Annotated in this window: 53 protein-coding genes, 9 tRNA genes and 1 other RNA gene (2 of these 63 running past the window's edge); 31 read left to right on the top strand and 32 right to left on the bottom strand. The window is 70.6% G+C overall.

The features are described from left to right. A protein-coding gene (locus tag AB0M76_RS00545; RefSeq protein ID WP_365950816.1) for a hypothetical protein crosses the window boundary here: on the bottom strand, positions 1-269 show its 5' portion. 82 nt of this gene lie to the left of the window's left edge; the window shows 269 of its 351 coding nt (coding positions 1-269); its start codon is at positions 267-269; its stop codon lies beyond the left edge, outside the window. A gap of 197 nt (positions 270-466) precedes the next feature. Between AB0M76_RS00545 and AB0M76_RS00540 the strand changes: the two genes are divergently transcribed. Both AB0M76_RS00540 and AB0M76_RS00535 read left to right on the top strand, forming a co-directional pair. Beyond that, positions 467-658 carry a DUF1059 domain-containing protein gene (locus AB0M76_RS00540; protein WP_365950815.1) on the top strand — a complete coding sequence of 64 codons (192 nt, stop codon included), beginning with the start codon at positions 467-469 and terminating at the stop codon, positions 656-658. Between the two features lie 159 nt (positions 659-817). After that, positions 818-1237 carry a TOBE domain-containing protein gene (locus AB0M76_RS00535; RefSeq protein WP_365950814.1) on the top strand — a complete coding sequence of 140 codons (420 nt, stop codon included), beginning with the start codon at positions 818-820 and terminating at the stop codon, positions 1235-1237. Between the two features lie 32 nt (positions 1238-1269). Here AB0M76_RS00535 and AB0M76_RS00530 read toward each other — a convergent pair whose 3' ends face one another. The 3 genes from AB0M76_RS00530 to AB0M76_RS00520 all read right to left on the bottom strand — a co-directional run bounded on the left by AB0M76_RS00530 (position 1270) and on the right by AB0M76_RS00520 (position 5413). Next, positions 1270-1716 (bottom strand): molybdopterin-dependent oxidoreductase, encoded by a 447-nt coding sequence (locus tag AB0M76_RS00530; protein WP_365950813.1) that lies wholly within the window; start codon positions 1714-1716, stop codon positions 1270-1272. A gap of 80 nt (positions 1717-1796) precedes the next feature. Beyond that, positions 1797-4589 carry a molybdopterin-dependent oxidoreductase gene (locus AB0M76_RS00525; RefSeq protein ID WP_365950812.1) on the bottom strand — a complete coding sequence of 931 codons (2793 nt, stop codon included), beginning with the start codon at positions 4587-4589 and terminating at the stop codon, positions 1797-1799. Next, the gene (locus AB0M76_RS00520) at positions 4586-5413 is read right to left on the bottom strand and encodes an FAD binding domain-containing protein (RefSeq protein ID WP_365950811.1); all 828 of its coding nucleotides are present in this window, start codon (positions 5411-5413) and stop codon (positions 4586-4588) included. The genes AB0M76_RS00525 and AB0M76_RS00520 overlap by 4 nt, the downstream gene beginning before the upstream one ends. Positions 5414-5678: 265 nt before the next feature. On the opposite strand from AB0M76_RS00520, the gene AB0M76_RS00515 reads away from it, so the two are divergent. After that, entirely contained in the window at positions 5679-7145 is a 1467-nt protein-coding gene (locus tag AB0M76_RS00515) for a helix-turn-helix domain-containing protein (protein WP_365950810.1), read from the top strand. A gap of 18 nt (positions 7146-7163) precedes the next feature. Here the strand turns inward: AB0M76_RS00515 and AB0M76_RS00510 are convergent, their stop codons facing one another. Further along, positions 7164-7568 (bottom strand): helix-turn-helix transcriptional regulator, encoded by a 405-nt coding sequence (locus AB0M76_RS00510; RefSeq protein WP_365950809.1) that lies wholly within the window; start codon positions 7566-7568, stop codon positions 7164-7166. Between the two features lie 123 nt (positions 7569-7691). Next, a complete protein-coding gene (locus tag AB0M76_RS00505; protein WP_365950808.1) occupies positions 7692-8246 on the bottom strand; it encodes a hypothetical protein in 555 nt (184 codons plus the stop codon). Between the two features lie 91 nt (positions 8247-8337). On the opposite strand from AB0M76_RS00505, the gene AB0M76_RS00500 reads away from it, so the two are divergent. Next, positions 8338-8850 carry a PadR family transcriptional regulator gene (locus tag AB0M76_RS00500; RefSeq protein ID WP_365950807.1) on the top strand — a complete coding sequence of 171 codons (513 nt, stop codon included), beginning with the start codon at positions 8338-8340 and terminating at the stop codon, positions 8848-8850. Positions 8851-9119: 269 nt separating this feature from the next. Here the strand turns inward: AB0M76_RS00500 and AB0M76_RS00495 are convergent, their stop codons facing one another. Further along, entirely contained in the window at positions 9120-9542 is a 423-nt protein-coding gene (locus AB0M76_RS00495; RefSeq protein ID WP_365950806.1) for a PIN domain nuclease, read from the bottom strand. After that, entirely contained in the window at positions 9539-9754 is a 216-nt protein-coding gene (locus AB0M76_RS00490) for a type II toxin-antitoxin system VapB family antitoxin (protein ID WP_183066302.1), read from the bottom strand. Before AB0M76_RS00490 ends, AB0M76_RS00495 begins: the two co-directional genes overlap by 4 nt. A gap of 359 nt (positions 9755-10113) precedes the next feature. Between AB0M76_RS00490 and AB0M76_RS00485 the strand changes: the two genes are divergently transcribed. Both AB0M76_RS00485 and AB0M76_RS00480 read left to right on the top strand, forming a co-directional pair. Then, on the top strand, positions 10114-10401 hold the full coding sequence (locus AB0M76_RS00485) for a hypothetical protein (protein WP_365950805.1): 288 nt from the start codon (positions 10114-10116) through the stop codon (positions 10399-10401). Continuing rightward, a complete protein-coding gene (locus tag AB0M76_RS00480) occupies positions 10398-10826 on the top strand; it encodes a type II toxin-antitoxin system VapC family toxin (protein ID WP_365950804.1) in 429 nt (142 codons plus the stop codon). The genes AB0M76_RS00485 and AB0M76_RS00480 overlap by 4 nt, the downstream gene beginning before the upstream one ends. Before the next feature lie 130 nt (positions 10827-10956). Here AB0M76_RS00480 and AB0M76_RS00475 read toward each other — a convergent pair. Beyond that, positions 10957-11044, bottom strand: a tRNA-Ser gene (locus tag AB0M76_RS00475). 119 nt (positions 11045-11163) lie between these two features. On the opposite strand from AB0M76_RS00475, the gene ffs reads away from it, so the two are divergent. The 6 genes from ffs to AB0M76_RS00445 all read left to right on the top strand — a co-directional run bounded on the left by ffs (position 11164) and on the right by AB0M76_RS00445 (position 19466). Then, positions 11164-11262: signal recognition particle sRNA small type (gene ffs, locus AB0M76_RS00470), an RNA gene on the top strand. Between the two features lie 66 nt (positions 11263-11328). Continuing rightward, positions 11329-13575 (top strand): DNA polymerase III subunit gamma and tau, encoded by a 2247-nt coding sequence (locus AB0M76_RS00465; RefSeq protein ID WP_365950803.1) that lies wholly within the window; start codon positions 11329-11331, stop codon positions 13573-13575. Between the two features lie 60 nt (positions 13576-13635). Further along, the gene (gene purD, locus AB0M76_RS00460; RefSeq protein WP_365950802.1) at positions 13636-14889 is read left to right on the top strand and encodes a phosphoribosylamine--glycine ligase; all 1254 of its coding nucleotides are present in this window, start codon (positions 13636-13638) and stop codon (positions 14887-14889) included. 288 nt (positions 14890-15177) lie between these two features. Beyond that, complete coding sequence (locus AB0M76_RS00455; RefSeq protein WP_365950801.1) at positions 15178-16782, top strand: hypothetical protein; 1605 nt, start codon at positions 15178-15180, stop codon at positions 16780-16782. Positions 16783-17003: 221 nt separating this feature from the next. Next, positions 17004-18482, top strand: a complete 1479-nt coding sequence (locus tag AB0M76_RS00450) for a N,N-dimethylformamidase beta subunit family domain-containing protein (RefSeq protein WP_365950800.1) — start codon at positions 17004-17006, stop codon at positions 18480-18482. Between the two features lie 81 nt (positions 18483-18563). Further along, entirely contained in the window at positions 18564-19466 is a 903-nt protein-coding gene (locus AB0M76_RS00445; protein ID WP_365950799.1) for a phosphoribosylaminoimidazolesuccinocarboxamide synthase, read from the top strand. Positions 19467-19593: 127 nt separating this feature from the next. Here AB0M76_RS00445 and AB0M76_RS00440 read toward each other — a convergent pair. The 6 genes from AB0M76_RS00440 to AB0M76_RS00415 form a co-directional block, all read right to left on the bottom strand. Then, positions 19594-19669, bottom strand: a tRNA-Gly gene (locus tag AB0M76_RS00440). 24 nt (positions 19670-19693) lie between these two features. After that, positions 19694-20305: a response regulator transcription factor gene (locus AB0M76_RS00435; RefSeq protein ID WP_266627837.1), complete on the bottom strand. Its 612-nt coding sequence runs from the start codon at positions 20303-20305 to the stop codon at positions 19694-19696. Further along, positions 20302-21540, bottom strand: coding sequence for a histidine kinase (locus AB0M76_RS00430; RefSeq protein WP_365950798.1), 1239 nt, complete (start codon positions 21538-21540; stop codon positions 20302-20304). The genes AB0M76_RS00435 and AB0M76_RS00430 overlap by 4 nt, the downstream gene beginning before the upstream one ends. A 182-nt stretch (positions 21541-21722) precedes the next feature. After that, positions 21723-21795: transfer RNA gene (locus AB0M76_RS00425), tRNA-Gly, on the bottom strand. 80 nt (positions 21796-21875) lie between these two features. Then, positions 21876-21947: transfer RNA gene (locus tag AB0M76_RS00420), tRNA-Gly, on the bottom strand. 130 nt (positions 21948-22077) lie between these two features. Beyond that, positions 22078-22395, bottom strand: coding sequence for an Lsr2 family protein (locus AB0M76_RS00415; RefSeq protein WP_365950797.1), 318 nt, complete (start codon positions 22393-22395; stop codon positions 22078-22080). A 346-nt stretch (positions 22396-22741) separates the two neighbouring features. Here AB0M76_RS00415 and purS point away from each other — a divergent pair, with 346 nt between their 5' ends. From purS to AB0M76_RS00385, 6 genes are all read left to right on the top strand, one after another. Continuing rightward, positions 22742-22993: a phosphoribosylformylglycinamidine synthase subunit PurS gene (gene purS / locus AB0M76_RS00410; protein ID WP_008740952.1), complete on the top strand. Its 252-nt coding sequence runs from the start codon at positions 22742-22744 to the stop codon at positions 22991-22993. A 2-nt stretch (positions 22994-22995) separates the two neighbouring features. Then, positions 22996-23676: a phosphoribosylformylglycinamidine synthase subunit PurQ gene (purQ, locus tag AB0M76_RS00405; RefSeq protein ID WP_365950796.1), complete on the top strand. Its 681-nt coding sequence runs from the start codon at positions 22996-22998 to the stop codon at positions 23674-23676. Further along, entirely contained in the window at positions 23673-25922 is a 2250-nt protein-coding gene (purL, locus tag AB0M76_RS00400; RefSeq protein ID WP_365950795.1) for a phosphoribosylformylglycinamidine synthase subunit PurL, read from the top strand. Before purQ ends, purL begins: the two co-directional genes overlap by 4 nt. Positions 25923-26008: 86 nt before the next feature. Beyond that, positions 26009-27181, top strand: a complete 1173-nt coding sequence (locus AB0M76_RS00395) for a hypothetical protein (RefSeq protein ID WP_365950794.1) — start codon at positions 26009-26011, stop codon at positions 27179-27181. Further along, positions 27162-27944 carry a sterol carrier family protein gene (locus AB0M76_RS00390; protein WP_365950793.1) on the top strand — a complete coding sequence of 261 codons (783 nt, stop codon included), beginning with the start codon at positions 27162-27164 and terminating at the stop codon, positions 27942-27944. The genes AB0M76_RS00395 and AB0M76_RS00390 overlap by 20 nt, the downstream gene beginning before the upstream one ends. 38 nt (positions 27945-27982) lie before the next feature. Next, complete coding sequence (locus tag AB0M76_RS00385) at positions 27983-28789, top strand: META domain-containing protein (protein ID WP_365950792.1); 807 nt, start codon at positions 27983-27985, stop codon at positions 28787-28789. A gap of 34 nt (positions 28790-28823) precedes the next feature. On the opposite strand, the gene AB0M76_RS00380 is transcribed toward AB0M76_RS00385, so the two are convergent. Further along, entirely contained in the window at positions 28824-30245 is a 1422-nt protein-coding gene (locus AB0M76_RS00380; protein WP_365950791.1) for a sulfatase-like hydrolase/transferase, read from the bottom strand. Positions 30246-30361: 116 nt separating this feature from the next. Continuing rightward, on the bottom strand, positions 30362-30457 hold the full coding sequence (locus AB0M76_RS00375) for a putative leader peptide (protein ID WP_350325720.1): 96 nt from the start codon (positions 30455-30457) through the stop codon (positions 30362-30364). Positions 30458-30605: 148 nt separating this feature from the next. Here AB0M76_RS00375 and purF point away from each other — a divergent pair, with 148 nt between their 5' ends. Next, complete coding sequence (gene purF / locus AB0M76_RS00370; RefSeq protein WP_365950790.1) at positions 30606-32123, top strand: amidophosphoribosyltransferase; 1518 nt, start codon at positions 30606-30608, stop codon at positions 32121-32123. Positions 32124-32227: 104 nt separating this feature from the next. After that, a complete protein-coding gene (gene purM / locus AB0M76_RS00365) occupies positions 32228-33298 on the top strand; it encodes a phosphoribosylformylglycinamidine cyclo-ligase (RefSeq protein WP_365950789.1) in 1071 nt (356 codons plus the stop codon). A 141-nt stretch (positions 33299-33439) separates the two neighbouring features. On the opposite strand, the gene AB0M76_RS00360 is transcribed toward purM, so the two are convergent. Both AB0M76_RS00360 and AB0M76_RS00355 read right to left on the bottom strand, forming a co-directional pair. Then, on the bottom strand, positions 33440-33703 hold the full coding sequence (locus AB0M76_RS00360) for a DUF3073 domain-containing protein (RefSeq protein ID WP_365950788.1): 264 nt from the start codon (positions 33701-33703) through the stop codon (positions 33440-33442). A 280-nt stretch (positions 33704-33983) separates the two neighbouring features. Further along, positions 33984-35111: a Glu/Leu/Phe/Val dehydrogenase dimerization domain-containing protein gene (locus tag AB0M76_RS00355; protein WP_365950787.1), complete on the bottom strand. Its 1128-nt coding sequence runs from the start codon at positions 35109-35111 to the stop codon at positions 33984-33986. A 193-nt stretch (positions 35112-35304) separates the two neighbouring features. On the opposite strand from AB0M76_RS00355, the gene AB0M76_RS00350 reads away from it, so the two are divergent. Beyond that, positions 35305-36159: a hypothetical protein gene (locus tag AB0M76_RS00350; RefSeq protein ID WP_365950786.1), complete on the top strand. Its 855-nt coding sequence runs from the start codon at positions 35305-35307 to the stop codon at positions 36157-36159. A gap of 555 nt (positions 36160-36714) precedes the next feature. Beyond that, complete coding sequence (gene bldC / locus AB0M76_RS00345) at positions 36715-36921, top strand: developmental transcriptional regulator BldC (RefSeq protein WP_003949541.1); 207 nt, start codon at positions 36715-36717, stop codon at positions 36919-36921. 543 nt (positions 36922-37464) lie between these two features. Here the strand turns inward: bldC and AB0M76_RS00340 are convergent. Next, positions 37465-37538: transfer RNA gene (locus AB0M76_RS00340), tRNA-Asp, on the bottom strand. Between the two features lie 69 nt (positions 37539-37607). Beyond that, complete coding sequence (gene hrpA, locus AB0M76_RS00335) at positions 37608-41543, bottom strand: ATP-dependent RNA helicase HrpA (RefSeq protein ID WP_365950784.1); 3936 nt, start codon at positions 41541-41543, stop codon at positions 37608-37610. A 373-nt stretch (positions 41544-41916) separates the two neighbouring features. Between hrpA and AB0M76_RS00330 the strand changes: the two genes are divergently transcribed. From AB0M76_RS00330 to AB0M76_RS00320, 3 genes are read left to right on the top strand one after another with little or no spacing between them, the layout of a single operon-like run. Then, positions 41917-42075, top strand: a complete 159-nt coding sequence (locus AB0M76_RS00330; protein ID WP_365950783.1) for a hypothetical protein — start codon at positions 41917-41919, stop codon at positions 42073-42075. 55 nt (positions 42076-42130) lie between these two features. Further along, positions 42131-42904, top strand: a complete 774-nt coding sequence (locus AB0M76_RS00325; RefSeq protein ID WP_365950781.1) for a thioredoxin domain-containing protein — start codon at positions 42131-42133, stop codon at positions 42902-42904. Continuing rightward, positions 42901-43746: a cytochrome c biogenesis CcdA family protein gene (locus tag AB0M76_RS00320; protein ID WP_365950779.1), complete on the top strand. Its 846-nt coding sequence runs from the start codon at positions 42901-42903 to the stop codon at positions 43744-43746. Before AB0M76_RS00325 ends, AB0M76_RS00320 begins: the two co-directional genes overlap by 4 nt. 36 nt (positions 43747-43782) lie before the next feature. Here AB0M76_RS00320 and AB0M76_RS00315 read toward each other — a convergent pair. The 3 genes from AB0M76_RS00315 to AB0M76_RS00305 form a co-directional block, all read right to left on the bottom strand. Then, positions 43783-43859, bottom strand: a tRNA-Phe gene (locus tag AB0M76_RS00315). A gap of 22 nt (positions 43860-43881) precedes the next feature. After that, a tRNA-Asp gene (locus AB0M76_RS00310) sits at positions 43882-43955 on the bottom strand. Positions 43956-43994: 39 nt separating this feature from the next. After that, positions 43995-44067: transfer RNA gene (locus AB0M76_RS00305), tRNA-Glu, on the bottom strand. A 127-nt stretch (positions 44068-44194) separates the two neighbouring features. On the opposite strand from AB0M76_RS00305, the gene AB0M76_RS00300 reads away from it, so the two are divergent. The 6 genes from AB0M76_RS00300 (at position 44195) to AB0M76_RS00275 (ending at position 48979) form a co-directional block, all read left to right on the top strand. Continuing rightward, positions 44195-44545, top strand: coding sequence for a metallopeptidase family protein (locus AB0M76_RS00300; RefSeq protein WP_030160118.1), 351 nt, complete (start codon positions 44195-44197; stop codon positions 44543-44545). Continuing rightward, positions 44542-45051: a CrcB family protein gene (locus AB0M76_RS00295; protein WP_365950778.1), complete on the top strand. Its 510-nt coding sequence runs from the start codon at positions 44542-44544 to the stop codon at positions 45049-45051. Before AB0M76_RS00300 ends, AB0M76_RS00295 begins: the two co-directional genes overlap by 4 nt. After that, a complete protein-coding gene (locus tag AB0M76_RS00290) occupies positions 45048-45422 on the top strand; it encodes a CrcB family protein (RefSeq protein WP_266665892.1) in 375 nt (124 codons plus the stop codon). Before AB0M76_RS00295 ends, AB0M76_RS00290 begins: the two co-directional genes overlap by 4 nt. A 215-nt stretch (positions 45423-45637) precedes the next feature. Beyond that, a complete protein-coding gene (locus tag AB0M76_RS00285) occupies positions 45638-46150 on the top strand; it encodes a hypothetical protein (protein ID WP_365950777.1) in 513 nt (170 codons plus the stop codon). A gap of 277 nt (positions 46151-46427) precedes the next feature. Further along, positions 46428-48749, top strand: a complete 2322-nt coding sequence (locus AB0M76_RS00280; protein ID WP_365950776.1) for a DEAD/DEAH box helicase — start codon at positions 46428-46430, stop codon at positions 48747-48749. Between the two features lie 157 nt (positions 48750-48906). Further along, positions 48907-48979 (top strand) — tRNA-Lys (locus AB0M76_RS00275). A gap of 170 nt (positions 48980-49149) precedes the next feature. Here the strand turns inward: AB0M76_RS00275 and AB0M76_RS00270 are convergent. From AB0M76_RS00270 to AB0M76_RS00235, 8 genes are all read right to left on the bottom strand, one after another. After that, complete coding sequence (locus tag AB0M76_RS00270; RefSeq protein ID WP_365950775.1) at positions 49150-51183, bottom strand: immunity 49 family protein; 2034 nt, start codon at positions 51181-51183, stop codon at positions 49150-49152. Positions 51184-51250: 67 nt separating this feature from the next. Continuing rightward, on the bottom strand, positions 51251-51544 hold the full coding sequence (locus AB0M76_RS00265) for a transposase (RefSeq protein WP_365950774.1): 294 nt from the start codon (positions 51542-51544) through the stop codon (positions 51251-51253). A gap of 57 nt (positions 51545-51601) precedes the next feature. After that, entirely contained in the window at positions 51602-52096 is a 495-nt protein-coding gene (locus AB0M76_RS00260) for a hypothetical protein (protein WP_365950773.1), read from the bottom strand. Between the two features lie 595 nt (positions 52097-52691). Further along, positions 52692-53336: a hypothetical protein gene (locus AB0M76_RS00255; protein WP_365950772.1), complete on the bottom strand. Its 645-nt coding sequence runs from the start codon at positions 53334-53336 to the stop codon at positions 52692-52694. Positions 53337-53494: 158 nt separating this feature from the next. Next, complete coding sequence (locus AB0M76_RS00250; RefSeq protein WP_365950771.1) at positions 53495-53782, bottom strand: hypothetical protein; 288 nt, start codon at positions 53780-53782, stop codon at positions 53495-53497. Positions 53783-54287: 505 nt separating this feature from the next. After that, complete coding sequence (locus AB0M76_RS00245; protein ID WP_365950770.1) at positions 54288-54674, bottom strand: immunity 49 family protein; 387 nt, start codon at positions 54672-54674, stop codon at positions 54288-54290. 63 nt (positions 54675-54737) lie between these two features. Next, a complete protein-coding gene (locus tag AB0M76_RS00240; protein WP_365950769.1) occupies positions 54738-54902 on the bottom strand; it encodes a hypothetical protein in 165 nt (54 codons plus the stop codon). A 249-nt stretch (positions 54903-55151) separates the two neighbouring features. Beyond that, positions 55152-55734, bottom strand: partial view of an immunity 49 family protein gene (locus AB0M76_RS00235; protein WP_365950768.1) — the 3' portion only. The gene runs 284 nt beyond the window's last position; only the last 583 of its 867 coding nucleotides appear in the window; the start codon falls outside the window, past its right edge; the stop codon is at positions 55152-55154.

Here is a 55734-nt window from a genome sequence, read left to right as displayed (position 1 = left end):
CCCGCGAACGAAGCCTGGTCCCGGTCGAGTTGTAGCCACACGCGAGGGGCTTCCTCGTCGTCGAGGTGGATCCAGGTGCTGTCGGCGCGAGTGGCGGGAGCGGTCCGGAGGTACGTGCAGTTCGGGCTGCACCCGCACCAGCCGTGGAAGCGCAACCATGCCAGGGACCCTGTCAGGGCGGATTCGCCCTCGGCGACCAGTGCCTCATCCAGGAACGACACCAGCGCGGGATAGACGTCCGCTAGCAGCGGCGGTTCGGTCTCGCTCACTCGGTCGGGCTAGCGGCGTGGCACCCTACCGGCTCACCGTCAACAGCGTGCTCCATCCGGGCGGCAGCTGACCGGGACGGCCGGGCCCGCCGGGGAGACCCCACTCCCCGGGCACGGCCCGGCGGCCCGGCTTTCGTTCCTGCCGCATGCGGAGGATCGTGGGGAGTGAAGGGCATCCCCACATTGGGAGGCGCATCATGCGCAAGGTCATGGACTGCAGGGAGTACCCCAGCGAGATCGGGTGCACCCTGACCATCACGGGTGAGGAAGACGAAGTCCTGGGGGCGGCCGTCCAGCACGCCGTCGCCGTGCACGGCGAAGAGGACACCACGGAGTTCCGCGACGCGCTGCGCGGCATGCTGAAGCCTGAGGTGCCCCAGCACGCCTGATACCCGGCACGCCCGACAGCCGCAGAGGCGAGCCGCTCGGGTGGTTCCGGCTGGCGGATGCGATGGGTCGAATGCAGGGCAAGGCAGGGGTGCTTACCGTCGATCTTGTGCGGTTCTTCCGGACCGTGTGAGGTCACTACCGAACAGGTCGAGCACCCCATGAGCCTGAGCATCCGCAACCAGATCGCCGGTACCGTCACCGCTGTCACCGCCGGCGAGGCCATGGCCACGGTCAAGGTCCGCCTGGAGGGCGGTCAGGACATCACCGCCGCCATCACCACCGACGCCGTCAAGGACCTCGGCATCGCCGAGGGCTCCGCGGTCAAGGCGCTCGTCAAGGCCACCGAGGTGGCGCTGGCCACCGCCGCCGTCGACGGCATCAGCATCCGCAACCAGCTGGCCGGCACCGTCTCCGACGTGGCCACCGGGGGCGCCATGGCCTCCGTCAAGGTGGACGTGAACGGTGGCGGGCTGACCGCCGCCATCACCAAGGACGCCGTCGAGGCGCTCGGCCTGGCCGCCGGGTCGTCCGTCGTCGCGCTGATCAAGTCCACCGAGATCTCGCTCGCGACCGCCTGAGTGACCGCCTGAGTGACCGCCTGAGCCTGCCCTCACAGCCCGAGGTTCGGTGGCGACAGCGCGCCGAACCACACGTGCGTGACCGCGCTGACGTAGCGCGCCCCGCACCGGTCCGACGGCACCACCAGCTGCGCGCCCGCCTCGTCGAGGTCCTCGCCGTCGAGGCGGGTCGCCAGCAGCACCGGGATGTCGCCGAAGTCCGCGTCGAGTTCGGCCCAGGACAGGACGCTGTGGTGTCCGTCCCCGCCGCTGACCGCCAGCAGGAAGCGGCTTCGGTCCTTGCGCCGGTGCGCGTCGAAGGACGGCCCGGCGCCCGCGATCACGTCGCGCAGCAGCGCGCCTTCGAACACATGGTGCTGCGGACCGTTCGTCGCGCAGTCGAACGTGACCTGGGCCCGGTGCTGTACCCAGTCCCGCAGGTCCGCGACGCTCAGGGTCGCCGGGTGGTCCAGATCTCCGTGCAGCATGAGTTTGGCCATGTGCAGATTGTGCCCGGGGCCCGTCATTCCGGAACCTCATCTGCAAGGTTGATGGCTTGATACAACCAGCAGATGTGGCTTCATCGTGTGTTCTGTCCTTGCAGGTCCTGCAACCTCTGGTTCACCTTCCGCCAGACGATGTCGCGTGTCACCGGCATCTCCGTGAACCGCACGCCGGTCGCGTCCCGCAGCGCGTTCGCGAACGCCGGGGCCACCGGGTTGAAGGGGCTCTCGCTCATCGACTTGGCGCCCAGCGGGCCGATCGCGTCCGAGGTCTCCATGAAGTGGACCTCCGTACGCGGGACGTCCGCGTACTGCGGGAGCCGGTAGCGGCGGAACGCCGCCGTGGTCACCTCCCCGCGCTCGTCCACCCGTACGGTCTCGAACAGCGTCGCGCCCAGTGCCTGGGCCACGCCGCCCTCCACCTGGCCGCGGCACTGCATCGGGTTCATGACCTTGCCCGCGTCGGCCGCGTGGACGGACCGGAGGATCTTCATCTCTCCCGTGTCCGGGTCCACGGCGAGGCGGAACCACTGCGCGTTGAAGGCCACCGAGCGCGGCGAGCCGCCCCAGTGGCCGTCCGCGGCCATCTCGTCGAGCTTGCCCTTGTCGTACGCGGCCTCGTACAGCTCCTTGAGCGTGACGATGCGGCCCGCGCAGTCGAAGGCCTCCGCCTCGAGCTTGCACAGGTGCCGGGCCACGCCCGTATGCCGGGCCGCGAAGGTCTGGAGGCGCTCCGCGAGGGAGCCCGCCGCCAGCATCACCGCCTTGCCCGCCACCACCGTGCCGGCCGAGCCGAAGGCGCTGGTGTCGTGGCGGACCACGTCCGTGTCCGACTGGCGGACCGTGATCCGGTCGACCGTGGTGTTCAGCGCGCCCGCGGTGATCTGCTTGTGGACGGTGGTCGTGCCGTTGCCGAACTCCGCCGTGCCGACCGCGATGTCGTACGTACCGTCGCGCAGCAGGCTGACCCGGGCGTCGGCGAAGTGGCCGCCCGGCGGGCCGGTCGCGATCATGGCGACGGCCGATCCGGTGCCGGTGAGCCAGCCCTCGGGGACGTCCTCGTGGCTGCGGTCCTCGGCGATGGCCTTGCGTACGACGTCCATGCACTGCTTCATCCCGTACGAGGCGATGAACAGGTCTTCCTCGTGGCCGATCGGGGTCACCATGTGGTCGCCGGCGCCGATGACGTTCTTCTCGCGCAGCACGAGCGGGTCCATGCCGAGCTTGATGGCGAGCTCGTCCATCACCGATTCGAGGGCGAAGAGGACCTGGCCGAGGCCGTAGCCGCGGAAGGCGCCGGCCGGTACGCCGTTGGTGTAGACCGAGTACGCCTCCACCTCCTTGTTCGGCGCCTTGTAGACGGCGAAGGACTCGCCGACGCTGTGGAACATGACCGCCGGGCCGTGGTTGCCGTAGGCGCCGGTGTTGGAGAGCACGCGGATGCGCAGCGCGGTGAGGGTGCCGTCGGCCTTGGCGCCGATCTTGATGGTGATCTTGAAGGGGTGGCGGGTGGTGGCACCGTAGAACTGCTCGGCCCGGGTGAATTCGAGTTTCACCGGGCGCCGCAGCTTCAGGGCGGCGAGGACCACGATGTCCTCGGTGAGCATCTCCTGCTTGCCACCGAACCCGCCGCCCACGCGGCCCGCGACGACGCGGACCTCGTCCTCACCGAGGTCGTAGAGGGCGCACAGCGCCCGCCGGGTCAGGAACGGGGCCTGGGTGGAGGAGCGGACGGTGATGCGCTCGCCGTCGCCCTCCTCCTTGGGTTCGAAGTACGCGACGCTGCCGTGGGTCTCGAGGCTGGCGTGCTGCACGCGCTGGGTCAGATAAGTCTCCTCGTGGACGACGTCCGCCTCCGCGTACCCCTTCTCCATGTCGCCGAGGGTGTTGTGCACCTCGCCGCACACGTTGTTCTCGGCACGGAAGATCCCCGACTCGGGGCCCTTGGGGTGGATGACGGGGGCGCCCGGAAGCATCGCCTCCTCCGGGTCGATCACGTACGGGAGCTCCTCGTACGTGACGACCACGCGACGGCAGCCCTCCTCGGCGGCCTGCTCGCTGTCGGCGACGACGGCCGCCACGCGCTGGCCGACGAAGCGGACCACGTCGTCCAGGACGCGGGTGTCCATCGGGTCCTCGGTGGGGTGCTCGTGGCGGGCGGACGAGTACAGCCGGTCGGGGGCGTCGTGGTGGGTGAGGACGGCGTGCACGCCCGGGACCTGGAGGGCGTCCCGGGTGTCGATGTCGACGATGCGGGCGTGCGGGTGCGGGGAGCGCAGCAGCTTCATGTGGAGCAGGCCGGGCACCTCGACGTCGAAGGTGTAGCGGGCGGTTCCGGTGACGACGAGGGGGCCGGCGGGGGCGCCCAGGGACTTGCCGACGGCCTGCCCGGCCTCGGGGGACTCGGTGTGCTTCACCCCGCGCACCGCGTCCTCGATGGCGCGGTAGCCCGTACAGCGGCAGATGTTGCCCTTGAAGGCGCGCGGGAGGTCGTCGAGCTTGCCGTCGTCGTGGGCGGTGCCCTGCTCCGCCTGGAGGGCGGAGGTGGTCATCAGGAACCCGGCCGTGCAGAAACCGCACTGGAAGCCCTGGGCGTCGAGGAACTGCTGCTGCGCCGGGTGGAGCTCCCCGCCGGGCTTGGCCAGGCCCTCGACGGTGGTGACGGAGCGGCCCTCGGCGCGAACCGCCGGGTAGAGGCAGCTGTGCACCGGCTGCCCGTCGACGTGGACGGTGCAGGCCCCGCAGTCGCCCTGGTCGCAGCCCTTCTTCACGCCGAACCAGCCGCCCTCGCGCAGGTACGTGCGCAGGCACTGGCCGGCGCGCGGCTCGTCCTCGAAACGCTGCTCGTTGATCTCGATCTCGTAGCTCATCGGGAAACCTCCTCCAGCGTGAGTTCGCGGCGGATCTCTTCGGCCAGGCGCAGGCCCATGTGCCGCCGCCAGTCGGGCAGGCCGTGGATGTCGTCGAACCACTCGTCGGGCCGGACGGTGTCGTCGATCGCCTCGCGCAGCTCGGCGGCGGTCGGCGGCAGCGCGAACCAGAAGCGGAAGGGGCGGGTCGTGGCGGCGGTGACGGTGAGGGCGAAGGAGCCGTCCTGGGGGTCGGACGTGCCGATGACCAGGGCCCCGGAGCGCCCGAGCCCGTAGAGCGAGGCCTGCCGGAAGGCCGTACGGCACTCCAGCGAGCGGGCGGGCAGCCGGACCGAGCGCAGCAGCTCGCCGTCGCGCAGGTCCTTGACGCCGGCGCCGCGGATGAAGTCGGCGACGGGCATGCGGCGGGTGCTGCCGTCCTGGCCCTGGAGAGAGACGGTGCCGTCGAGTCCGGCGGTGAGGGAGATCATCGGGCCGGCGGGGAGGCCGTTGCAGAGGTTGCCGCCGACGGTGGCCATGTTCCAGATCTTGAACGAGGCGAGGAAGGCGCGGCAGCACTGCTCGATGAGCGGGGCGGCGGTGGCCGGCAGGGTTCGGCCGAACCGGGACAGCTCGGTGATGGTGCAGGTGGCGGCGATGTCGAGGGAGCCGTCGGGCTGCCAGGACAGGGGCGGCCAGCCCATCCGGGAGAGGTCGACCAGACGGCGGATGTGGGGCTGGGGCTCGGAGAAGAGGTAGGTGCCGCCGCCGAGCCAGGCGTCGCCGGGGCGCCAGGGTTCGCGGCGGCGTGCGTCGCGCACGTCGAGCACCGTGTTGAGGTCCAAGGTGAGCCACCGGCCTCTCTGGCCTGACGCGGGGACATGCGGCTGCCCCGGGGATACCGTGCGTTTCCAGTCAGTGAAGCAACGGGGGCGGGGCCGGGACGACTGTTGCCGGACACGGAAACGGGTGGACTCCGGGCGGTTCGCCCTGGATGATCGACCAAGAGGCTAACCAGGCACTTGTCCTTGCATTTACGATGGTGTTCCTCGTATTCGCCTGGCGAATGTGGCCGATGTGGGCTGCCACCCACCGCAAGGAGTCCCCGCCATGCACGTCCTCGACCTGCTTCAGTCCGACAACCTCGGCCTCACCCTGCTCTGGGGCGAGGACGCCCTTCTCGGCCAGGAGGTCAGAGGGGTCACCGCCACCGACCTGGAGGACCCGCGCCGCTTCCTGGGCCCCGGAGAACTCGTGCTCAGCGGTCTGGTGTGGTGGGCCGACGGCGACCTGGCCAAGGCGGATCGATTCGTCTCCGCGCTCGCCGAGGCCGGGGCCACCGCCCTGCTCGCCGGCGAGGAGACTCACGGCCGAGTCCCCGACGAGCTGGTGGCCGCCTGCCGCGCCTACCGCGTACCGCTCGTGGCCGTGCCCGCGCAGACCAGCTTCCGGGCGGTCACCGAGGCGGTCTACCTGCGCCAGTGGGGCGATCTGAGCCGCCGTCCGACCCGGCTCTTCGCGCTTCCCGAGAACGTGCGCAGCGAGCTCAGCCGCCTCCTCGAAGGCGGGGCCGGACCGGCCGAGCTGCTGGACCGGGCCTGCGCCCACCTGGGCAAGGTCGCCTGCTACCTGATGACCGCCAGCGGCCGCACCGTGGCCCGCACCCCCTCCGCGCCCGCGATCCCGGCCCAGCGGGCCGGCGCGATGCGCGAGGGGCTCTCGCTGCGCATCGAGTCCGAGAGCACCCCGTACGACGCCTGGCAGCTGCACGTGCCGGACGCGGACGCGGCGCCCCCGCGCGTGCTCCACGAGATCGCCGAGATCTTCGCCCAGTACCGCGACGGCGAGGCGCGCCGCACCGGCGCGGTGCGCGCGGCGGGCCGGGAGCTGGCCGCACTCCTCGACGCGGAGGGGCCGGCCGCGGACCCGGGCGCGCTGGAGGAGGCGCTGGCCGCGGCAGGACTCCCGACGGGCCTCCCGGCGGGGGGCGCGTACCGGGTGCTCGCGGCGACGGACGGCGACGCCCTGGCCGAGGCGCTGGCCCACCTGGAGGACGTCCCGTACGCGGTGGGGCGCTCGGTCGCGGTCCTGTACGAGGACCAGGACGCGGCGGTCGACGTCCCGGGCCGGCTCCGCTCGGTCTGGCCGCTGCTCCAGGCGTGCGGCGGCCCGGACGCGGACCTCCGGCTCGGCGCGGGTGCGCGGGCTTCGGGAGCCGAGGGACTACGCGCGTCGATGCACCAGGCCCGCTTCGCCCTGACGGCGACGGACGAGGCCACTGCGGTCCGCGCGGTGGAGCAACTGGACACCCTGGCCACCCTGTTGTCCGGGGTTCCGGAGGAGGTCCGGGCGGTCTACGCGGCACGGACGCTCGGGGCACTCGGGGACGGGATGCTGCGCGAGACCCTGGAAGTCTTCCTGGCCAACAACTGCTCCTGGACGCGCACGGCGGAGGCGCTGCACCTGCACGTGAACACGGTGCACTACCGGATCGAACGGGTGGAATCCCTCACGGGCCGAGACCTGTCCCGCCTGGACCACAAGCTGGACCTCTACGCGGCCCTGCGCTGCGGCTGACGGCGTACGGCTCGCGGTTCACGGCAGATCGACGTACACCTCGGTGGACTTCACCCGCGCGGTGACGCTCACCCCGACCGCGATCCCGAGCTCCTCGACCGACTCCCGCGTCACCACGGACACCACCCGGTGCGGGCCCGACTGGATCTCCACCTGGGCCGCCACGTCGTCGACCCGCACCGCGGTGACGATCCCGACGAAGGAGTTCCGTACGGACGTGGCCTTGCCGTTGCCCGCCGGCGGCTGAGGCTGCGGCACCCCGGCCCGCTCCTTGGCGAAGGCGGCCAGCGTCACGCCGTCGACGGCGCGCGCCCCGTCGGGCGCGCGGCGGGCGGGCAGCCGCCCGCCGTCGGCCCAGCGGCGCACGGTTTCGGCGCTCACGCCCAGCAGGCCCGCAGCCTGCCCGATCGAGTACAACGGCACGCCCGCACCCTACCCGCGGTCCAACGGCCCGCGGTCCAACGGCCCGCGGCCTGGCGGCCCGCGGCCTGGCGGCCCGCGGCCTGGCGGCCCGCGGCCTGGCGGCCCGCGGCCCGGCGGCGGTGTTCAGCGAGCGCCGGTCTTGGCCTGCACGGCGGCGACGTAGCGGACGGTGAAGAGCATCGGGACGACGAACCCGGCGGCCTGGACGAGCGTGGCGGACATCGAGTGGCCGTGGCCGGCGTGGGCGAGGGCCGCGAGGGCGGCAGCCGTGACGGTGAAGGCCGCGGTCCACACGGCGGTGATGACGACGTTGGTCCGGATGAACGGCCGCAGGCCCCAGACCTCGCGGGGCGTGCTGCGCTTGGCGATGCCCAGGGTGAAGGGCTTGCCCACGAGCAGTGAGACCCCGGCGATGAGGGCCAGCGTGGCCGAGGAGAGGGCCGCCGAGTAGTCGTGCACGCCCGAGTGCGGGTCGGCGAACGCGATGACCGTCAGGGCCGCGAAGAAGATCGCGGAGCCGATCTCGATGATCAGCGCGTCGAAGCCGGCCCCGGCCCGGCGCTGCTGGACGGTCACCGCCACCGCTGCGACGAGACCGGCGAGCGCGGCCCACTGCCACTGGCCGGACGGAAGCACCGCGAAGACGATCCACGGGAGGAAGGTGCGTACGTACGACATCGGAAACCCCCGGTTGTTATTCCTGGTCTGCCATGTCGAAAATAGATGTTCCATTACTGACACGTCAAGGGTGGAAGGTAAGGTGAGGGGCATGAGCCTTCGACACGCCCTTCTCGGACTCCTGTCAGAGCGCCCGGCCAGCGGATACGACCTGCTCAAGCGCTTCGAAACCTCGCTGGCCAACGTCTGGCCCGCCACCCAGAGCCAGATGTACACAGAGCTGTCCAAGCTCGCCGACGCCGGGATGATCAGCGTCTCGGCGGAAGGTCCGCGCGGGCGCAAGGAGTACACCCTCACCGACGAGGGACTGGCCGAACTGCGTCACTGGCTGACCGAGACCAAGCCGCAGCGCAACACCCGCAGCGACATCCTGCTGAGGGTCTTCTTCCTCGGGGTGCTCACGCCCGAGCAGGCGCGGGGCTATCTCACCGGGCTGATGGAGCTGTCCGAGCAGGAGTACGAAGGCCTGCGTCGGCTGGACGAGTCCATCGACTGGGGCGACGACCCCCTCTCGGTCCACGGCAAGATCGCCCTGGAGTACGGCCTGCGGTTCAACGCCATGCGCCGTGAGTGGGCCGAGTGGGCGGCCGGCCAGATCCGGTAGCGATGATTCGCGGCCCGATACCGTCGGCCGAAAAAGGTGAGACGCCCCGGCCGGTTTCCCGGTCGGGGCCTTCAAGTGCCCGGTGAGGCACTGGCGGAGGATACGAGATTCGAACTCGCGAGGGGTTGCCCCCCACATGCTTTCCACATGTTCGTACGCCTGTCCGCCGGGGGTCGCACCCGTCCTGACCTGCGGCGGAGTGGCTCAGATGCCGCAGTCCGAACGGGCCCGGACGGAGGCGAATGCAACCAGAACTGCAACCACGGGTCCTACTTGCCGGCCTCCGGGCCGTACCACTGGAGGGGCTGCCCGGTCACGGCGGCGATGCACTCGAAGTCGTGGTCGCGGTGCAGGAGGGTGAGACCCTGCAGCTCGGCTGTTGCGGCGACGATGAGATCCACTGCTCCGGCGCTGCGGTGCTTCCCCTGCTTGGTGAGGGCTTCCTGAACCTGCCAGGCCCGGTCGTAGGAGCGGTCGTCGACGGGAACCCAGCCGAAGATCAGCCGCATGTCCTCGATGGCGCGCGCCCGGTCGGCTGCCGACCGGGCGCTGTAGAAGAACTCCAGCTCGGTGATGGGGCAGGTGGCGATGAGACCGGCGGCTGCCGCTTGGTCCCAGCCGTACTGCTCCGCATCCCCGCGCATGAAGCGCGCGAGCGCGCTGGTGTCGATCAGGAACTGCGCCGCGTTCACCGCCGGTAGTTCCTCTTGTTCTCGAACAGCTCCAGGTCGAAAGCGCCCTCGTCGGCCGCGGCCCGGAGCCGGGTGAGCGCCAGGGCGCGGCGTCGGTTCTCCAGCACCTCGCGCAGGGCGGTGTTGACGGTCTCCTTCTTGGTGCTCGTCCCCAGGGCCTTCGCCACGTCGGCGACCAGCTCGTCGTCCAGATCGATGACGGTCCGACTCATACGCACCTCCTGGATATCAATTGTCGAACCAAGTGTATCTCGCAAGGTTCATCATGGCTGTCGGGCCGCCGGGTGCTACCCGGGCATGACGCTGTGGATCCGGGAGAGCGTGAAGACGCGTTCGGTTCCGCGTAGGTGGTACCAGGCTTCCAGGTACCGACAGCTTCGTTCAGCTGGTTTCAACCCAAGGGGCATCGCTGTCGCCGGCAGAGGGCGGCTGCCAGACACAGTCGGCGGCGACTCGGCGGATGGGTCCCGTCAAAGCTCGGATTCGGGTCGTTTCCGGCCCTCTCCCGGGCCGCCCGGCCTAGGGCGGTCTTCAGGCACGAGCCCGTGACCACAGCGTGGAGGAGCCGATCATGAGCACTGCCCCGAATCTGCCGCTCCCGCCGCGCAGACCCGAGGAGCCCCATCCACAGTCCCATCCGCTACGGACGATCCGGGAGATCCGGGAGTCTCTGCCCGAGCACCAGCTTGGGCACTTCGATGCCGAGCTGGCCGACACCGACATCGATGCCTTGCCCGACATGCTTCCCCGCTGGGCGACCCTGGGCAGCGACGGATTCCTTGAGCGGCTTACAGCGGCCCCGTTCGAGGGTCTGGAGTTCGGGCAGCGGTCCTACGACGATGCGGCGGACGGCGAGTGATCTATCTGCTCGACACCAATGTGGTCGCCGAGATCACCACCCGGCCGAAGCCCGCCCCGGCCGTCGTCGCCTGGGCTCGCTCGGTTCCGTCTCCTGCCCTCTACCTGAGCGTCATCACGGTCGCGGAGATCGAAGCAGGAGTCGAGGGGACATCGGATCCGGTGCGGCGTACCGCTTTCGAGCGGGCGCTCACGGACATCCGCGATCAGTACCGCAACCGGATTGCCGCAGTCGGCGAGGGGGAGGCACTCGCCTACCTCGCTCTTCACCGGAGGCTCAAGAGCGCCGGAACCAGCATTGATCCCCCCGATGCGCCGATCGCCGCCACCGCCCTGGCGAACGGCTGGACGCTGGTGAGCCGCAACATCAAGCATCTGGCGCGATCAGGCGCACTCCTGCTGAACCCTTGGGAGTACGAGGGATAGGCCATAGAGGCCGGAACGCACGGAACCGTCCGGTTACGAGGCAAATAAGCGAGACTCGAACTGAGACCACGGAACGCAGAAGGCCCCGGCCGGTTTCCCGGTCGGGGCCTTCAAGTGCCCGGTGAGGCACTGGCGGAGGATACGAGATTCGAACTCGTGAGGGGTTGCCCCCAACACGCTTTCCAAGCGTGCGCCCTAGGCCACTAGGCGAATCCTCCGCCGCAAACAATACAAGACGTTGAGGGGTGCTCGCGAACGTGATCGTCTGCAGGGGATCCGGGCGGGGTCCGGGGCGGGAGCGGGTCGATTCCGGGGGCTTTCATCGGCTAGGGTGGGGCCCAGCCCCTCACGTGGCGCTATCTCACCCAACTCCCCCAGGGCCGGAAGGCAGCAAGGGTAAGTGGGCTCTGGCGGGTGCGTGGGGGGCGCTTTGCGTTCCGGGACGGTCGGCAGGACCGTCGGCGGGACGTCTTTGTCGGCGGGCCCGGATAACCTCGTAGACGTGTCGTCCCTTGCGCTGTACCGCCGCTACCGCCCCGAGTCGTTCGCCGAGGTCATCGGGCAGGAGCATGTCACTGTCCCCCTGATGCAGGCCCTGCGGAACAACCGGGTCAATCACGCGTACCTGTTCAGCGGGCCCCGAGGCTGTGGAAAGACCACCAGCGCGCGGATTCTGGCGCGGTGCCTGAACTGTGAGCAGGGTCCCACTCCCGAGCCCTGCGGCGAGTGCCAGTCCTGCCAGGACCTGGCGCGCAACGGGCCGGGGTCGATCGACGTCATCGAGATCGACGCCGCCTCGCACGGTGGTGTGGACGACGCCCGTGACCTGCGGGAGAAGGCCTTCTTCGGGCCCGCCGCCAGCCGCTACAAGATCTACATCATCGACGAGGCCCACATGGTCACCTCGGCGGGCTTCAACGCCCTGCTGAAGGTGGTCGAGGAGCCGCCGGAGCACCTCAAGTTCATTTTTGCCACCACCGAGCCGGAGAAGGTGATCGGGACCATCCGGTCCCGGACGCACCACTATCCGTTCCGGCTCGTGCCGCCCGGCACGCTGCGGGACTACCTCGGCGAGGTCTGCGGGCGCGAGGGGGCCAAGGTCGAGGACGGCGTGCTGCCGCTCGTCGTGCGGGCCGGCGCCGGGTCCGTGCGTGACTCCATGTCCGTCATGGACCAGCTGCTCGCCGGCGCCGCCGACGACGGTGTGACGTATGCCATGGCCACCTCCCTGCTCGGGTACACCGACGGGTCGCTGCTCGACTCCGTCGTCGACGCCTTCGCCGCCGGGGACGGGGCGGCCGCCTTCGAGGTCGTCGACCGGGTGGTCGAGGGCGGCAACGACCCGCGCCGCTTCGTCGCCGACCTGCTGGAGCGGCTGCGGGACCTGGTGATCCTGGCCGCCGTGCCCGACGCCGGGGAGAAGGGGCTCATCGACGCTCCCGCCGATGTCGTCGAGCGGATGCAGGCCCAGGCATCCGTGTTCGGGGCCGCCGAGCTGAGCCGCGCCGCCGACCTGGTCAACACCGGGCTCACCGAGATGCGCGGCGCGACCTCGCCGCGGCTCCAGCTCGAGCTGATCTGCGCCCGGGTGCTGCTGCCCGCCGCCTTCGACGACGAACGGTCCTTCCAGGCCAGGCTCGACCGGCTGGAGCGCAGCGGGTTCACCCCCGGCGCCGCCGGGATGCCCGGGATGGCCGCCGCTCCGGCCGGCGGGCCCGCCATGGGCTACGTGCCCGGGCCCGAGGCGCATGCCATGGCCCCGGCCGGGCCCGGCGGGGGTGTCGCCGCCGCGCGGGCCGCCGCTGCCGCCGTACGGGCTCCCGAGCCGGAGGCCCCGGCCGCGCCGGCCCCGGCTCCGGTCCAGGCGCCGGCCCCTGCTGCGGTGCAGCCTCCCGCTCCGGCTCCCGCTCCCGTGCAGGCCCCCGCCGCTTCGGCCCCCGCGCCCGGCGCCTGGCCCGGGGCCGCGCAGCCCGGTGGCGGCGCCCCCGGTGCCTGGCCCGGAGCCGCCGCTTCCGCCCAGGCTCCGGCTGCTTCCGCCCCGGCCCCCGCCCCCGCCGCCGGTGCCTGGCCCAGCGCCGCCGCGCCCGGCTCGGGCCAGCCCGCGGCCGCCGCCCCGGCCCCGGCTCCGGCCGCCCCGGGGCCCACGCCCGTCCCGGCCGCCGCCGCCCCGTCGCCCGGCATGGCCGCCGGCGCCGGGCAGATCCAGGCGATGTGGCCCGGCATCCTCGAGGCCGTCAAGAACCGCCGCCGCTTCACCTGGATCCTGCTCAGCCAGAACGCCCAGGTCACCGGCTTCGACGGGACGACCCTGCAGCTCGGCTTCCCCAACGTCGGAGCCCGCGACAACTTCGCGAGCAGCGGCAGCGAGGACGTGCTCAAGGCCGTCCTGGCCGAGCAGTTCCAGGTCAACTGGAAGATCGACGCCGTGGTGGGAGGGGGAGGTGGCCAGCCGGCCCCGTCCTCGTACTCCGCCCCGGCCGCGCCCGCCTACAGCCCGCCGCCCGCCGCCCCGGCCCCGACGCAGCAGGCTCCCGCCCCACAGCAGCCGTACCAGCCGCCGCAGCAGCAGCCCCAGCAGGGCGGTTCCGCGCCGCAGCCTCCCGTACAGCAGGCGCCTCAGCCGGTCGCGCCCGAGGACGACGTACCGGAGGAGGATGATCCCGACCTCGTCGAGAGCGCCCTGACCGGACACGACCTCATCGTGCGCGAGCTCGGAGCCACCGTCATAGAGGAATACACGAACGAGTAGGGCCGTCTCATTGGGTGGCCGCACGAAAGACATCCCGCCACGCGGGCTAGGCTGCATGGCGTGAAGGTCCTCGTCATCGGCGGCGGCGCCCGCGAACATGCCCTGTGCCGCTCTCTGTCCCTCGACCCCGACGTCAACGCGCTGTACTGCGCTCCCGGCAATGCCGGCATCGCCGAGGTGGCGGAGCTGCGCCCGGTCGACGCCCTCGACGGCGCGGCCGTGGCCCGCCTCGCCACCGAGCTCGGCGTCGGCCTGGTCGTCGTCGGCCCGGAGGCGCCACTGGTCGCCGGCGTCTCCGACGCCGTGCGCGCCGCCGGCATCCCCGTCTTCGGCCCGTCCGCGGAAGCGGCGCAGCTGGAGGGCTCCAAGGCGTTCGCCAAGGACGTGATGGCCGCGGCCGGCGTCCCGACCGCGCGCAGCTACGTGTGCACCACCCCCGAAGAGGTGGACGCGGCCCTCGACGCCTTCGGCGCCCCGTACGTCGTCAAGGACGACGGCCTCGCCGCCGGCAAGGGCGTCGTGGTCACCGACGACCTGGCAGCCGCCCGCGCGCACGCGCTCGCCTGCGACCGCGTCGTCATCGAGGAGTACCTCGACGGCCCCGAAGTCTCCCTCTTCGCCATCACCGACGGCGTCACCGTGCTGCCGCTCCAGCCCGCGCAGGACTTCAAGCGCGCGCTCGACGGCGACGAGGGCCCCAACACCGGCGGCATGGGCGCGTACTCGCCACTGCCCTGGGCCGACCCGAAGCTGGTCGACGAGGTCATGGAGACCGTCCTCCAGCCGACCGTGGACGAGCTGCGCCACCGCGGCACCCCGTTCTCCGGGCTGCTGTACGCAGGCCTCGCGATCACCTCGCGCGGCGTCCGCGTCATCGAGTTCAACGCCCGCTTCGGCGACCCCGAGACCCAGGTGGTCCTGGCCCGGCTGCGCACCCCGCTCGCGAGCGTGCTGCTGAACGCCGCGAACGGCACGCTGGACGCCGAGCCGCCGCTGCGCTGGCGCGAGGACGCGGCCGTCACCGTGGTCATCGCCTCCCACAACTACCCGGAGACCCCGCGCACCGGGGACCCGATCGAGGGCCTGGCCGAGGTGGCCGCCGCGGACGGTCCCGACGCGTACGTCCTGCACGCCGGGACCCGGCGCGAGGGCGAAGCCGTCGTCAGCGCGGGCGGCCGCGTGCTGTCGGTGACGGCGACCGGTTCCGATCTGGCACAGGCCCGCGAGAAGGCGTATAAGGCCGTCGCGCGGATCCGGCTGGACGGATCCCAGCACCGTACGGACATTGCCGCCAAGGCGGCCGAAGGCCGCTGAACAGCGGGGCAGTCGCGAAGCGGGCCCGGTGCGCACCTCGGTGCGCCCGGGCCCGCGCGCGTGTTCGCGTGCGAGTGCATCCGGCCGCGTTCGAACGCACCCACCTTTGCCCAAAGCCATTCCATCGGGTGATGGTCACCCGGTCCGGCTGACTGCCGAACGGTCCCCAACTAGGGTGCGGCGCAAGCATTCCGGCACTTGGCCCACCGGCATTGCGATGTCAGTGGCGGGTGTCACAGTGGGGGAGTGAGCGAAACCGCCGCAGGGCAGAGGGGGTGAGGTCCGGCCGTGTCCGGAACCGGTTCGATCGAGGAAGTGGGCGCGCCGTCCGCGCGCTCCCGGGCCCTGGCCGTGCTGCGCGTCCGCAGCCGGGCCATGGCCCTCGGGGTACTGCCCGCCGCCCTCGCGGTGGTGCTGCTGAGCGCCCGGACGACGGGCCGGCTGGCCGGGGATCCCTGGCCCCTGGTGACCCTCGTCGTGTGCATCGTCGCGGTGCTGGTGCTGCTCGTGGGCGGGGTGTTCGCCGCGGTGGTGCTGCGGGCGAGCCCGGCCGTGACGCCGACGGTGCCGCTGCCGGAGACCGCCGCGCCCGACCTCTACCGGCTGGTGCGGGATCTGGCCGACCGGATGGACGTGCCCGCGCCCTCCGCGATAGCCCTGACGCCGGACTGCGACAGCTGGCTGGAGGACCGCACGCATGCGGCGCTCCGCCGCGGCGGCATATCCGGTGGCCGCGAGTCGGAGCCGGGTGCGGCTCCCGTGCTGGTGATCGGCTCGCCGTTCCTGTGGTGGATGCGGGTCGCCGAGCTGCGCGCGGTCCTGGCGCCGGTCGTCGCCGGTACGGGCCCTTCCGCGCATCCGGACATAGCCGACGCCCGTGGGTTCATCCGCGGACTCGATGCCGCCGTGGACGTGGGCAGCAGGCCCGGCCTCGGCTGGATCGGCAGGCCGGCCCGGCTGCTGCTGAGGCTGTGCCAGACGGATGCCGCCGAGATGGAGCGCGGGGTGGCCGCCGCCGCCTCGGACCGTGCACAGGGTGTGGATTACGGGTTGCGCATCGTCGCCCAGGAGCAGGTCGGCCTCGCCTACGCGGGCTGGGACCGGCTGCTGACCCGGGTCGCGCTGCCGGCGTGGCGGATGGGCCGCTGGCCGGCGCACCTCGATGCAGGGGTCGTCTCCGCGCTGACCGAGCTGTCCCGGCGGGACCGGCTGGCCGAGGGGTTCACCTCGAGGCTGGGCGAGCGGCCCGCGTGCGATCTTCTGGAGCGGCCGGGAGTGGTCGACGAGGCGGCTTCGCTGCTGGCCGCGCGGCTCTTCCACGGCGGTCCGGCCGAGGCCGGTCCGGACTGGTCGCCGGTGGACTGGGCGGCGTATCCGGAGGAGGTCGTGGACCGCAAATGGCGCGCCGAGGCCGCCCGGCTGCATACGGCGCTGGACGCCCTCTCCGTACCGGCCGGGCCGGGGCCGACGCTGGACCGGGTGCTGGGCTATCTCGCGAACGGGGCCGGCGAAGGCGCCGCCGGGGAGGCGCTGGCCGGGCTCCTCAGCGGTGACCTGGCCAGCGAGGAACGTTCCGCAGGCGCCGGTGCGGGAGCCGGGGTGGCGCGCGGGGCGGATGCCGTGCCGCTGTTCCCGCTCCAGCCGCCCCGCAGCGGGCGGGACCTGCTCGCCGACCACGTGACGGCGATGGTGTGCGCCGCGGCCGTGGACTCCGCAGATGCCGCGCCCGGCCTGGACTGGCTGGACGGCCCCGTCCTCCTGGTCGGCGGCGAACGCCGCGCGGACCTGGCCCCCCGGGTGCTGACCCTGGTGGAGGACGGTGACGCGGAACCCCTGCGCGACTGGCTCGCCGCCCTCGGCGTCCGCCCGGAAAAGCCGGTCCGCGTGGTGTGAGCCCGCCCGCGCCACCCCGCCCGCTCGCCCGCGGCCGCGGGGTGGCGTTTGCCGGGCCCGGGACCGGGCTCTCGGTACTCCGTGGCTCCGGATGTGGCGAACGGTGACGGAATGAGTGCGTTATGTGATGTGCTGGGACCGGTCGCGGTTCGATGTTCTGAAACCGCGCCGCATCGGCGTGAAGCAGAGACCGTCCGGGGGAGCGAGGGAGGGGAGCGGGTATGGGTGCGGACCAGATCCGGCGATGGGAATCAGGGGCGCTCGCGCACGCGGTGACCGATCCCTTCGGCCAGGGGCCGCTGCCGTGGTTCCGGGGCAGCGAGCTGTACTTCGACGACACCGGGCAGGTCGTGCCCTGGTACGTGGACCCGGCCCTGGCCCCCGGCCAGAACCCCCGCGCCCGCAGCAACGGCGGCCCGCGGACCGCCGACGACGTGCACCGGCAGATCAAGGGGTTCGCCTCCACCGGGGCCGTCGCGCCCGGCGAGGCCATCGACTTCCACATCACCGTGGACCCGCCCCAGCAGTTCTCCGTCGACGTCTACCGCATCGGCCACTACGGCGGCGACGGCGCCTCCAAGATCACCACCAGCCCCCGGCTCTCGGGCATCGTCCAGCCGGCCCCGCTCACCGCCGACCGGACCGTCTCCTGCCACCACTGGTGGCTCTCCTGGCGGCTCCAGGTCCCCGCCTACTGGAGCGTCGGCGCGTACGTCGCCGTGCTCACCACCGCCGACGGCTACCGGTCCCACATCCCGTTCACCGTCCGCGACGACCACCCCGCCGATCTGCTCCTGCTGCTGCCCGACATCACCTGGCAGGCCTACAACCTCTACCCCGAGGACGGGCGGACCGGCGCGAGCCTCTACCACGCCTGGGACGACGAGGGCCGGCTGCTCGGCGAGCGGGACGCGGCCGTCACCGTCTCCTTCGACCGGCCCTACGCCGGCGCCGGCCTGCCCCTGCACGTGGGTCACGCCTACGACTTCATCCGCTGGGCCGAGCGCTACGGCTACGACATCGCCTACGCCGACACCCGCGATCTGCACGCCGGCCGCGTCGACCCCGCCCGCTACCGCGGCCTGGTCTTCCCCGGCCACGACGAGTACTGGTCGGGCCCCATGCGCCGTACCGTCGAGCGCGCCCGCGACCACGGCACCTCGCTCGTCTTCCTCTCCGCCAACACCATGTACTGGCAGGTCGAGCTGGGCCCCTCCCCCTCCGGGGTCGAGGACCGGCTGCTCACCTGCCGAAAACGCCGCGGCCCCGGCCGCCCCAGCCTCTGGCGCGAGATCGACCGCCCGGAGCAGCAACTGCTCGGCATCCAGTACGCAGGGCGGGTCCCCGAGCCCGCGCCCCTGATCGTGCGCAATGCCACGCACTGGCTCTGGGACGCCACCGGCGCCGCCGAGAACGACGAGCTCCCCGGCCTCGTCGCCGGCGAGGCCGACCGGTACTTCCCGCGCACCCAGCTCCCCGAGCACCAGGACCGGATCCTGCTCGCGCACTCCCCGTACCTCGACAGCGAGGGCGCGAAGCGCCACCAGGAGACCTCCCTGTACCGGGCCCCGAGCGGCGCGCTGGTCTTCGCGTCCGGCACGTTCGCCTGGTCTCCGGCCCTCGACCGCCCCGGCCATGTCGACGAACGGATCCAGCGGGCCACCGCCAACCTCCTCGACCGGATCTGTAAGCGGGACTGACCGACCCGGACCCGTTGTCCCTGTTCGCGGACAGGTACGGGAGAATGGGGCTGCGCTCGTACAGAACCACAGGGAGACCCCGTGTCCGGATTCGTCGAAAAGCCCGAGCCGGTTCAGGTGCCCGGCCTCGTCCACCTCCACACCGGCAAGGTGCGCGACCTCTACCGCGACGGCGACGGCAACCTCGTCATGGTCGCCAGCGACCGGATGTCCGCGTACGACTGGGTGCTTCCCACCGAGATCCCGGACAAGGGCCGTGTCCTGACCCAGCTCTCCCTCTGGTGGTTCGACCAGCTCGCGGACCTCGTCCCGAACCACGTGATCGGCACCGAGCTGCCCGATGGCGCCCCCGCCGACTGGGCCGGCCGCACCCTGATCTGCAAGAGCCTCCGGATGGTCCCGGTCGAGTGCGTGGCCCGCGGCTACCTCACCGGCTCCGGCCTCGCCGAGTACGAGCAGACCCGTACGGTCTGCGGACTCGCCCTCCCCGAGGGGCTCGTGGACGGCTCCGAGCTGCCCGCCCCGATCTTCACCCCGGCCGCCAAGGCCGAGGTCGGCGAGCACGACGAGAACGTCTCGTACGAGGAGGTCGCGCGCACCACCGGCGCCGAGACGGCGGCGCTGCTGCGCCAGACCACCCTCGCCGTCTACGGCCGGGCCCGGGACATCGCCCGCGAGCGCGGGATCATCCTGGCCGACACCAAGTTCGAGTTCGGCTTCGACGCGGACGGCACCCTCGTCGCCGGCGACGAGGTGCTGACCCCGGACTCCTCCCGCTTCTGGCCGGCCGACCAGTGGGAGCCGGGCCGCACGCAGGCTTCCTTCGACAAGCAGTTCGTCCGCAACTGGCTGTCCTCCCCGGCGTCCGGCTGGGACCGGAAGGGCGAACTCCCGCCGCCGGCCCTCCCGCAGGAGGTCGTCGAGCAGACCAGCGCCAAGTACATCGAGGCGTACGAGCGGCTCACCGGCCTCACCTGGGCCTGAGGCCGGCGGTTCCAGGCCCGGGACGCCGGGCCTGGACGCCTGGCCTGGGCCTGGGTCTGGGCTTGGGCTTGGGCTTGGGCCTGGAACACGAAGAAGCCCCCGGTCAGATGACCGGGGGCTTCTTCGATGGAGCGGACAACGCGACTCGAACGCGCGACATCCACCTTGGCAAGGTGGTGCTCTACCAACTGAGCTATGTCCGCAGGTGCGCCGTAACGCGAGAACTACTATACCCAACCTCGCTCGCGTGCGAGACGCACTGCCGTGTGCCGGTTCTCCGCGCCGAGCTTCGACGCCGCCGACGACAGGTAGTTCCGCACGGTCCCCTGCGACAGCGAGGCCCGCTCCGCGATCTCCGCGACCGGCGCCCCGTCCCCCGCGAGTTCCAGCACCTCGGCCTCGCGCGCGGTCAGCGGGGAGTCCCCCGCGCTGATCGCGTCGGCCGCCAACTCCGGGTCCACATAACGCCCTCCGGCGTGCACGGTCCGGATCAGCTCGGCCAGCCGCTGCGCCGACACGGTCTTCGGCGCGAAGGCCCGCACCCCTGCCGCGAGGGCCCGCTTCAGGTGCCCGGGACGCCCGTGGCTCGTCACGATCATGGTCTTGCAGTCGGGGAGTTCGGCCCGCAGGGATGTGGCCACGCTCACACCGTCCGCCCCCGGCATCTGCAGGTCGAGCACCGCCACGTCCGGCCGGTGGGCGCGCGCCATCGCGAGGGCCTCCGGCCCCGAGGCCGCCTCCGCGACGACCAGCAGATCGTCCTCCAGGGCCAGCAGCGCGGCGAGCGCGCCGCGGATCAGGTGCTCGTCGTCGGCCAGCAGCACGCGTACGGGGCTCATGCCCGCACCTCCAGTCCTCGCAGTTGCCCGCCCGGTATCCGCGCCCGCAGCCGGAACCGGCCGCCGTCGACCGGGCCCGCCTCCAGGGTGCCGTCCAGCACCGCGAGCCGCTCCCGCAGCCCGGCGAGCCCGGAGCCCGGCGGTCCGGCCGGCGCCTCGGGGGCGCCGTCGTTCTCCACCACCAGCGTCAGGGCGCCCTCGTCGGGCGCCGTCAGCCGGATCACACAGCTGCGGGCGTCCCCGTGCCGCAGGACGTTCGTGGTCGCCTCCCGGACCACCCAGCCCAGCGCCGACTGCACCTCGGGGCGCAATGCACGGCCGGACTCGATCTCGACGCGGCAGTCCATCCCGGCCGCGCTGAGCACCCCGCGGGCGCCCTCCAGCTCCGCGGTCAGATCCGCTTCGCGGTAGCCGCGTACGACGTCCCGTACCTCGCGCTGCGACTCCCGGGCGATCCGCTGGACCTCGATCATCTGGTCCACGGCCTCCGGGCGTTCGCGGCGGGCCAGCTGGACCGCGAGCTCGCTCTTGAGCGCGATCACCGCCAGATTGCGCCCCATCACGTCGTGCAGGTCCCGCCCGAAGCGCAGCCGCTCCTCGGCGACGGCCAGTTGCGCCTGGAGCTCCCGGGCCCGGTCGAGCTCGTACACGGTGTTCAGCAGCCACCCGGAGAACCCGTACGCCAGGCTCATGAATATGCCGCTCAGCAGGACTCCGACCGCGTAGCCGACGACCTCGCCCAGGGGCAGGCCGAGGGTGACCATCGCGGCGGCCGTGCCGACCGTCGCGCCCGGGGCGACGCACCACATGCGCCGGATCCTCTTCAGGCACAGCACCACCGATCCCGTGGCGAAGCAGCTCATGCCGATCACCAGGGAAGGGGTCACCGACGCGTCGATGTGCCCGGCCTTGCGCAGGACGAGGGCGGCGAGGCACGCCACGGCCGTCAGGACCGCCGTGGCCACCGCGAGCCGCACCGGACGCCCCCGGCGCCCCACCAGCCAGTCCAGCGCCCTGGAGGAGAGGAATGCGACCAGCACGGAGTGCGCGCACAGTGCCAGGAAGAACGCGACGGACACGGGACGCGAGGACGTCCTCATCGCCGCCGAGCCGACCAGGGGCAACCCGAAGGACATGATCTCGATCAGTACGAAGAAGTGGAACGAGCAGCGTGTGTACAGCTCGACCTTCGCCGCACTGCTGCGGTTCTTCCACCACCCGGTCAGCTTCGACACAGTCCCAGTCCCCCGATCACGCTCCGGCGGTCGCCGCCGTGCACGACTCCAGCCTCGCGGCGGCCCGCGGGCGGCATCAGTGCGCGCCGTCATCTCCCCCGATGACATTTGTCAGCACAAGCCGATTGCACGCAAGGCATACGACAAAGGCCCTGATCGATGATCAGGGCCTTTGCACTCTGAGCGGACGACGCGACTCGAACGCGCGACATCCACCTTGGCAAGGTGGTGCTCTACCAACTGAGCTACGTCCGCATGCTTGCGACGACACGAATGTCGCTGCGATGCGTGCATCACTCTACCCGATCCACTTGAGTGGTCGGTAAAGCGTGCAGAGCGGGTGACAGGGATCGCACACTGCGCCTCCCCCCTGGAAGGGGGGTGTTCTGCTACTGAACTACACCCGCACGACCTTCGGGGCTTTGACCTGCGGTCTGGCCCCTTGGCGTGATCCACACACTAGCGGACCGGAGGGGGTGGATGGCAAATCGGCCCCCTCCGGGCCTCGTTAGAGGGCCCCGCCGGGCCCCGTCGGCCTCAGTGGGCCTCGTTGTACGCCGCGTAGACCCGCTTCGGGATGCGGCCGCGCGGCGGCACGTCGAGGCCGTTGGACCGGGCCCAGGCGCGTACGACCGCCGGATCCGGGGCCAGTGAGGTGTGCTTGTACGCCTTCCCGGAGCGGGCCTGGCGGCGGCCGGCGGCCACGAAGGGCTCGAGGCTCTTCCGCAGTTTCTGTGCGTTGGCCAGATTGAGGTCGATCTCGTACGACTTACCGTCCAGGCCGAACGTGACCGTTTCCGCCGCTTCTCCGCCGTCGATGTCGTCGGAGATCGTGACTACTACGCGCTGCGCCACGGATATCGGTCCCTTCGCGCGACACCACCTACGCGTTGGACGTGCGGTGATGTCGCCTGTGTGGATGTTTCGGAGCAATGCAACTTTCCGCCCCGGGTCGAGAGGCGAAAAAAGTCACCGACCCGGTGGAATCCTTTGTACCGCGATTCCCATTGCATTGCGAAGCCCAGTTAATTGTCTCCGCGTGTCCTGCCGCAATCCCGGGCCCGTGGTTTTCCGGTGGATTTTGCGAAGCGTTGGTGAAGCCGAAACGGGCGGACGATCACGGCCGAAGGATATCTACCCGCGTAGAAATTTCGGACGGGTACGCTGAGGGAACCGCCTTCGCACCAACCACCCATCGGGAGTGCCAGTGGCACGCGTCGTAGTCGACGTCATGCTCAAGCCGGAGATCCTCGACCCTCAGGGCCAGGCGGTGCAGCGTGCACTGCCGCGCCTTGGCTTCGAGGGGATCGCCGACGTCCGCCAGGGGAAGCGCTTCGAGCTCGAGGTGGAGGGACCGGTCGACCAGGCCGCCCTCGACCGCATCCACAAGATGGCCGAAACGTTCCTCGCCAACACCGTCATCGAGGACTTCACCGTGAAGGTCGAGGCCTGACGGTGACCACTCGCATCGGAGTCGTCACGTTCCCCGGAACGCTCGACGACCGTGACTCGCTGCGCGCCGTCCGCCTCGCGGGGGCCGAGCCCGTCTCGCTGTGGCACCGCGACAAGGACCTGCACCAGGTCGACGCGGTCGTCCTCGCGGGCGGCTTCTCCTACGGGGACTACCTGCGCGCCGGGGCCATCTCCCGCTTCTCGCCGGTGATGGAGACGATCATCGAGCAGGCCAAGGGCGGCATGCCCGTCCTGGGCATCTGCAACGGCTTCCAGGTCCTCACCGAGGCCCACCTGCTGCCGGGGGCGATGCTTCGCAACAACCACCTGCACTTCATCTGCCGCGAGCAGAAGCTGCGCGTGGAGAACGCGGAGACGGCGTGGACCGGCGACTACACCGCCGGCCAGGAGATCTCCATCCCGCTCAAGAACATGGACGGCCGCTACACCGCCGACGAGCACACGCTCGACGAGCTGGAGGCCGAGGGCCGCGTGGCCTTCCGGTACCTCGACGGCAACCCGAACGGGTCGCTCCGTGACATCGCCGGCATCACCAACGCCGCGGGCAACGTCGTCGGCCTCATGCCGCACCCCGAGCACGCGGTGGAGCCGCTGATCGGGACGGGCCGCACCGACGGCCTCGGATTCTTCACCTCGATCCTGAAGAAGCTGGTCAACGCATGAGCCTCGACACCGTCAAGAACGCCACGGAGACCCCGGACTCGGCGCAGCCCTGGAAGGAGCTCGGCCTCAAGGAGGACGAGTACGCGCGCATCCGGGAGATCCTCGGCCGCCGCCCCACGGGCGCCGAGCTCGCCATGTACTCCGTCATGTGGTCCGAGCACTGCTCGTACAAGAGCAGCAAGGTCCACCTGAAGCAGTTCGGCGAGAAGGTCCCCCAGAACGACGCCATGCTCGTCGGCATCGGCGAGAACGCCGGCGTCGTCGACGTCGGCCAGGGCTACGCGGTCACCTTCAAGGTCGAGTCGCACAACCACCCGTCGTACATCGAGCCCTACCAGGGCGCGGCGACCGGCATCGGCGGCATCGTCCGCGACATCCTCGCCATGGGCGCCCGCCCGGTCGCGGTCGTCGACCCGCTGCGCTTCGGCGCGGCCGACCACCCCGACACCAAGCGCGTCCTGCCGGGCGTGGTCGCGGGCATCGGCGGCTACGGCAACTGCCTCGGCCTGCCCAACATCGGCGGCGAGGTCGTCTTCGACGCCTGCTACCAGGGCAACCCGCTGGTCAACGCCGGCTGCATCGGCGTGATGAAGCACGAGGACATCCACCTCGCCAAGGCCTCCGGCCCCGGCAACAAGGTCATCCTCTACGGCGCCCGCACGGGCGGCGACGGCATCGGCGGCGTCTCGGTCCTCGCGTCCGAGACCTTCGACGACACCAAGCCCACCAAGCGCCCCGCCGTCCAGGTCGGCGACCCCTTCCAGGAGAAGCTCCTCATCGAGTGCACCCTGGAGATCTTCAAGGAGAAGCTGGTCGCGGGCATCCAGGACCTCGGCGGCGCCGGGCTCTCCTGCGCCACGTCCGAGCTGGCCTCCGCCGGTTCCGGCGGCATGCGCGTGGAGCTGGACACCGTCCCGCTGCGCGACGCGACGCTCTCGCCCGAGGAAATCCTCATGAGCGAGTCGCAGGAACGCATGTGCGCGATCGTCGAGCCTCGTCACGTCGACCGCTTCATGGAGATCTGCGAGAAGTGGGACGTCATCGCCACCGTCATCGGTGAGGTGACCGACGGCGAGCGCCTGGAGATCTTCTGGCACGGCGAGCAGATCGTGGACGTGCCCCCGGGCACCGTCGCGCACGAGGGCCCGGTGTACAACCGGCCCTACGCCCGCCCCGAGTGGCAGGACGCCCTCCAGGCCGACGACGCGGGCAAGCTGCCCCGCCCGCAGACCTCGCAAGAGCTCCGCGCGCAGGTCCTGGCGCTGGTCTCGTCCCCGAACCAGGCCTCGAAGTCCTGGGTCACGGACCAGTACGACCGCTTCGTGCAGGGCAACACGGTGCTCTCGCAGCCCGAGGACGCCGGCATGGTCCGCATCGACGAGGAGTCCAACCTCGGCGTGGCCATGGCGACCGACGGCAACGGCCGCTTCGCGAAGCTCGACCCGTACACGGGCGCGCAGCTCGCGCTGGCGGAGGCGTACCGCAACGTCGCCGCGACCGGCGCCAAGCCGCTCGCCATCTCCGACTGCCTGAACTTCGGCTCCCCCGAGGACCCGGGCGTCATGTGGCAGTTCGCCGAGGCCACCCGCGGTCTCGCGGACGGCTGCCTGGAGCTGGGCACCCCGGTGACCGGCGGCAACGTCTCGCTGTACAACCAGACCGGTGACGTCGCGATCCACCCGACCCCGGTCGTGGCGGTCCTCGGCGTGATCGACGACGTCAACCGCCGTACGCCGATGGCGTTCGCGGAGGCCGGCCAGCTGCTGTACCTGCTGGGCGACACGGCCGAGGAGTTCGGCGGCTCGGCCTGGTCCCAGGTCGTCCACGACCACCTCGGCGGCATGCCGCCCAAGGTGGACCTGGGCCGCGAGAAGCTGCTCGGCGAGATCCTGATCTCGGCGTCCCGCGACGGCATGGTCGACGCGGCGCACGACCTGTCCGACGGCGGCGTGATCCAGGCGCTCACCGAGTCCTGCCTGCGCGGCGGCAACGGCGCGCGGGTCGTGGTGCCGGAGGGTCTGGACGCGTTCACCTTCCTGTTCTCCGAGTCGGCGGGCCGGGCCATCGTGGCCGTCCCGCGCAGTGAGGAGCTCCGCTTCACCGACATGTGCGGTGCGCGGGGCCTGCCCGCCACCCGCATCGGAGTGGTGGACGGCGAGGAGATCGAGATCCAGGGCGAGTTCACGATCCCGCTCGCGGAACTGCGTACCGCCCACGAGGCGACGATCCCGGCCCTGCTGGCCTGATCTCGCCTGCACCGCCCGGCGGTTGTAGTGATTTCGTGCCCTCGCAGGCCTTCTGACCTGCGAGGGCACTTCCGCATACTGGCGCCGTGAACGACGTGATCAAGAACCTGCCCGACGCGGCCCTGCCCCAGGGTGGCGCCCGGCCCTGGACGGTCGACGCGGCCCGGCGCTGGCGTGACGCACGCGTCCCCCTGGTCTTCGCACCCACCGTCGTGTGCTGGCTCCTGGTGCCGCTGGTCTTCTACGGGTTCTCCCTGGTCGGCTCCGACGATCCGGAGACCGCTGCGTCGTCCGGCACCGACTGGGTCGGCTACCACTCCGCGATCCTGTTCCTCGCGCTCCCCGCCTGGTACCGCTACCTGCCGGCCGCCACCGCCGTGTCCGCTCCCGTGATCGCCCTGGACATGGCAGTCCGGTGGTACGGGCCGCCCCCCGTCACCGGCACCGGCCGGGCCGGATGCTGGCTGGTCATCGCCGTCTGCGCCTGGACGTTCACCGGGGCCGTGCTGCGCCTGCGCTCCCGGCGCCGGCAGCGCGCCCTGTTCCTCGAAGCGGCCGGGGACGCCCGCAGCCCGATCCCGGAGCACCTCCCGGACGGCCACCGCCGCCGGGGCCGGTGGCCGATCCTCTTCGGCGGGCTGCTCACCTTCACCGGCGTCGCCTCCCTGGCCTGGGCCCTCGTGGCGGACCTCGGGGCGAGCGCAGAGGCCCCGTACGACGCCGTCAACCAGCAGATGCTGTCCCTGCTGCTGCTCATCCCCGGGCCCCCGCTGCTCGGGCGCGGCCTCACCGCACGGCGCGCCGCCCGGCGGCTGCACGACGGACCGCAGCCGGTGCTGCGCGTCGGTGTCCGCCGCCGGGCCCCCGGGTACACCTGGCTGGTCGCGGACGCCCGGACGACCACGGCCCCGCCCCTGATCGGCTTCCGCAACCGGTTCGAGGACACCCACCGCGTCCGGTTCCGGTACGGCCGGATCCTGCTGGGCGGGCCGGAGAGCCGGCTGCGCGCCGAGCACCACGGCATCGACGACACCCGTGAGCCCTACGAGGCGATCCTGTACGGCGTGCCCTGCGAGGGAGCCGAGGTGCTCCTCGAGTACGGCGTCCACGCCGTACTGTCCGGCAGCAGCACGATCGCCTCCGAGCTCACCGCCGCCGCGCTGCTGCCGGTCCGCCTCCACCGTCTGAAGCCGTGGAAGCCGGCTGCGGCGGCGGCGACCGATCGGGCAGACTCCCCCCATGGCACCCAAGATCCGTAAGTACGACGCCGCCAGGGTCCGTACGGCAGTCACCGCGCAGTTCGGGCATGTGGCCGACGCCGTACGGGGGTTGGGCGACGAACAGCTCGCGCGGCCCAGCGGCCTCGGCGACTGGACCGTCGCCGATCTCGCCGCGCACATCGCGTGGATCGCGGACTCGCTCGCGAGCGGACTGGCCCGGCCCCCGGCCGCCGTACCGGAACTGGCGGCCGTCGAATGGCCCTCCGTCACCGCTTCCCTCGCCGGGAAGATCGCGGAGGCGGCCAAGGAGACCCTCGAGGGCGCCTCGCTGCCCGAGCTGTACGAGCGGGCCGGCGCCCGCATGGCCGAGGCGCTGGCCGCGAACCCCGGCAGCCGGGTGCTCGACCTGTGGGTCGGGGACATGACCCTGGCCGACTTCCTCGTCACCCGGACCGTGGAACTGGTCGTCCACACCGACGACCTGGCCCGGGCCGCCGGGGTGGACATCCCGATCGAGCGGCAGGCCCTGGCCGCCTGCACCCGGCTGCTCGCCGACGCCCTCGCGCTCAAGGCCCCGGGCGCCTCGGTGGAGGTACGGATCCCGCCGTTCGCGGTGGTCCAGTGCATTGAGGGGCCCCGTCACACCCGCGGCACCCCGCCGAACGTGGTCGAGACGGACCCGCTGACCTGGATCCGGCTGGCCACCGGGCGTACGGACTGGGCCGCGGCAGTCGAGGGCGCGCAGGTCAGGGCCAGCGGGGAGCGGGCCGACCTGGCGGCGCTGCTGCCGGTGATGCGGTGAGGGTGGAACCGCCCGCCGGACCCGCCCGTCCCAGGACCATGGGTACCCATCGGCACGTCCCCACCAGCCTGGCCGTCGCATCGGCCCTCGCGCTCGTCCTCGCCGCCTGCAGCCAGGGCGGGGAGGGCGAGACCCGCGTGCTTCCGGACCCCAAGGGTTCCTGGGCCGTCGAGTCCCTGACCACCGGCGGCCGCACCCTGCACGCGCCCGACAATGCCCGCCTGGACCTCGCGGAGAAGGAGGCCGCGGGCAACTACGGCTGCAACGGCTTCACGGCGGCGGTCGCCTTCGCCGGCACCTCCGCGGTGACGGTCACCCCCGGCCCCACGACCCTCACGTCCTGCGCGAACAGCGAGTTCGAGAAGGAGTTCGCCAAACTCTTCAAGGGCCGGCTGAGCATCGACCGGGGGCCCGACCGGCTCACGCTGAAGACCGCTGACGGGAGCACGATCGCGATGAGCACGAAGCCCCCGGTCCCGGATGCCCCCCTCACGGCCACCGAGTGGACCGTCGAATCCCTGATCAGCGGCGACAGCGTGTCCCCGCTGCCCGCCGAGGCCGCGGGCAAGGCACGGTTCCTGCTGACCTCCGACCGCGCCGCGAGCGGCAGCCTCGGGTGCAACCGGTTCAGCGCCCAGGCCACCGGCGACGGCGCCCAGCTCACCTTCGGACCGCTGACCACGACTCGGATGGCCTGCGAGGGCGCGGTCGGTGAGGTCGAGCGGACGCTGACCGAGCTCTTCGCCGCCTCCCCGCTCACCTGGAGCATCGAGGGCCGGACCCTCACCCTCACCGCGCCCGACGGCAAGGGCCTGACCGCGACGGCTGCCTCGGCCGCGGAATGAGCGCAACGACCCGCCGCACCCGGCACCCGGGACGTCAGGCCGGGTAGGGCAGCAGACCCGCGTCCGTCTTCTCCCAGGCCGCGCGCAGCTCCGCGAGCCGGGCCGGCTCCAGGGCCGCCTTGTCGGCCTGTTCGCGGGCATCCCCGGCCAGGTTGAACAGCTGGTCCTTGCCCGTCTTGCCGCGGTAGTACTTCCAGTCCCCCCGCCGCAGGGCCCGCTCGCCGCGGACCCGCCAGAACAGGTTCCGCTCGGCGATCCTCTCGCCGCGCAGCAGGTACCCGGCCAGGTTGGCCCCGTCCAGCGGGTAGGCCGGGTCCGGCCGGGTTCCGGCCAGCTCCAGCAGTGTGGCCGTCCAGTCGGGGGTGAAGACCGGGACCCGGCTGACCTGGCCGCCGTCGATCCGGGCCGGCCAGCGCACGATGTTCGGCACCCGGATCCCGCCCTCCTGGAGGGAGGCCTTGTTGCCGGAGAGCGGCCAGTTGTACGAGAACCGCTCGCCGCCGTTGTCGCTGGAGAAGACGATCAGGGTGTCGTTCGCCTGCCCCGAGCGCTCGAGCGCCTTCAGGACCTCGCCGACCGAGCGGTCGAGGTCCTCGACCATCTGCCGGTACTTCTCGACGGAGCCGCCGTCCTGGTGCCACAGCGCCCGGGCGTCGCCCGCCTTGATCCGGCGCTCGACCTCGGCGCTCGCCTCGGTGTCCCCGTCGGCGATCCACGGCCAGTGCGGGGTGGTGAAGTTGAGGTTGAGCAGCCACGGCCTGCCGCCGTGGTCGCGGGAGACGTACTCGGCGGCCCGCTCGGTGATGATCCGCGTGTAGTAGCGCAGGTCCTTGTAGGTGGCGTCGCCTTCGTAGAGGTCGTACTCGCCGCCGAGGCCCAGCTTGGAGTAGTACTCCAGGGCCCCGCCGAAGTTGCCGAAAAACTCGTCCCAGCCCGACTTGGTCGGACTGTGGTCGGGCAGGTAGCCGCAGTGCCATTTGCCGATCAGCGCGGTCGCGTAACCCGCGTCGCGCAGCAGCGAGGCCAGCGTCGGGTGGGTGGGCTCCAGGCCGACGCTCCTGTCGGCGATGGGCTCGGCGAGCCCGCCCTCCACACGGCCCGGGTAGCGGCCCGTGTACAGGCTGAACCGCGTCGGTGAGCAGGTGGCGGAGCCGGAGTAGGCATCGGTGAAGCGGACGCCCTGGCGGGCCAGCCGGTCCAGGTTCGGGGTCTTGATGTGCGGGGAGCCGTACGAGGACAGGTCGGCCCAGCCGAGGTCGTCGCCCAGGATGAACAGGATGTTGGGCCGCCGGGAATGCCGGCCGCGGGCGGCGCGGAACTCCCGCTCCTGCGGCCCGGCGGTCGCCTGAGCCGCCCGGGCCGGGGCGGCGCCCAGCCCCACGGCCGCCGCGGCCGCGGTCACGCCGACGGCGCTGCCGAAGGCACGCCGGGACAGGTTGTTGTCGTACGAAGGCACAAGTACTCCAGGGCACGGCTCGGCCACCCGGCCAGGCGGGCGCGCAGGACGGCGCGCGGCACGGCGGGGCAGGGGCGGCCGGAGCGGAAAAAAGAAAAGGGAAAGGAGAGTTGCGGCTACGCGGAACAGCGACAGATGGCGCTCGCGACACGGACCAGGTCTACGTGGCGGCGCTCGACGAGGGTGACGGAACGGTCACCGAGAGGCTGCATGGGCCGAGAGCCTGTACGAATGCCCTCGTAGATGTCAACAAGGTGATCCGAATGCCGAGACGGAGCCGTCCGGTCACCCTCTGTGCTGTGAGATTTCCCGGGCGTCCCCAATTCGGACCAGTGGTCGATCTCGCCTACACTCGGAAGCGTGCCTCGTGGTGATGGACGACTCAACCACGACCTGCTCCCCGGCGAAAAGGGCCCCCAGGACGCTTGCGGCGTCTTCGGTGTCTGGGCTCCGGGTGAAGAGGTCGCCAAGCTCACCTACTTCGGACTGTATGCGCTGCAGCACCGTGGACAAGAGTCCGCGGGAATCGCTGTGAGCAACGGTTCCCAGATCCTCGTCTTCAAGGACATGGGCCTAGTTTCCCAGGTCTTCGACGAAACCTCTCTCGGCTCGCTCCAGGGTCATATCGCGGTCGGTCACGCCCGCTACTCGACCACCGGAGCCTCCGTCTGGGAGAACGCGCAGCCCACTTTCCGTGCGACCGCCCACGGCTCCATTGCCCTGGGTCACAACGGCAACCTGGTGAACACCGCCGAGCTTGCCGAGATGGTCGCCGACCTCCCCCGTCAGGACGGCCGTGCCACCCAGGTGGCGGCCACCAATGACACCGACCTGGTCACCGCCCTGCTGGCAGGCCAGACGGACGACGACGGCAAGCCCCTGACGATCGAGGAGTCGGCCACCAAGGTCCTCCCGAAGGTCAAGGGTGCGTTCTCGCTCGTGTTCATGGACGAGGGAACCCTCTACACCGCCCGTGACCCGCAGGGCATCCGCCCGCTGGTCCTCGGCCGCCTGGAACGCGGCTGGGTGGTCGCGAGTGAGACCGCCGCCCTCGACATCTGCGGCGCCAGCTTCGTCCGCGAGGTCGAGCCGGGCGAGCTCATCGCGATCGACGAGAACGGCCTGCGCACCTCCCGCTTCGCGGAAGCAAAGCCCAAGGGCTGTGTCTTCGAGTACGTCTACCTGGCGCGCCCGGACACCGACATCGCCGGCCGGAACGTCTACCTCTCGCGTGTCGAGATGGGCCGGCGTCTGGCCAAGGAAGCCCCGGTGGACGCCGACCTGGTGATACCGACGCCGGAATCCGGCACGCCCGCCGCCGTCGGATACGCCGAGGCCAGCGGGATCCCGTACGGCTCCGGCCTGGTCAAGAACGCCTACGTCGGCCGGACCTTCATCCAGCCCTCGCAGACGATCCGCCAGCTGGGCATCCGCCTGAAGCTCAACCCCCTCAAGGAAGTCATCCGGGGCAAGCGCCTGGTGGTCGTGGACGACTCGATCGTCCGCGGCAACACGCAGCGCGCCCTGGTCAAGATGCTCCGCGAGGCCGGCGCGGCCGAGGTCCACATCCGGATCTCCTCGCCGCCGGTGAAGTGGCCGTGCTTCTTCGGCATCGACTTCGCCACCCGGGCCGAGCTGATCGCCAACGGCATGACGGTCGACGAGATCGCCACGTCGCTCGGCGCGGACTCGCTCTCGTACATCTCGCTCGACGCGATGATCGAGGCGACCACCATCCAGAAGCCCAACCTCTGCCGTGCCTGCTTCGACGGCGTGTACCCCATGGAGCTGCCCGACCCGCAGCTCCTGGGCAAGCAGCTCCTGGAGTCCGAGCTCGCGGGCGGCACCGACGCCGCCGACGCGCTCCGGCGCCCGTAGCGCCGCGGCCCGCAACCCTGCTCCACCTGCGCCGGGCCCTGTCTTTCAAGCTTCTCCCAGGGCCCGGCACCACAAGCAGTAACGACACGAAAGCTCTCCCTGTCATGACAGAGAAGACCACCGGTGCCAGCTACGCAGCCGCAGGCGTGGACATCGAAGCGGGAGACCGCGCCGTCGAGCTGATGAAGGAGTGGGTGAAGAAGACGCAGCGCCCCGAGGTCCTCGGCGGCCTCGGCGGTTTCGCCGGCCTCTTCGACGCCTCCGCCCTCAAGCGCTACGAGCGCCCGCTGCTGGCCTCCGCGACCGACGGTGTCGGCACGAAGGTGGACATCGCCCGCCAGCTGGGCGTGTACGACACCATCGGCCACGACCTCGTCGCGATGGTCATGGACGACATCGTCGTCTGCGGCGCCGAGCCGCTCTTCATGACCGACTACATCTGCGTGGGCAAGGTCCACCCGGAGCGTGTCGCGGCGATCGTCAAGGGCATCGCCGAGGGCTGTGTCCTCGCCGGCTGCGCCCTGGTGGGCGGCGAGACCGCCGAGCACCCGGGTCTGCTGGGCCCGGACGACTTCGACGTGGCGGGCGCCGGCACCGGTGTCGTCGAGTACGACCGCCTGCTCGGCGCGGATCGCATCCGTACGGGTGACGCCGTCATCGCCATGGCGTCCTCCGGCCTTCACTCGAACGGGTACTCGCTCGTCCGGCACGTCCTCTTCGACCGCGCCAAGATGTCCCTCGAGCAGCACGTCGAGGAGCTCGGCCGGACCCTCGGCGAGGAGCTCCTGGAGCCGACCAAGATCTACTCGCTGGACTGCATGGCCCTCACCCGTACGGCCGAGGTCCACGCGTACTCGCACATCACCGGCGGCGGTCTCGCGGCGAACCTGGCCCGGGTCATCCCGGATCACCTGCACGCCACGGTCGACCGTTCGACCTGGGCCCCGGACGCGATCTTCGACCTGGTCGGCAAGGCCGGGCAGGTCGAGCAGCTGGAGCTGGAGAAGACCCTGAACATGGGCGTCGGCATGATGGCCGTGGTCCCGCAGGAGTCGGTGGACGTGGCGCTGACCGCGCTGGCCGACCGCGGCGTGGACGCCTGGGTCGCGGGAGAGATCCTCGACCGCGGTGCACACACCGAGGGTGCGACCCTGACCGGCGCGTACGCGAGCTGAACAGCCGGGACGGCGACGGCCAACACTGAAACCCGGTCCGGGGCGAGGCCCTGGACCGGGTTCTTGTGTTGCTCAGCCGGGGTCGGTCACTGACTGGCCGCCACCTGCTTGGTGCAGACGCAAAAGAGACGCAGGAGAGCGTCAAGCGCCGCGGCGCTGTGCCGACGGGCCGGACTCTTCGTCCTCGTCGTCGTCATCATCGCTGTTGTACAGATCCGCGTACTTGGCGTACGGGTCGTCGTCGTCCAGATCGTCATCGACTTCGACCGGCTCGCTGACAGGCAGCGGTTCCGTCGGCGATGCGCCCAGCTCATTGGCCAGACGCGAGAGGTCAGTCCCGCCGCTGTTGTACTTCAGCTGGCGGGCGACCTTTGTCTGCTTGGCCTTGGCCCGGCCGCGCCCCATGGCTCGACCCCCTCGGTGACGGGGCTCGACGGCCCCAGAGTCTGACACGCGTTCATGGTTCGGAGCGGGCTCTCCGTGGAGAGACCGTCCGTAGGGGTTTAACGGTACCTGCTTCCGCGGCCATACGGTACGCCGCCCGCATGACGTGCCCCGGTGCAGGACCAGAGAGGCGCCCCGTCCTCGCTGGTCAGCTGCGATTTTAACCCTTTCCTGGCGGGCGACCCGCCGAAGTGCAGTGAGTTCCGTCTCGCCGCAACCCCGGCGGGCGCACGTCAGGTCCCTACAGGGCCGGGGCCGAGCCCTTCGCAGCCTTCGCGGCGCGGGCGTCCGACATCCGCTGCTCGGCGATCCGGTCGGCCGCCGCGGCCGGCGGAATCCCGTCCGTCTTCGCGCGAGCAAATATGGCCAGGGTGGTGTCGAAGATCTTCGCCGCCTTGACCTTGCAGCGGTCGAAGTCGAAGCCGTGCAGCTCGTCGGCGACCTGGATGACCCCGCCCGCGTTCACCACGTAGTCGGGCGCGTAGAGGATCCCGCGGTCCGCGAGGTCCTTCTCCACACCCGGGTGGGCGAGCTGGTTGTTCGCGGCGCCGCACACGACCTTGGCGGTCAGGGCGGGTACCGACTCGTCGTTCAGCGCCCCGCCGAGTGCGCAGGGGGCGTAGATGTCCAGGCCCTCGGTGCGGATCAGGGCGTTGGTGTCGGTCACAGCGGTGACCTGCGGGTGCTTGTCGAGGATCCGGCGAACCGACTCCTCGCGGACGTCCGTGATCACGACCTCGGCGCCGTCCTCCAGGAGGTGCTCGACCAGGTAGTGGCCGACCTTGCCGACGCCGGCCACGGCGACCTTGCGGCCGCGCAGCGTCGGGTCGCCCCACAGGTGCTGGGCGCTGGCCCGCATGCCCTGGAAGACACCGAACGCGGTGAGGACCGAGGAGTCGCCGGCGCCGCCGTTCTCGGGGGAGCGGCCGGTCGCCCAGCGGGTCTCGCGGGCCACGATGTCCATGTCCGCCACGTACGTGCCGACGTCGCAGGCCGTCACGTAGCGGCCGCCGAGGGACTCCACGAACCGGCCGTAGGCCAGCAGCAGTTCCTCGGACTTCAGGACGTCCGGGTCCCCGATGATCACGGCCTTGCCGCCGCCGAGGTCGAGACCGGCCATGGCGTTCTTGTAGGACATGCCGCGCGAGAGGTTCAGCGCGTCCATGACGGCCTCCTCGTCGGAGGCGTACGCGTGGAAGCGCGTACCGCCGAGGGCCGGGCCCAGGGCGGTGGAGTGGATCGCGATGACGGCTTTCAGGCCGGAGGCTCGGTCCTGGCACAGCACGACTTGCTCGTGGCCACCCTGTTCCGAACGGAACAGGGTGTGCAGGACGCCGTCGGTCATTTCGGTCACGGTGGTGACTCCCATGGAAGAGATGCGGCGGAATGACGCCCGCCCTGCGGGTGGGGGAGGGCGCGCTGGGAGCAGCGTAAGACCTGCAGGGCGTGTGCAGTCGACCTGTCCAGAGATCGAAACACTCCCGGAGTATGGGCGGCCGGTCCTGGAGGTCCGGCGGACGCCCGGCGGAGTATCGCCGGGCGGTCCGGGGGAGTACGAGAGCGTGAGCGAAACCCCCGACCCCAGGCTGCCCTCGGCGCGCTCGGCGCCGACCGTCCCGTACGCCTCCTACCTGCGCGTCTACGAGCCCCTGGCGGCCTTCGCGGAGCCGGAGCGCACGCACTGGGCCTCGTACGCCCGGCGCGGGGTGGTCCCGACCGCCCAGGACGAACTGCGCCGCTCCCTGTCCGACTTGGTCCGGGTCCCGGTGGTCGGGGTGCCGGCGCACGAGAGCGCGGACGCGTTCACGGCGGAGGTGGACGGGGTGCTGCTGGTCTGCCCGTGGCGGACCAGACTGCGCGGCTGGCTGGCGCTCCAGGAGCTGGCCGAGCAGTTCCCGCTCCCGGTGCTGGACGCGGCGCTCCCGCCGGTGGCGAGGCGGCGGGCCGCCGAGGAGTACGAGCGCTGGCGCGAGCGGAATCCGGATGCGCGCCCCTGGATCCGTACCGCGGTGTGGCAGGTGCCGGTGCGCTGGTTCGTGCTGGTGGCCGACGACGAGCGGGAGTACCTGCCGGGCGAGCTGATGCGCTACCGGACGCCGATGGTGCAGGCCCGGCGGCGGCTCGCGCGGGGACTGCGGACGCTGCGGGAGGCCGACGGGTACGGGGGGCTCGCGGACGGGCTGGTGGAGGTCGGCAGCTGGCTGGAGGAGTTCCACCCGCGCTCCATGGTCGAGCTGGACTACGGGGGCCTGGTGCACGCGCTGCCGGCGGACCGGCTGCGCGCCGACCGCTCGGCCCGGGACGTGGCGGTGGGCATCGCGGCGCTGCGGGCCGGGGACGAGGCCGGGGCCGCGGAGGCGTACGAGGAGCTGGCGGAGCGCTGGCGGGAGGTCCGGGAAAGACTGTTCGCGAACTGACCGGCGGCGGCCGTGGAGGGCGGCAGCGAGGGCTTCGCGTACCGTGCGTATCGGTCGATCAGCCACAAGTGGCTGATCAGAGGCTTGATCACCACATTCAGGTCTTAGTTCCAGGACCTACGTCCCGATACGGGCCATTGGCCCAAGCGTGACGGACCGCACTAACTACACCCTTGCGCCCTTCCCCTACCCTCGTGCCAAAATAGGACAAGGAGTCCGGGGAGGGTTCCTTCCGCCCAACTAAGGGCGGAATGCTCGGCATTGCACTCTGGGGGTCCTGACGACTCCTGATCGCCCTGTGACTGATCGTCACAGTGGGGTGACTGTCCGTTATGGGATGGTCCATCGGCTTCCGCCGCTGATGAACACCTCGGAGGGCAATTCCATCGGTTTGGCCATCGAGGCTGGACGGATGGTGTAGTTGTAGTGCCGAGGACAAGCCGTTCGTCCTATAACCGACTCGGCCCGCGTATGTCCATTTCGGGCAACGCGGGCCAAGGTGCAGAATTTAGAGGAAAGAACCGAGATGGTTCGGTTCTCCCGAGGAGGCCGCTCATGACCGCTCGCACCCCTGATGCCGAGCCGCTGCTGACCCCGGCTGAGGTTGCCACGATGTTCCGCGTGGACCCGAAGACGGTCACCCGCTGGGCCAAGGCTGGCAAGCTCACGTCCATCCGCACCCTGGGTGGACACCGCCGATACCGCGAGGCCGAGGTTCGCGCACTGCTCGCGGGAATTCCGCAGCAGCGCAGCGAGGCCTGAGGTCGCGCAAGCACCCCGTTTTACCGGGCTTGAATCGGGTCCCCCAATCCGATGAAACCCACATAGCTTCAAACGCTCGGACCTGCCCCAACAGGTTCCCGGCGTTCGATCGCGCTGGACTCCGCCGGGTCCAGCGCGATCTTTTTTTATGCCCGGGGACGGGGGAATCGGGCTGGTGCAGGGCGCCGGCGGGGTGGGTGCCATTGCACATATTAAATCGAGCACGCGTATGGGTGCGATAAATGTGCGAGTCTCAAAAACTCATGTGGTGACTCCCGTCACAGGTTGTCACTCTTGTACAACCCGCAATGCACCCGTAAGGGGACGTGCGTCGCAGAGCGCCTCATGCGGATGGGGGATTTTCGCGGTGGATTCCCCGACGGGTCCGGGGTGAACCCCCAGGACTCTCCGACGGGCCCCTGGACGGCCGCTGAGGGCTCTCAAGGGAGCACGGAGGGGCGGCGGGTGGGTCGATGTGGGGCGCAGAGTGAGGACAACGCATCAGGGCCCGTATCCCTGGGGATACGGGCCCTGATGTTGTTGCGAACCTGACGGGACTTGAACCCGCGACCTCCACCTTGACAGGGTGGCGAGCTAACCAACTGCTCCACAGGTCCTTGATTTGCGGCCGCTAGGCGGCTGCGAATCAGACTGTACCCCAGCTCAGGGGGTGCAGTCGAACCGGATCAGCGGGCAGGGCCCGGGGCCGCCGCGTCCACCGCCTTCACGATCCGCTTGTCGGAGACCGGGTACGCCGTCCCGAGCGCGTGCGCGAAGTAGCTGACCCGGAGTTCCTCGATCATCCAGCGGATGTCGGTGACCGCGGAGGGCACCGGCCGGCCCTTCGGCAGCTGCTCCAGCAGCCACGCGTACTCGTCCTGCATTTCGTGGACCTTCTCCATGCGCGTGGTGTCGCGCTGGGCGCCCGTCGGCATCTGCTGGAGCCGCCGGTCGACGGCCACCAGGTAGCGCATCAGGTCCGCAAGCCGCCGCAGGCCCGTGAGCGTCACGAAGCCCGCCGGCACGAGGGCCGCCAGCTGCCTCTTCACGTCCTGCACGTTCGCCACCAGGGCGAGGCTGTTCACGGCCTTCAGACGGCGCTCACAGGCCTGCCAGGCGGCCAGCACCTGCTGCACCTGGCCCACCGTCCGCACGGTCGTGTCCACCAGGTCGGCGCGTACGGCCTCGTAGAGCGTGCGGAAGCCCGCCTCGTCCCAGGCCGGGCCGCCGTGGTCGGCGATCAGCTTGTCGGTCGCCGCGGTCGCGCAGTCGTCGAACAGCGCCTGGATGGAGCCGTGCGGATTGCGGGACAGGGCCAGCTTCTGCTGGTTGGTCAGGTGGTCCGAGGCGAACTTCGCCGGGTTCACCGGGATGTTCAGCAGGATGAGCCGCCGGGTGCCCAGCCACATCGCCTGCTGCTGCTCGGCCTCCGTGTCGAAGAGCCGTACGGACACGCTCGTGCCCTCGTCCACCAGCGCCGGGTACGCCTTCACCGGCTGGCCCGCCCGCCGGGTCTCGAAGACCTTGGTCAGCGTGCCGATCGTCCAGTCGGTCAGACCGGTGCGCTCGAGCGACTCCCCGCCCGCCCGCTCGGCGGTGGCCGCGGCGGCCTTGGAGAGGGCCTGGCGGGCCTTCGGCTTCAGCTTCAGCCGCAGGGCCTCCAGGTCCTTGTCCTCGGCGAGGTTCTTGCGGCGCTCGTCGATGATCCGGAAGGTGATCTTCAGGTGGTCCGGGATCCGGGAGAGGTCGAAGTCCTCGGCGGAGACCGGGACCCCGACCATCCGCTGGAGCTCGCGCGCCAGGGTGACCGGCAGCGGCTCCTGCAGAGGCACGGCCGTGTCCAGGAAGCGGGTCGCGAAGTTCGGCGCAGGCACGTAGTGCCGGCGGATCGGCTTCGGGAGGGACCGGATCAGCTCGGTGACGACCTCGGCCCGCAGGCCCGGGATCTGCCAGTCGAAGCCCTCGTCGGTGACCTGGTTCAGCACCTGGAGCGGGATGTGGACGGTGACGCCGTCCGCGTCCGCGCCGGGCTCGAACTGGTAGGTCACCCGGAACGTGAGCTGCCCCTGTCGCCAGGAGTCCGGGTAGTCGGCCTTGGTGACCCCGGCCGCCTTCTCCGTGAGCAGCATCTCGCGTTCGAAGTCGAGGAGTTCGGGCTCCTCGCGCCGCTTGTGCTTCCACCAGGAGTCGAAGTGCGCCCCGGAGACCACGTGCTCGGGGATCCGCTGGTCGTAGAAGTCGAAGAGGGTCTCGTCGTCGACCACGATGTCGCGGCGCCGCGCCCGGTTCTCGAGCTCCTCGACCTCGGTGAGGAGCTTGCGGTTGTCGGCGTAGAACTTGTGGTGGGTCCGCCAGTCGCCCTCGACCAGCGCGTTGCGGATGAACAGCTCGCGCGAGACCTCGGCGTCGATCCGGCCGTAGTTGATCTTCCGCTGGGCAACGATCGGTACGCCGTACAGCGTGACCTTCTCGTACGCCATGACGGCCGCCTGGTCCTTCTCCCAGTGCGGCTCGCTGTAGGTGCGCTTGATCAGGTGCTGGGCCAGCGGCTCGACCCACTCGGGCTCCACCTTGGCGTTGACCCGGGCCCACAGCCGCGAGGTCTCCACCAGCTCGGCGGACATGAGGAACTTCGGCTGTTTCTTGAACAGCGCCGAGCCCGGGAAGATCGCGAACTTGGCGGAGCGGGCGCCCAGGTACTCGTTCTTGTCGGTGTCCTTGAGGCCGATGTGCGAGAGCAGGCCGGCCAGCAGCGAGATGTGCACGCTCGTCTCGGGGGCGTCGGCCTCGTTGACGTGGATGCCCATGCCCTTGGCGACCGTACGCAGCTGCGAGTAGATGTCCTGCCACTCGCGGATCCGCAGGAAGTTCAGGTACTCCTGCTTGCACATCCGGCGGAACGAGGACGAGCCGCGCTCCTTCTGCTGCTCGCGGACGTAGCGCCACATGTTCAGGAACGAGAGGAAGTCGCTCGTCTCGTCCTTGAAGCGGGCGTGGTTCTGGTCGGCCTGCGTCTGCTTGTCCGAGGGCCGCTCGCGCGGGTCCTGGATGGACAGGGCCGCCGCGATGACCATGACCTCGCGGACGCAGTTGTTCTTGTCGGCCTCGACGACCATGCGGGCCAGGCGCGGGTCCACGGGCAGCTGGGAGAGCTGCCGGCCCATCTGCGTGAGCCGCCTCGACGGATCCTTCTCGGACGGGTCCAGGGCCCCGAGCTCCTGGAGCAGCTGGACGCCGTCGCGGATGTTGCGGTGGTCCGGCGGGTCGATGAACGGGAACTTCTCGATCTCACCGAGGCCGGCCGCGGTCATCTGGAGGATGACGGAGGCCAGGTTCGTGCGCAGGATCTCGGCGTCCGTGAACTCGGGACGGGCGTCGAAGTCGGTCTCGGAGTAGAGCCGGATGCAGATGCCGTCGCTGGTACGGCCGCAGCGGCCCTTGCGCTGGTTGGCGCTGGCCTGGGAGATCCGCTCGATGGGCAGGCGCTGGACCTTGGTGCGGTGGCTGTAGCGGGAGATCCGGGCGTTGCCCGGGTCGATCACGTACTTGATGCCGGGGACGGTGAGGGAGGTCTCGGCGACGTTGGTGGCGAGAACGATCCTTCGGCCCGTGTGCTGCTGGAAGACGCGGTGCTGCTCGGCGTGCGAGAGGCGCGCGTAGAGAGGGAGGACCTCGGTGAAGCGTAGATTCCGCTTGTTCAGCGCGTCCGCCGTGTCGCGGATCTCCCGCTCGCCGGACAGGAAGACCAGGATGTCGCCCGGCCCCTCGGACTGGAGCTCGTCGACGGCCTCGCAGATCGCGGTGATCTGGTCGCGGTCGCTCTCCTCGCTGTCGTCCTCGAGGAGCGGGCGGTAGCGCACCTCGACCGGGTACGTACGGCCGCTGACCTCGACGATCGGGGCCTTGCCGAAGTGGCGGGAGAAGCGCTCCGGGTCGATGGTCGCCGAGGTGATCACGACCTTGAGGTCGGGGCGCTTCGGCAGCAGCCGGGAGAGGTAGCCCAGCAGGAAGTCGATGTTGAGGGACCGCTCGTGGGCCTCGTCGATGATGATCGTGTCGTACGCGCGCAGCTCGCGGTCCGTCTGGATCTCGGCGAGCAGGATGCCGTCGGTCATCAGCTTCACGAAGGTCGCGTCCTGGTCCACCTGGTCGGTGAACCGGACCTTCCAGCCGACGGTCTGGCCGATCTCGGACTTCAGCTCCTCGGCGATGCGCTCCGCGACGGTGCGGGCGGCGATCCGGCGGGGCTGGGTGTGCCCGATCATGCCCCGGACGCCGCGGCCCAGCTCCATGCAGATCTTGGGGATCTGCGTGGTCTTGCCGGAACCGGTCTCACCGGCGACGATCACGACCTGGTGGTCGCGTATCGCCTCGGCGATCTCGTCCTTCTTCTGGCTGACGGGCAGGTTCTCGGGATACGTGACCTCCGGCATCCGCGAGGCACGGCCGGCCAGTCGCGCGGCGGCCTTCTCGGCCTCCGCGGCGATCTCGTCGAGCACGGCCTGCTTGGCCTCGGGCTTGCGGATGCGGCGGGCGCCTTCAAGGCGGCGGCCGAGGCGGTGCGCGTCACGGAGGGAGATCTCACCGAGAAGCGTCTGCAGGGCGGCGAAGGAAGTAGACATACCTGATCGAGGATCTCACCCGCAGGTGCCGGGTGGCGAACGCATTTGTGCCCCCTCCCCGTACCATTTCGGGACGAGATTGCCTGAACCGACCCGCCGACCGAGTGAGAGGCCCGCCATGTCCCGCGTCCGTGGAGTGTGGTGGCTGCTCGGCGCCGTTCTCGCGGTCCTGGTGGGGTGCGCGGTGCCCGCGCCGGCGACTCCGCTTTCGGGTCCGGTTTCGGCTCCGGTTTCCGGTGCGGTCCGGGGGCCGGTTTCCGTTTCGGCTGCTCCGGTTGCTTCGGCGGTCCCTGGCGTTGCCCGTGCCGTGGCGGACACCGGCCGGGGGCCCTCCTGCGATCCCGGGATCCGGGACCGGGGCGGGGCTCCGGGCGTGGCGCCGCGCGGAGCCGGAGAGCACGCGCATGCACCGGTGGGGCGGCCCGCGGTGGAGCAGGTCTGGGGGGCCCGGACGCTGCCCGTACGGCTGCTCGTACGCGGGCCCGACCGGCCGGCGCCGGGTCCGGTGGAGCTGTCCGTGATGCGGGTGTAGAGGACCGGCCCCGCCCGCCGGTCCGATCCACCATCCGCTGCTCTGGAGCACCCGTATGTCCCCTTCTCCTTCCTCTTCCTCCTCCGCTTCCGCGCGCAAGCCGCTGCTGATCTCCGCCGGGGTCGCGCTCGCCGCCGTCACCCTCGGGCTCGTGTCCTGGCAGGCGACCGCGCCCGAGGACGCCCCGGCCCGGACCTCCTCCTCGGCGTCCGCGCCCCGGGGCTCCGACGTCCACGCCGAGCTGGCGAAGCTCGCCCGGCGCGAGTCCGGCGACAAGCTCGCCGCCGGGCGGGCCGACGCCCCCGTCGTGCTGATCGAGTACTCCGACTTCAAGTGCGGCTACTGCGGCAAGTTCGCCCGCGACACCGAACCCGAACTGGTGAAGAAGTACGTCGAGGACGGCACCCTGCGCATCGAGTGGCGCAACTTCCCGATCTTCGGCGCCGACTCCGAGGCCGCCGCCAAGGCCGCCTGGGCCGCCGGGCAGCAGGACCGGTTCGCGCAGTTCCATGCGGCCGCGTACGCCGACGGCGCCAAGGAGAAGGGCTTCGGCCAGGCGCGGCTGCTGGAGCTGGCCCGCGAGGCCGGGGTCCCGGACCTGGAGCGCTTCCGGCGCGACATGGCCGGCGAGGCCGCCGCAGCCGCCCTGCAGAAGGACCAGGAGGAGGGCTACCGCATCGGGGTCAGCTCGACCCCGTCCTTCCTGGTCAACGGGCAGCCGATCGCGGGCGCCCAGCCGCTCGACGCCTTCGCCGCGGCGATCGCCAAGGCCAAGGCGCAGGCCAAGGCCGAGGGCACCGGTCAGGTCGACGGCCGGGCCGCGCAGTGACCGGCGTCGGCGACATCGGGTACCTGGCCGCGCTGCTGGGCGGGCTGCTCGCGCTGCTCAGCCCGTGCAGCGCGCTGCTGCTGCCCGCGTTCTTCGCGTACTCGATCGACTCCGCCTCGCGGCTGCTGGCGCGTACCGGGATCTTCTACGCGGGCCTCGCGAGCACCCTCGTACCGCTGGGCGCGGCCGGCTCGTACGCCGGGCGGTTCTTCCACAGCAACCGCGACGGGCTGGTCCTGGCCGGCGGCTGGCTGATCATCGCGCTCGGGCTCGCGCAGATCCTGGGCCTGGGCTTCGCCTCGAAGCGGATCTCGGAGCTGTCCGGGCGGATCCGGCCGACCACCGCCCTGTCGGTGTACGCGCTGGGCGCGGTCTACGGGCTGGCCGGGTTCTGCGCCGGCCCGATCCTGGGCAGCGTCCTGACGGTGGCCGCGGTCAGCGGCAGCCCGGTCTACGGCGGCCTGCTGCTGGCGGTGTACGCGCTGGGGATGGCCGTACCGCTGTTCCTGCTGGCGCTGCTCTGGGAGCGCTTCGACCTGGGCCGGCGGCGCTGGCTGCGCGGGCGGGCCGTCCGGGTGGGCCGCTTCGAGCTGCACACCACCTCGCTGCTGTCCGGGCTGTTCTTCATCGCCCTCGGCGCGCTGTTCCTCGCGTACGACGGGGCGAGCGCGCTGCCGGGGCTGCTCGACGTGGACGACTCGTACGCGGTGGAGCAGCGGGTCCGCCTCCTTGCGGACGCGGTCCCGGACTGGGCGCTGCTCGGGCTGGTGGCGGCGGGCGCGGCGGCGGTCGGCGTAACGCAGTGGCGTCGTCGTACCGGTCCCGAGAGCGGGACGGAGTAACGCAGAAGGCCCCGTCCGATGGACGGGGCCTTCCTGTGGTGGCTGGGGCCGGGGTCGAACCGGCGACCTATCGCTTTTCAGGCGATCGCTCGTACCAACTGAGCTACCCAGCCACGAGACCGTTTCCGGCCTCAGCGATCCTGACGGGACTTGAACCCGCGACCTCCACCTTGACAGGGTGGCGAGCTAACCAACTGCTCCACAGGACCTTGCAGTGTGCGAGACCAAGTCTTGCACACGGTAATGCGTACCCCCAACGGGATTCGAACCCGTGCTACCGCCTTGAAAGGGCGGCGTCCTGGGCCACTAGACGATGAGGGCTAAAGGCCCGCCTGGGCGCTTTGCAGCGCGTCGGGGACGTGAGAAGCATATGGGATCCGGGGAGCTATCGCCAAAACGGTTTCTCCCCCGCAAGCCGGAGGTGCTCCCACCGGAGGACAATGGCCCGGTGCTGGAGATGACGCGCGAGGAGTTCGAAGAGCTCGTCGCAGAGGCCCTGGACCGCATCCCGCCGGAGCTGACGCGGCTGATGGACAACGTGGCGGTGTTCGTCGAGGACGAACCGCCGGCGGATGATCCCGAGCTGCTCGGGCTGTACGAGGGGACCCCGCTGACGGACCGCGGCGAGTGGTACGCCGGGGTGCTGCCGGACCGGATCACGATCTACCGGAACCCCACGTTGCGGATGTGTGAGGACCGGGAGAGCGTGATCGCGGAGACGGAGGTCACCGTGGTGCACGAGATCGCCCATCACTTCGGGATCGACGACGAGCGGCTGCACGCGCTGGGCTACGGGTGACCGGCCCGCAGCCGGGCGGGGTCGGCCCCGCCGAGGCGATCGATCCGGACGTCGACCTCCATGTGCCGGGGCAGCGTGCCGAACGGCCAGGCCCGGTGCTCGCCGCGATCGCCGCGGGCGGCGCGCTCGGGTCCTCGGCGCGGTACGGGGCGGCGCTGCTGTGGCCGGCCGGGCCGGGGGGCTTCCCGTGGGCGACGTTCTGGACCAACGTGCTCGGCTGCGCGCTGATCGGGGTGCTGATGGTGCTGATCAGCGAGGGCGGCCGGTCGGCGCCGCATCCGCTGGTCCGGCCGTTCGTCGGGGTGGGGGTGCTCGGTGGGTTCACCACCTTCTCCACGTACGCGGTGGACTTCTCGCGGCTGCTGGAGGAGGGGGAGCCCGGGACTGCGCTGGCGTACGCCGGGCTCACGGTGGTCGCGGCGCTGGGCGCGGTGTGGGCGGCGGCCTCGGCGACCCGTTTTGCGGCCCGTCTCGCGGCCCGCCTCGCGCTGCGGGGGCGGGCGTGAACTGGCTGCTGGTGGTGGCGGGTGCGGTCGTCGGGGCGCCGCTGCGCTATCTGACGGACCGTGCGGTGCAGGCGCGGCACGACTCGGTGTTCCCGTGGGGGACGTTCGTGGTGAACGCGGGCGCCTGCCTGGTGCTCGGGCTGCTGACGGGGGCGGTGCTGGCCGGTGCGGCCTCGGCGCGGCTCAACCTGCTGCTGGGGACCGGGCTGTGCGGGGCGCTGAGCACGTACTCGACGTTTTCGTACGAGACGCTGCGGCTGTACGAGCGCGGCTGGCGGTTCCTGGCCGCGGCGAACGTGGCGGCCTCGGTGCTGGCGGGGCTGGGCGCGGTGACGCTGGGGTCGCAGGTGGCACGGCAGTTGTTCGCCTGAGCCGGCCGGTCCTCACCGCGTCGGATGTGCCGGATGTGCCGGACGTGCCGGACGTGCCGGTGTGCGCCCGGCGGGGCGGCGGAATTGCGGACAGGCGGTGTCCCCAGGGGCGTGTCTCTTACGGGGCAAAGGGAGTTGGGCACATTGACCCGCTCACCGCGGACCCTGACCGCCCTCCCCCGGCCACTGCCGGGGGGACCCCCAGGAGGTGCCCCGTGCGCCAGTTGTCCGCTTCCCTCCGACTGGCCGTCTCCGCGCTCGCGGTCGCGGCCACGGCGGGCTGCATGAGTGTCGGCGAGGACGGCGCGAAGCCCGGGCCCTCTTCGTCGGCGGACCGCAAGGCGGCCGCCGAGGCGGCCGGAGGTTCCGTTTCCGGCAAGGGGTCGGGGGTCCACGGCAACGGCCGCGGCTCGAAGTCCGGCGCGGCGGGCGAGCAGGGCAAGCCGGCCGAGGACGGCAAGGCGTCCGGTGCCACCGGGGCCTCCCCCAGCCCGGGCGCGCCCGCCGGCCGGCCCGGAGCCCCCTCGCCGTCGGCCGGTCCGGGCGGCGGCGCAGGCGGTCAGGGTCCGCAGCAGCCGACCTCGGGCGGATCCGGAAGTGGTGGCTCCGGTGGGACGCACGTCACACCTCCCGTCCAGCCTCCGAGCCCGGAGCCGCCCGTGACTTCGCCCACTCCGCCCGCCCCGACGCCACCCGCGCCGGAGCCCAGCGCCTCGCCCTCCGCGTAGCCGCGGGGCGGACCCGGGAGGGGTCGCGGGCCTACGCCGGGCCCCTGGATCGGCGGGATCGTCGCAGGTCAGGGCGGGTCGGGCCGGAGCGACTTGCCAGACCCGGGGGAGGGTGCGTATGGTTATAGATCGTTTGATCCCATTGCCCGGCGCCGAATCCGAAGAGCGCCGTGTGGCGCGTACTCTCCCTAGCCGTGGCTGACCGCATTGAGGCGGTCGATTTGCGATTCACGGAGTTTGGGCGCGTGCCGAGACTCCGGAAGGTTTCGCATTTCGCATGTCCATTTCCAGTTCTGACCGTGCCGTCATGCCCGAGAACGACTCGAACGAGATCGTCGACGCCGTCGAGGCCCTTGTGGTCACCGAGGCGATCGAGGCCGCTGAGGCGGACGAGATCATCGAGGCTCTTGAGGCCGACGTGACGACCGACCAGTCCATCGACGCCGAGGCGGACGACGCCGACGCCGAGCCCACCATCACCTTCGGCGACCTCGGTCTGCCCGAGGGCATCGTGCGCAAGCTCGCGCAGAACGGTGTCACCGCCCCCTTCCCGATCCAGGCCGCGACCATCCCGGACGCCCTGGCCGGCAAGGACATCCTCGGCCGCGGCCGCACCGGCTCCGGCAAGACCCTCTCCTTCGGTCTGCCGACCCTGGCCTCGCTGGCCGGCGGTCACACCGAGAAGAAGAAGCCCCGCGCCATCATCCTCACGCCGACGCGTGAGCTCGCGATGCAGGTCGCGGACGCCCTCCAGCCCTACGGCGACGTGCTCGGCCTGAAGATGAAGGTCGTCTGCGGCGGTACCTCGATGAGCAACCAGATCTACGCCCTCGAGCGTGGCGTCGACGTCCTCGTCGCCACCCCGGGCCGTCTGCGCGACATCATCAACCGTGGCGCCTGCTCCCTCGAGAACGTCAAGATCGCCGTCCTCGACGAGGCCGACCAGATGGCCGACCTGGGCTTCCTGCCCGAGGTCACCGAGCTGCTCGACCAGATCCCCGGCGGCGGCCAGCGCATGCTCTTCTCCGCCACCATGGAGAACGAGATCGGCACCCTGGTCAAGCGCTACCTGTCCAACCCCGTCACGCACGAGGTCGACAGCGCGCAGGGCAACGTCACGACCATGACGCACCACGTCCTCGTCGTGAAGCCGAAGGACAAGGCGCCGGTCACGGCCGCCATCGCCGCCCGCAAGGGCCGCACCATCATCTTCGTCCGCACCCAGCTGGGCGCCGACCGCATCGCCGAGCAGCTCGTCGAGGCCGGCGTGAAGGCCGACGCGCTGCACGGCGGCATGACGCAGGGTGCCCGTACCCGCGTCCTCGCGGACTTCAAGGACGGCTACGTCAACGCGCTCGTCGCGACCGACGTCGCCGCCCGCGGCATCCACGTCGACGGCATCGACCTGGTCCTGAACGTGGACCCGGCCGGCGACCACAAGGACTACCTGCACCGCTCGGGCCGTACGGCCCGAGCCGGCAAGTCGGGCGTCGTGGTCTCCCTGGCCCTGCCGCACCAGCGCCGCCAGATCTTCCGCCTGATGGAGGACGCGGGCGTCGACGCCTCGCGCCACATCGTCCAGGGCGCCGGCGCCTTCGACCCGGAGGTCGCCGAGATCACCGGTGCGCGTTCGCTGACCGAGGTCCAGGCCGACTCCGCGAACAACGCCGCCAAGCAGGCCGAGCGCGAGGTCGCCGACCTCACCAAGCAGCTCGAGCGCCTGACCCGCCGTGCCGGCGAGCTGCGCGAGGAGGCCGACCGCCTGGTCGCCCGCTCCGCGCGTGAGCGCGGCGAGGACCCGGAGGCCGCTGTCGCCGAGGTGGCCGAGGCCGCCGAGGCCGAGGTTGCGGCAGCCGTCGCGGCCACGCCGGCCGCCGAAGAGCGCCCTGCCTTCCAGGCCCGTGACGACCGCGGCAACTACGAGCGTCGCGACAACCGCCGCGACGACCGCGGTGGCGACCGCGGTGGTGACCGTGGCGGCTTCCGCGGCGGCGATCGCCCGTCCGGTGGCTTCCGCTCCGGTGGCGACCGTCGTGACGACAACCGTGGTGGCGGCTTCCGTCGCGACGACCGTCCGTCGGGTGGCTTCAACCGTGACGACCGCGGTGGCGACCGTGGCGGCTTCCGCGGCGGCGACCGCCCGTCCGGTGGCTTCCGCTCCGGTGGCGACCGTCGTGACGACAACCGTGGTGGCGGCTTCCGTCGCGACGACCGTCCGTCGGGCGGCTTCAACCGCGACGACCGCGGTGGCGACCGTGGCGGCTTCCGCCGTGACGACCGTCCCTCCGGTGGCTTCCGCTCCGGCGGCATCGACCGCCCGTCCGGCGGCTTCCGCCGCGACGACCGTCCGTCGGGCGGCTTCAACCGTGACGACCGTCCGTCGGGCAGCTTCAACCGTGACGACCGCGGTGGCGACCGTGGCGGCTTCCGCCGCGACGACCGCCCGTCCGGTGGCTTCCGCTCCGGTGGCGGCGACCGCCCGTCCGGCGGCTTCCGCCGCGACGACCACCGCCCCTCCGGCTCCGGTTCCGGCTCCGGCTCGACCGGCTCCTTCGGCGGCCGCCGCGACGACAAGCCCCGCTGGAAGCGCAACGGCTGACACCGGCCACCGGCTCTGAGCTGACGGCCTGACAGGGCCCCCACGACACCGTCGTGGGGGCCCTGTTCTGCGTTTTGTGAGCCGCGCCGGGCCCGGTCAGCCGATACTCGATCGGCTGACCGTTGGTCTGCGGCTATGCTCTGGGGTGAGCACGTGAGGGCCATTAGCTCAATTGGCAGAGCAGCGGACTTTTAATCCGTTGGTTGTCGGTTCGAGTCCGACATGGCCTACCGCTCCGAGGCCAGGGGGAACACCCTCTGACCTGCCACTGAGCGCCCCTCTGGTTTCGGCCGGGCGGGGCGCTCAGTCGTTTCGCCCCTCGCGCGACCACAGCCGTACAGCAGCTGCCTGCAGTCTCGGGGCGCCGCGACGAACATGGGGGAGCCGACCTGCGTCACCGTCACGTCGTGAACTCGCCCACCCAGGACCGCTTGATCAGGTGCTTGGGCAGGTAGTCGGACTCGACCCGTAGCGCCATGTCCGCGTCGTACGCCATGCACGCGATGGCGAGGGGGGCCAGGGCGACGAGGCCTTCACCGCTCAGCGAGCGGGCCTCGTCGGCCGTCCAGTACTCCTTGTGCCAGGACAGCGCCTGCGCCAGGGAATCGGTGAAGGCCTGCTCCTCGCGGCGCAGGTAGAGCTGGAACAGCTCCAGCGGCGGATAGAGGACCTTCAGCATCAACTCGGAGCTGGCGATCCGGGCCTGCTCGGGGGCGGTGCCCTGGACTGCGGTCACGAGGGTGTCCCACGTCTCGGGGCGGCCGGACCAGAAGTTCTGGAGCGTCTCGATCCAGGCGTAGACGTACTCGTCGAACTCCGCCCCGGAGGCCCGCAGGAACTCCACCGGGATCTGTGCCAGCTGTTTCAGCCGGTCGTTCTCGCGGCAGATTACCGCCAAGTAGAAGGCAGTGAGCCAGTTCCCTGCATGCAGGTAGTCCTGCGGGCCGGTGGCGGGGAGCCGGCGCACTTCGTCCAGGGTCCCGACCCGCAGCGGGACCGGGCCCTCCTGCGCGGTGCCTGCGGCGAAGAGGGCCGAGCCCACCTGCATGGCCAGGACCCAGGACTCCCATGTTTCGAGCTCGCCCGAGGCGGGGTCCTGCACGCAACGCCACTTCGCGACGGCCAGCGTGAGCATCAGTGCGTCGTAGCGGTCGAACGCCGATTCCTCGAGGCCTGCCAGTGCATCCTCGGCGCTCGCGACGATCGGAGCCATGGCTTCGGCCGCATTGTCGGTACGGAATGCGTGACGGGGGACAGGGATGGTCATGTGTGCCTTACGTGGGGAACTCGCCGGCCGGGTTGCGAGTATCGAAGACGGACGGAGGGACGGACGGAGGGACGGACGGAGGGTCGGTCGGGGAGGTGTCGGCGGGGCGACCGCCTCGCCAGGCGAAGCCCAGCAGATGGCCGGACTCGACCCCGATCGGAATGCCGTTCGCCCTCGCCAGGCATGCCATCGCCAACGGAGCGTGGATGCGATGCGGCTGAGCGGGACTTGTGCGAATGCAGGAATGAGACTCAGCGGGTCACGGCTGTAGATCTCAGGCGCCACCCCGAGCATGTCCGCCACCTCAACGATGTTCCGGCGCCCCTCCTCGATCCATCCCTGGAGATCCGGCTCGCTTGCCTTGGTCACACCTGAAATCGGCGGATATCCCGTAAACCGCTTCTCGAGCCGCATGGGCGGGCGCACTACAGGCCAGGTGCGGCGTGCGGCCAGGGCCGTCGCGATGAAGTCCGCAGCCTCCATCTCATCCAGCCAGACCAGGCCGAAATCCGCGGCCTTCTCCGCGGCTGCGGGAAGAGCGCCCGTCGGAACCCAGTGCAGGCTGTCCCGGCTGAACGCCTCGTTGCTCTGGTCACCGCGTACGACGCGCTGCCGCAGTAGCGGGCCCCGCCGGTCGGCAGCCATGTAATACGTGATGCGCCCCGCCGCGTCCAACGCGTCGAGCATCGCGCCCTCGAGGGAGCTCAGGTGCGGGGTGCCCAGGTGGCCCTGGAGAGTTCCGGGGCGTAGCAGCACACCGGTCAGGTCGAGGAAACCGGCGTTGTCAGAGAGGAATTCGCCGCCCCGCTCGTAGAACAGGACGAGGGGCTCGTAGAGGTCGGGCAGGTCCCCGCCGGCCAACGGATCCTGCGCACTGAGCCCAGCCATGCGGACCGCGCCCGCACAGGTGCGCTTGATGGAGTCGCCTCCGGTCGCCTGACCCAGGAATTCCTGGAGCTCCGTTGCGATTTCCGGGGGAAGCGTGAATTTCGGGTCAACGTAGTCGGTAACGTCAAAGAAGGGCCACGCGCTCTCGGCCGAGTACGCCTGCGCCCACATGCCCGCCCGCCGGAGATACTCACGCATCAACACACGACGAGATATGACGTGGGCGACGGCGTCGTCCCAGTCACCCGTCCATTCCACCGCGCGCAGGCGCTCCAGCATGGCGGATGATGCCCGGTCGGTCACTTTGCAATTCCCTTCGATCGCAACTCCTGCAGGAGGGCTGCCGTCACCTCGTCGATGTTGGACAGGCTTCGCCCGCCGCGTCCGCGTTGGCCTGGGCGGCTTGGAGCATCCGTTCGAACGTGCCGTTCGCTGCCCAGCGGCGGAAGCGGGTCTGGAGGCTGGCCCAGGAGCCGTATCGCTCAGGCACGTCCCGCCAGGCGACCCCTGAGCGGAACTTCCATACGATCCCGTTGAGGACCATCCGGTCGTCCAGCCGGGGCCGCCCCAGCACGGGCCGAGGCAGCAACGGCTGGATGAGTTCCCACTCAGCATCGGACAGTTCATGGCGGCATATCACCACTCCATGATCCGCAATCCAAGATCACTTTGACGGCAGACCGCGGGACGTAGACCCTCAGACCCCGGCCGTGCAGAACACGCACGCCTGCCAGAACGGCAGCGCGTCCAGCACCCGGTGGCGTACGCAGGAGGCCATCGCGGCCTCCTGCGGCCCGGGCAGGACGCCCGTGCCGGCCCTCGCGGTCGCAGGGTCGAACTCCTCCACCATTGCTCGGTACGTGCCCAGGTACCCCTCGGCCCGTGGCGGCTCGTACGTCAGTTCCTCCCACCGGTGACGGGACAGCGCCAGATCGAGGACGCGCAGCAGGAAGTCCTTGGCCGTGGCTCGCTCCTGCGGCGTGTCCCCCCAGTCGAGCTCCGCCAGGCCGAAGCCGACCACCCCACGCCCCATCACGTTCTGGTCCTGGAGCGTCAGCAGGGCGGCGAAGCGGAAGTCCCACGGCTTGTGGGCCAGCGCGGACACGGCGAGCATCAGCACGTCCACGAACACCGCCGTGCCGCCGTTGGTCATCTCCAGGTACCGGCCGTCACCGCCGTCAAACACGTTCATGTCTCGAGAGTAAAGAGAGGGGGAGGCCACACCCTCCGCTTCGTTCTCTGACACAGACCCGACGGAACACTGCCGTCCGCCCCAACCACACTGCCCAGAGGCTGAGCGGACCGCGTGAGCCGTATGGATTCGGACCGTCCAGCATGAATTCGGGGCGTGTCACGGCCCGTTGCATGGCCTCCTCGACACGTGCAGCGTCTGCAGCGGTGCGGCCTTCACGTGCAGCATCGCCGAGAGCATCCGAGCTCGGGTTCCCCGGGTGCGAACCTGCCTCTGGGGCATGACCTCCCCCGGAGGGCCCGTCGCCGTGACTGGCACCCGAGGGACCATCGGTCCGACCCGCGGAGTCGGGTCCATCGCCGTGGCCGCCGCCTGTGGACGGGGTGTCCGGGTGGGTGCCGCCCGGGGGCGGGCCGTCGGGGTGGCCGCCTCGGGGGGCGTTGAGGTCGTTGGTGGGTCCGTGGCCCGCCGTGCCGCCGGGGGTGTGGTCGGCGGCGTGAGCCGGGTTGGATGTGTCGCTGCCCAGGCGGATGCCGCCGCGGCCGCCGACGCCGGCCAGATCGGGCTCCGGGGCCTTGATCGCAGCCGGGGGTATCTACCCAAATACCGTATCGGTGAGGTCCGGTCCCCGCCCGTCGATGACGTCGGGAGCCTTCAGCCCGTGGCCCTCTGCTCGACCGTAGTACGTCGGCTCGCCGGGCTCCGCCTCGACTCCGAGCACTTGATCGAGCTCCTGCAGGGCTGACGCGAGCGGCGGCGCGTTGCCGGCATGGATGGCCGGGTGGGGCTCGCCCCGGAAATCACACAGACCCCATACGTCGTGGTACACGGACAGTTCGGCCGAAGGACCGATCTCGTCGGGTGACACCATGAGTTCGACCAGACGGTACTCCTTGTGGCGCGTTCCGCTCGCGTCGAACCACGCGCCGGATCCCAGCACCAGGATTCCGCCCATCTCCGCCTGCGGATGACCGGTCGGCCGACAGGCGCGGAGGTCATCGGGCAGTGCCGGATCGTCGAGCGAACGCCTGACAAGGTCCAGGCGGCTATGGATACCGAGGCCGCGCTTTCCGACCTGGAACCAGTTCCACTCAAGCGTGTCCGGCTCCAGCAAAGCGTGCTTCTGGAGCACCGCACCCATGCGCCCCGCGGTCCTGAGCGCGGACTCCAGACCGGGCTCCACCACGTTGTCCAGGTCCCAGAACCACGAGCCGCACTCTCTCGGCGCGCGCATCAGCATGGCCTCGAACTTCCTTATCGCTTGGCGGCATTGGACGTCGTTCTCCCAGCCGTTCCCCTCAACAACCGCCCTGATGCCGTCGATCGCTGCCTGGATGCGCTACGCGCATCAAGAAACGTCGGGATCTCGCCCACCCGCTGGAGCGTCAAGAGCCTCTTCTATTCCGGCGGCGCGGGCTGGGTGGGAGCATCCTCGAACAGGTACGAATACATGTCCCTGAGATATTGGCGTAGGGAATCACTGTCCGGGAATTCAATGTTCGTCAGACGTTCGTATTCCGCTGGACCAAAATCAGGATCCTGGAGAATTTTATTGAAACCGTCACGGATCACCTGCACGTACGACTCGTTGAATGCCATCAAGGCAGGTCGCAGGTAGCCGCTCGTGTCGTATGCCTGCTCGGTATCGAGGTACGTAGTGAGGAATCCCTCAAACTTCTTGTCCATTGGATACTCTCTAGGGGTGCCGGCCAGGTGCGGGGTTGGCGAACATGGTGTGCAGTTCCCATTTCCCGTCATGGAGCTTGTATACCGGCTTGATTGTACCGCTAGTGAAATCAACCGACTTGAACGTATTGGGATCGGTAGGGTCGCGATAGTAGCCGCTGAACCTTCCCTCTGTGCCGGCCCCGAGAACCTGTTCGGTGGAAGTTTCGAGAGGTGGCTCACCAGTACGCGCGATCTCGTCACGGAAATACCTATCCGCGCTCACCAAGTCTTCGGCATCGTCAAACCTCGTCGCGTATGGTCCGACCCGGTGGACACCTCCGTGTACACAGTCGACCGTGGTGCCCGTCAAGGGGTCGATGTTTGTTCTCGGACTTCAAGAGGCCGGGATCTGTAAGTACAGTTCCCAGCCGGTCGCGCAGTGCGGTGTCGTCCGGGTAAAGGTGACGGCCTGGTGCGTGCCCCTCGCCGCCCTGTCGGTCGTCCAGCTCCTTGATCCGGTCGTTCACGACCTGTGGGTCGAGCGGTGGGTCCGCCGGAGAAGTACCGCCGGTGCCGCCCGTCGCGCCTGTCCCTGAATGGCTGCCACCCGAGTCGACAGTGACAGCGCCAGCGCCTCCGCCAGGGCGGGGCCGAAGCCTTCCTCGTTCTTGCGCACGAAGTTGCAGAAGAGGTTGATCGGCGGATACAGCAGCCTCTGGAGCAGATCGCGCGGAACGCTGTGCGCGACCTCAGGGTTCGACGTCTCGATCGCGGCGATGAGCTTGTCCACCAAGCCCGGCCGCCGGAGCCAGTACGTCTGCCGGACGTCCACCCAGTGGTAGTAGAACTCCTCGTAATCGTCGTCTGGCGAACGCAGCCGTTCCAGCGGTATTTCACACAGCTCGGTCATCCGCCGCTGCTCACGGCAGATGACGGCCAGCCAGAACGCGAGCAGCCAGTTGCCCGCATCGGCCTACGGATGAGGGCCGATCGCCTTGATCGTCCGCATCTTTCCGTTGATGAAGCACTCCACGGTCCCTTCGCTCGTGCCGGTCACGGCGAACAACGCCGAGCCCAGCTGCATCGCGTTGACCGTGGCTTGCCACGTCTCAAGCGCATCGGCTTCCGGGTCGGCCACGCAAGGGGCCTGGAGGGCGAGGACAGACGTTGCTGAACGCGAAGTCGATCCCGTTCGCCGACACTGCGATGCGGTCGATGCGGCGTGCCACCTGTGCGCTCAGCCGCCCGGCGAATTCATCCTGCTTCCCGGGCGGCCGCGACGACCGCCGCCATGGCCTCCGCCGTATTGTCCGTACGGAAGTCGTGGCGCGGGATACGCGTTGCCGTACTCCTCCTCTTTCACGCCGAGGGTCGAATGGACCTGCGGTCAGGCGTCCACTTCGCCGGCCCAGCCGAATTCCAGGAGCTCCTTGGGCAGGTACTCGGACTCGACCTCGATCGGCATGCCGGCGTCACGAGCCATGCAGGCGATTGCGAGTGGCCCGAGCGCGACCAAGCCCTCACCGCTCCTCGCGCGGGCCTCGTTCGCTGTCCAGTACTCCTTGTGCCAGCTGAGCGCCTCGACCAGGGCTTCGTTGAATAGGGTGTTGTCACGCGTCAGATAGCGGTAGAAGAGGTTGATCGGCGGATAGAGAATCTTCAGCATCAGTTCCCTGCCGGCAATCTGCACGTTCGCCGGGTCTGTGCCATCGACGGCGCGGACCAGAGTGTCCCAGGTCTCCTGGCGGCCGAACCAGTGGTTCTGGATCGTCTCGATCCACGGGTAGATGTACTCGTCGAATTCCGCACCAGAAGCACGCAGGAAGGAGAGTGGAATATGTGCGAGCTGGTTTACACGGCCGTTTTCACGGCAGATGGCAGCCAAGTAGAAGGAGGTGAGCCAGTTCGCGGCGTGCAGGTACTCCTGCGGCCCCGTTGCTGGCAGCTGCCTTTCATCCCCGTTGACCCCA

The sequence above is a fragment of the Streptomyces sp. NPDC051364 genome (assembly GCF_040682115.1).
In the GTDB taxonomy this organism is placed as follows: Bacteria; Actinomycetota; Actinomycetes; order Streptomycetales; family Streptomycetaceae; genus Streptomyces.
The sequence above is the reverse complement of the archived record's forward strand: the minus strand, read 5'-3'. Positions and strand labels throughout refer to the sequence as shown.

Coding starts and splice junctions, on each gene's coding strand:
- AB0M76_RS00525 (WP_365950812.1), bottom strand. CDS start 4,589: ATGAGCTACGAGATCGAGATCAACGAGCAGCGTTTCGAGGACGAGCCG.
- AB0M76_RS00505 (WP_365950808.1), bottom strand. CDS start 8,246: ATGTCGTACGTACGCACCTTCCTCCCGTGGATCGTCTTCGCGGTGCTT.
- bldC (WP_003949541.1), top strand. CDS start 36,715: ATGACCGCTCGCACCCCTGATGCCGAGCCGCTGCTGACCCCGGCTGAG.
- AB0M76_RS00450 (WP_365950800.1), top strand. CDS start 17,004: ATGGGTGCGGACCAGATCCGGCGATGGGAATCAGGGGCGCTCGCGCAC.
- AB0M76_RS00375 (WP_350325720.1), bottom strand. CDS start 30,457: ATGCAGCCTCTCGGTGACCGTTCCGTCACCCTCGTCGAGCGCCGCCAC.
- AB0M76_RS00385 (WP_365950792.1), top strand. CDS start 27,983: ATGGGTACCCATCGGCACGTCCCCACCAGCCTGGCCGTCGCATCGGCC.
- AB0M76_RS00485 (WP_365950805.1), top strand. CDS start 10,114: ATGAGCACTGCCCCGAATCTGCCGCTCCCGCCGCGCAGACCCGAGGAG.
- purL (WP_365950795.1), top strand. CDS start 23,673: ATGAGCCTCGACACCGTCAAGAACGCCACGGAGACCCCGGACTCGGCG.
- AB0M76_RS00255 (WP_365950772.1), bottom strand. CDS start 53,336: ATGCTGATGCGCGCGCCGAGAGAGTGCGGCTCGTGGTTCTGGGACCTG.
- AB0M76_RS00390 (WP_365950793.1), top strand. CDS start 27,162: ATGGCACCCAAGATCCGTAAGTACGACGCCGCCAGGGTCCGTACGGCA.
- AB0M76_RS00280 (WP_365950776.1), top strand. CDS start 46,428: ATGTCCATTTCCAGTTCTGACCGTGCCGTCATGCCCGAGAACGACTCG.
- hrpA (WP_365950784.1), bottom strand. CDS start 41,543: ATGTCTACTTCCTTCGCCGCCCTGCAGACGCTTCTCGGTGAGATCTCC.
- AB0M76_RS00245 (WP_365950770.1), bottom strand. CDS start 54,674: ATGACCGAGCTGTGTGAAATACCGCTGGAACGGCTGCGTTCGCCAGAC.
- AB0M76_RS00325 (WP_365950781.1), top strand. CDS start 42,131: ATGTCCCCTTCTCCTTCCTCTTCCTCCTCCGCTTCCGCGCGCAAGCCG.
- AB0M76_RS00360 (WP_365950788.1), bottom strand. CDS start 33,703: ATGGGGCGCGGCCGGGCCAAGGCCAAGCAGACAAAGGTCGCCCGCCAG.
- AB0M76_RS00490 (WP_183066302.1), bottom strand. CDS start 9,754: ATGAGTCGGACCGTCATCGATCTGGACGACGAGCTGGTCGCCGACGTG.
- AB0M76_RS00535 (WP_365950814.1), top strand. CDS start 818: ATGAGCCTGAGCATCCGCAACCAGATCGCCGGTACCGTCACCGCTGTC.
- AB0M76_RS00260 (WP_365950773.1), bottom strand. CDS start 52,096: ATGAACGTGTTTGACGGCGGTGACGGCCGGTACCTGGAGATGACCAAC.
- AB0M76_RS00355 (WP_365950787.1), bottom strand. CDS start 35,111: ATGGGAGTCACCACCGTGACCGAAATGACCGACGGCGTCCTGCACACC.
- purM (WP_365950789.1), top strand. CDS start 32,228: ATGACAGAGAAGACCACCGGTGCCAGCTACGCAGCCGCAGGCGTGGAC.
- AB0M76_RS00435 (WP_266627837.1), bottom strand. CDS start 20,305: ATGAGCCCCGTACGCGTGCTGCTGGCCGACGACGAGCACCTGATCCGC.
- AB0M76_RS00250 (WP_365950771.1), bottom strand. CDS start 53,782: ATGGACAAGAAGTTTGAGGGATTCCTCACTACGTACCTCGATACCGAG.
- AB0M76_RS00270 (WP_365950775.1), bottom strand. CDS start 51,183: ATGCTGGAGCGCCTGCGCGCGGTGGAATGGACGGGTGACTGGGACGAC.
- AB0M76_RS00540 (WP_365950815.1), top strand. CDS start 467: ATGCGCAAGGTCATGGACTGCAGGGAGTACCCCAGCGAGATCGGGTGC.
- AB0M76_RS00530 (WP_365950813.1), bottom strand. CDS start 1,716: ATGGCCAAACTCATGCTGCACGGAGATCTGGACCACCCGGCGACCCTG.
- AB0M76_RS00500 (WP_365950807.1), top strand. CDS start 8,338: ATGAGCCTTCGACACGCCCTTCTCGGACTCCTGTCAGAGCGCCCGGCC.
- AB0M76_RS00515 (WP_365950810.1), top strand. CDS start 5,679: ATGCACGTCCTCGACCTGCTTCAGTCCGACAACCTCGGCCTCACCCTG.